The following is a 57,671-nucleotide window of genomic DNA, read 5'->3' as shown; positions in this document are numbered from 1 at the left end:
GACGACCTGATCAGCCTGCCACTGAAGCTGGTCACCACCTGCCCCGAGGCCAAGCAGAAGTGGCTCAACCAGTTCGGCCACGTGCTGGTGGATGAGTACCAGGACACCAACGCCGTGCAGTACGCGCTGCTCAAGGGCCTGGTCGACCACCCGGACGAGTTCAAGCGCGGCATGTTCACGGCGGTGGGCGACGACGACCAGAGCATCTACGGCTGGCGCGGCGCGACGATCGAGAACCTGAAGAAGCTGCCGGAGGAGTTTCCGGCGCTGAAGGTGATCCCGCTGGAGCAGAACTACCGCTCGACCAGCGCGATCCTGCGCGCCGCCAACGAGGTGATCGCCGGCAACCCGAAGATCTTCCCGAAGAAGTTGTGGAGCGAGCACGGCGAGGGTGAGCCGGTGCGCGTGGCCGAATGCGACGGCGAGGAGCACGAGGCGGAGCGGGCGGTGGCGCGCATCCAGGCGCTGCGCGGCAACGACGGGCGCATCAAGTTCGCCGACTTCGCGATCCTCTACCGCGCCAACCACCTCGCGCGCGCCTTCGAGCAGAAGCTGCGCGCGGCGCAGATCCCCTACAAGGTCTCGGGCGGCCAGAGCTTCTTCGACAAGGCCGAGATCAAGGACCTGTGCGCCTGGCTGCGCCTGCTCGTCAACCAGGACGACGACCCGGCCTTCCTGCGCGCCGTGACCACCCCGAAGCGCGGCATCGGCCACACGACGATCGGCAAGCTCGGCGAGTTCTCGGCCAAGTGGAAGACGAGCATGTTCGAAGCGCTGTTCGCCGAGAGCCTGCCGGCGGCGCTGCCGGCCAAGGCCATCGGCTCGCTGCACGAGTTCGGCCGCTACGTGAACGACCTCGAGCACAGGGCCCGCACGACGGTCGGCGCGGAGGACGCCAAGGCGCTGCTGCTCGGCTGGCTGAAGGACATCGGCTACGAGCAGCACCTGTACGACAGCGAAGACAGCGAGAAGCTCGCCGCCTCGCGCTGGAGCAACGTGATGGACTTCGTCGACTGGGTCGCCAAGCGTTGCGGCGGCGAGATCACCCAGGAAGGCGGCACCTTCGAGAGCGAGCGCAAGAGCGTGCTCGACGTGGCGCAGACGATCAGCGTGATCCTGTCGCTGGCCGAGCGCGGCGACGAGCAGGACCAGGTGGTGCTGTCGACGCTGCACGCCAGCAAGGGCCTGGAGTGGCCGCATGTGATCCTGGCCGGCGTCAACGAGGGCCTGCTGCCCTTCAAGGCCGACGACGAGGAGATGACGGCCGAGCGGCTGCAGGAAGAGCGCCGCCTGATGTACGTGGGCATCACGCGGGCGCAGAAGACGCTGGTGGTCAGCACGCTGCGCCGGCGCAAGAAGGGCCGCGACACGGTGGCCGGCATCCCCAGCCGCTTCATCGCCGAGATGAAGCTGAACCAGGCACCGGCCAACGAGGACCCGCGCGAGCGGCTGAGGCGGCTGCGCGCGGAACTGGGCGCGAAGGCCGCGGCGGCGCCGGCCCCCGCCGAGGATCGCTGACTACGGCGCCGACGGCGTTTCGCCGACCACGCCCATCTCCAGCGGCAGCTTGATGTAGAAGAGCTTGAGCGGCTCGCCGGCCAGGTGGGCCAGCAGGCGCTCGCCTTCCGCCTCGGTGAGCGCAAAGCCCACCTCGACCGGCAGGTCGCCGGCGAGTTCGAAGAAGTGGTCCTCGTGCAGCCGGCCATGGCGGCCGAAGCCGGCAATCGCGCGGAAGGCCGAGCCGCCGGGCAGCCCCAGCGCCTTGGCCTGCTCGAGCAGCCACTCGTAGGCCAGGATGCCGTGGTGGCGGCGGTTCTCCTGCACGTAGAACTTCAGGTAGACGCCTTGCATCGCGGATCTCCCGGTCAGACGTGGACGAACATGGCACGGGCCAGCGCGACGCCGAGGCCGGTCAGCAGCAGCGAACCCATCAGGTGCACGCCGGCCGTGCCCAGCGCCCAGCCGTATTCCTGCCGGCCGATCAGCGTGACCACTTCGACCGAGAAGGTCGAGAACGTCGTCAACCCGCCGAGAAAGCCGGTGATCACCAGCAGCCGCCACTCGGGCGCCAGGCCGGCGTGGTGGCCGAAGAAGGCGCTGGCCAGGCCCACCAGCAGGCCGCCCAGCAGATTCGCGGCCAGGGTGCCCAGCGGCACCGTCGGGAACACCGGGTTCAGCCAGCCTCCGAGCCACCACCGCAGCAGGGCGCCGAAGCCGGCCCCGCCGAACACCGCCAGAAGAGGTAAGCCGCTCATGTCCATCCTTCGCTGGCGGAATTATGTCGAGCATGGCCGGTCCCGTCCTGATGCCATCCTGACGCGACAGCGGGTAGCCTCTCGGACATGAGACCGCAGAGCCGCCTCAAGGACGAATTCCCCCTCGGGGGGACGGCGCGAAGCGCCAAGGGGGCGAGATGAACGCCGTCATGCTGGGCCTGAACCGGGGCTTGCACACCGTGATCGCCGCGCCGCGCCGCGCGGGCTGGCGTCGCCGCCTGGCCGGCGGCGCCGGGGCGGCCGCGCTGTGGGCCTTGGCCTGGGCCAGTGCCGTCGCGCTCGATCATCACACCGACCTGGCCAACCAGGCGATGCTGTTCGTGCTGGCCTCGGTGATCGCCAGCATCTGGCTGTCGGCGCCGGCTGCGTTCGCCTTCGCGCTGGCCTGCATGGTGAGCTTCAACTGGGCTTTCGTGCCGCCGCGCGGCAGCCTCTCGGTCGACCTGCAGCGCCATGCGGTCCTGCTGCTCGCGATGCTGCTGGTCAGCTGGTTGATCGCCGGGCTGGTCTGGCGCCTGCGCGCGCAGGCCGCAGCGGCGCGGGACGCGGCGCGCTGGGCAGCGCGCCTGCAGGCGCTGGGCGAGGCGCTGCGCGACAGCGCCGAGCCGGCCGAGCAGGCGGCGCCGGTGGCGCAGGCACTGGCCGAGCTGGGTGGCGCACCGTCCGCGCTGATGCTGCTGCGCGACGAACTGCCGCAGGCCGACGCCGCCGACGCCATCTGGCTGCACGGCGATGTCGATGCCGACGAGCGTGCCGGCCTGTGGCTGTGCCTGCGCCAGTCGCAGGCCTTCGGCCCCGGCACCGGGCGGCATGGCGAGCAGCCGGCCTGGTACCTGCCCATGCGGTCGCGCGGGGCGAGCTACGGCGCGGCGCTGGTGCGACTGGCCGAGCCCGATTCGGCCGCCGACGCGGTGCGCGCCCGGGCCCAGGCGCTGTGCGACCTGCTCGGCGGCGCGCTGCAGCGCGCCGCGCTGGCGCGGCAGACCGATGCCGCGCGCGCGCTGGCGCAGACGCAGGGTGTGCGCAACGCCTTGCTGGCGTCAATCTCGCACGACTACCGCACACCGCTGGCGGTGATCCTCGGCGCCGCATCGTCGCTGCAGGACCAGGGCGAGCGGCTTTCGGCGGCACAGCGTCAGCGCCTGGCGGGGCAGATCGTCGAGGAGGTCGAGCAGCTCAGCCGCATGACCGACAACACGCTGCAGCTCGCGCGCCTGGACACGCCGGGCGTGACGCTGCGGATGGATTGGGAATCGGCCGAGGAGATCGTCGGCACCGCGCTGGCGCACGCGCGCCGGCGCGATCCCGGCCGGCGCCTGCGCGCGCGCCTCGAGCCGGGGCTGCCCCTGCTGCGCTGCGATGCGATGCTGCTGTCGCAGCTGCTGGACAACCTGGTCGACAACGCGCTGAAGTACAGCGATGGGCCGGTCGAGCTGGTGGCACGCCAGCAGGCGCCGCTGCCCGGAGACACGGGCGACACGCACGGCGCGCAGCTGGTGCTCGCGGTGCGCGACCGTGGCGCCGGCATTGCGCCGGCCGAGCGGCGCCGCGTGTTCGAGGTCTTCCAGCGCGGCAACGCCGCCGGTGCCGCCGATGCGGCGCGCGGCGCGGGCGTCGGCCTCGCAGTGTGCCGGGCGATCGCGCGCGCCCACGGCGGCGAGCTGCGCCTGCGCCCCCGCGCGCACGGCGGCTCCAGCTTCGAGCTGTGGCTGCCGGTGGTCCCGGCCCCGCAGGGCGGTCCGGCATGAGCCCCGCCCGGCCGCCCGAAGGGGCTCATTCCCTCTCGGAGGGACGGGGCCGCAGGCCCAAGGGTGCTCCGCTGAGCGCCGTCCGGCCGCCCCGAAGGCACTCGCTCCCCCTCGGGGGGACGGCACGCAGTGCCAAGGGGGCGCCATGATCCGGGTGCTGCTGGTCGAGGACGACCGCGACCTGCGCACGACGCTGCGCGATGCGCTGGCGCTCGAGGGCTACGAGGTCAGCACCGCCGCCAGCCTGAGCGAGGGCCTGGCCCTGTGGACCCATGCCCGTCCGGCACCCGATCTGGTGGTGCTCGACCTCGGCCTGCCGGACGGCGACGGTGAAACGCTGCTGGCCAGCCTGCGCAGGCGTGACGCGGTGCCGGTGGTGGTGATCTCGGCGCGCCAGGCCGACGGGCAGAAGATCCGCCTGCTCGACGCCGGCGCCGACGACTACCTCGTCAAGCCGTTCAGCATCGGTGAGCTGCTGGCGCGCCTGCGCGTCGCGCTGCGCCACCGCGGCACCACGCTGAAGCCGGCCCTGACGCGCTACGAGGCCGACGGGCTGGTCGTCGACCTCGCGGCGCACCTCGTGAGCCTGCGCGGCGAGGCGGTGCACCTGACGCCGACCGAGTTCAAGCTGCTGGCCCGGCTGGTGCGCAGCGCTGGCCAGGTGGTGACGCACCGGCAGCTGCTGGCCGACGTCTGGGGCGAGGAGTTCACCGAGCACACCCATTACCTGCGGCTGTACATGGGCCAGCTGCGCGCCAAGCTCGAGGCCGACCCCGCCGATCCGCAGCGCCTGTTGACCGAACCGGGCGTCGGCTACCGGCTGGCCGAGGCGGGCACCGGCGCCGACTGAGGTCGCTTCACAATTCTTTATGCGATCCTGATGCCCTTGCCGCGACCATGCGGGCGGTTCAAACAGGGAACGTCCATGACCGCATCCACCCCGGCCACCGCGTCGGCGACCAATGCCCCGGCCGCCGCCGCCCCGGCGGGCCATCTGCCCCGCTCGTCGCTCGGCGCGCTGACCCTGGCAGCGATCGGCGTCGTCTACGGCGACATCGGCACCAGCCCGCTGTACACCGTCAAGGAGATCTTCTCGCCGGCCATCGGCTTGGCCCCGACCCCCGACAACCTGATCGGCTCGGTGTCGGTGATCTTCTGGGCGCTGATGCTGGTCGTCACGCTGAAATACGTGACGCTGATCCTGCGCGCCGACAACCGCGGCGAGGGTGGCGCGCTGGCGCTGACGGCGCTGGCGGCGCACGCGGTGGCGCACAAGCCGCGGCTGCGCTTTGCGCTGCTGTCGCTGGGCGTGTTCGGCGCCACGCTGTTCTACGGCGACAGCGTGATCACCCCGGCGATCTCGGTGCTTGGCGCGATGGAGGGCCTGGAGGTGGTCTCGACCGACCTGAAGGCCTGGGTGTTGCCGCTGTCGATCGGCGTGCTGGTCGGGCTGTTCGTCGTGCAGCGCTTCGGCACCGCCGCGGTCGGGCGCGCGTTCGGCCCGGTGATCGTGCTGTGGTTCGTCGTGCTGGCCGTCAGCGGCATCGTCCACATCGCCGAACAGCCGGGGATCCTGGTGGCGCTGAACCCGCTGCGCGCCTGGCACTTCCTGGCGGGGCAGGGCTGGCGGGTCTTCGCGCTGGTCGGCGCCGTCGTGCTGGCGATCACCGGCACCGAGGCGCTGTATGCCGACATGGGCCACTTCGGCCGCCTGCCCATCCAGCTCGCCTGGAGCGGGCTGGTGCTGCCGTCGCTGGCACTGAACTACCTGGGCCAGGGCGCGCTGCTGATGGGCGACCCGGCGGCGATCGACAACCCGTTCTACCGCATGTTCCCGTCCGACTGGGTGCTGCCGTCGGTGGGGCTGGCGACGCTGGCGGCGATCATCGCCTCGCAGGCGGTGATCTCGGGCGCCTACTCGATGACGCGCCAGGCGATCCAGCTCGGCTACCTGCCGCGCATGACCGTGCGGTTCACCTCGGCGCGCGAGATGGGCCAGATCTACATGCCGGCGGTGAACTGGGCCCTGCTGGCCGGCGTGATCGGCGCGGTGGTCGGCTTCGGCAGCTCGTCGGCGCTGGGCGGTGCCTATGGCATCGCGGTGACGCTGACGATGCTGATCACGACCGTGATGACCTTCTTCGTCGTGCGCGACGGCTGGCGCCTGCCGGCGCCGCTGGCCTGGGGCGCAACGCTGTTCTTCCTCACGCTCGACACGCTGCTGGTGGCCAGCTGCGCGGTCAAGCTGCTCGACGGCGGCTGGTTCCCGCTCGCGCTCGGCCTGGGCCTGTTCCTGCTGATGAGCACCTGGGCCCGAGGGCGCGCGCTGGTGATGGACAGCATCCAGCGCGACGGACTGGACCTCGCACCGTTCATCGCGAGCCTGGACCCGTCGGACCTGCAGCGCAGCACGCGCACGGCGGTCTACCCCGTGGCCAACGCCGAGATGGTGCCGCAGGCACTGCTGCACAACCTGAAGCACTACCAGGTGCTGCACGAGCGCAACGTGATCCTGACCGTGCACTACGAGGAGGTGCCCTGGGTGCCCGAGCAGGAACGCGTGACGGTGAAGGCGCTCGGCAACGACTTCTGGCGCGTGACGCTGCACTTCGGCTTCATGGAGACGCCCGACGTGCCGCAGGCCCTCACGTTGGCCGAGGAACAGGGCCTGCGCGTGCCGGCCTTCGAGACCAGCTACTTCCTCAGCCGTGAGACGGTGGTGCCGACGCCCGGTGTCGTCGGCATGGCGGGCTGGCGCGAGCGCATCTTCGCGGCCATGACGCGCAACGCCAAGAGCGCGGCCGAGTACTTCCGGCTGCCCGACAACACGGTCGTCGAGCTCGGCACCCGGGTGCAAATCTAGTCGTAGGTTTCTGCGTTCGGGTCGGTGGCCTCGAGCTCATAGGCCGCTGCCAGCATCGCCAGCCTGCCGATCACGCCGTACATGTAGAAGCGGTTCGGCGCGCTGGCGCCCGGCTTCTCGCCGGGCCGCGGCAGGTGGTGGCTCTCGGCAAAGGCCAGCGGGACGAAGCTGGCGCCGGGGGCGTTCAGGTTCTCGTCGATGCCGCGGTCGGCGTGGATGCGGTAGAAGCCGCCGACGACGTAGCGGTCGATCATGTAGACCACCGGCTCGGCCACCGCGTCGTTGACGCGCTCGTAGGTCGGCACGCCTTCCTGGATGATCACCTCGGTGACCTGGCGGCCATCCTTGGCGACATCCATCTTGTTGCGCGCGCGGCGGTTGACGTCCTCGAGCTCCTTCGCGTCGCGCACGGTCATGATGCCCATGCCGTAGGTGCCGTTGTCGGCCTTGACGACGACGAAGGGCTTCTCATTGATGCCGTATTCCTTGTGCTTGCGGCGGATCTTCGACAGCAGCGCGTCGACGTTGGTCTGCACGCAATCCAGCCCCGTGCCGGCCTGCCAGTCGACCTGGCCGCAGCGGCTGTACATCGGGTTGATCAGCCACGGGTCCATGCCCAGCAGCTTGGCGAACTTCTTCGCCACCTCCTCGTAGGCGTGGAAGTGGTTCGACTTGCGTCGCGTCGACCAGCCGGCGTGCAGCGGCGGCAGCAGGTACTGCTCGTGCAGGTTCTCGAGCACCTTGGGCACGCCGGCCGACAGGTCGTTGTTCAGCAGGATGGTGCAGGGGTCGAAATTCTTCAGCCCCAGCCGGCGCTTGCTGCGCAGCAGCGGCTCGAGCGTCAGGTGGCCGCCGTCGGGCAGGTCCAGCGTGGTCGGCTCGGTGACGGTCTCGTCCAGCGTGCCCAGGCGCACGTTCAGGCCGGCAAGCGAGAAGATCTGCATCAGCCGCTGCAGGTTCATCAGGTAGAACTTGTTGCGGTCGTGCTTCTCGGGCACCAGCAGCAGGTTCTTCGCCTCGGGGCAGATCTTCTCGATCGCCGCCATGGCGGCCTGCACCGCCAGCGGCAGCATGTCGGGCGTCAGGTTGTTGAAGCCGCCGGGGAAGAGGTTGGTGTCGACCGGCGCCAGCTTGAAGCCGGCGTTGCGGATGTCCACCGAGCTGTAGAACGGCGGCGTGTGCTCCATCCATTCGAGCCGGAACCAGCGCTCGATCGCCGGCATCGACTCCAGGATGCGCTGTTCCAGCTCGTTGATGGGGCCGGTGAGCGCGGTGACGAGGTGCGGGACCATGGCGGCGATGGAGCAACAGGGAAGATCGATTCTGGCAGATGGGGTCGGTGCGCCAAATGAAAAGGCCGCCCGGAGGCGGCCTTGGCTCGGTAAACCGAATGGCGTTATTTGTTGTACGCCGTTTCGCCGTGAGACGTGATGTCCAGGCCCTCGCGCTCCTCGTCTTCCGGCACCCGCAGGCCGATGACCAGGTCGACGATCTTGTAGGCGACCAGCGAGACGACACCCGACCAGACGACGGTGATCAGCACCGCCTTGGCCTGCACCCAGACCTGGCTGGCGATCGAATAGGCGTCCGGCGTGATCATCGCGACGGTCGTCCAGTCGGCCACCGCGCTCGGGCCGCCCAGGTTGGGCGAGTTGAACACGCCGGTCAGCAGCGCACCCAGGATGCCGCCCACGCCGTGCACGCCGAACACGTCCAGCGTGTCGTCGGCGCCCAGCAGGCGCTTCAGGCCGTTCACGCCCCACAGGCAGGCGAAGCCGGCGACCAGGCCGATGATCAGCGCACCGCCGACGCCGACGTTGCCGGCGGCCGGGGTGATCGCAACCAGGCCGGCCACCGCGCCGGACGCGGCGCCCAGCATCGAGGCCTTGCCCTTGTGCAGCGCTTCGCCAGCGGACCACGACAGCACCGCGGCGGCGGTGGCGACGAAGGTGTTGATGAAGGCCAGCGCGGCATAGCCGTTGGCTTCCAGCGCCGAGCCCGCGTTGAAGCCGAACCAGCCCACCCACAGCAGGGCGGAGCCCACCATGGTCAGCGTCAGGCTGTGCGGTGCCATCGATTCCTTGCCGTAGCCGATGCGCTTGCCCACCATGTAGGCGCCCACCAGGCCCGCGACGGCGGCGTTGATGTGCACCACGGTGCCGCCCGCGAAGTCCAGCGCGCCCATTTGCCAGATGTAGCCGGCCTTGCCGTTCATCTCGTCGACGACCGCGGCGCTGGAGTAGGCATCGGGGCCCATCCAGAACCAGACCATGTGCGCGATCGGGGCGTAGCTGAAGGTGAACCACAGCGCCATGAACAGCAGCACGGCCGAGAACTTGATGCGCTCGGCGAACGAGCCGACGATCAGCGTGCAGGTGATGCCGGCGAACGTGGCCTGGAACGCGGCGAAGACGATCTCGGGGATGTAGACGCCCTTGCTGAACGTGGCGGCGTTGGCGAAGGTGCCGGCCACGTTGTCCCAGATGCCCTTCATGAACAGCCGGTCGAAGCCGCCGATGAAGGCATTGCCCTCAGTGAAGGCCAGGCTGTAGCCGTAGATGGCCCACAGCACGACGATCATCGAGAAGGTGACCATCACCTGCATCAGCACCGACAGCATGTTCTTGCTGCGCACCAGGCCGCCGTAGAACAGCGCCAGGCCCGGCACGGTCATCATGATGACCAGCAGCGTGGAGACCATCATCCAGGCGGTGTCGCCCTTGTTCGGCACCGGCGCCGGGGCGGCGGCGGCCGAAGCCGCGGCTTCCGCCGGCGCGGCGGCTGCGGGCGCGGAGGCCGATGCGTCGGCCGCCGGCGCGCTCGCCGTGGCGGCCGCCGGTGCCGAGGCGGCGCTGTCCTGCGCCATCGATACCCCGGCGAAACCCAGGGCCGCGAGGCCCAGGGCGAGAGAGGCAATCAGTTTTCTCATGGTGTGTGCTTGTCTCGGGTGTTGTCGTGTCAGAGAGCGTCGTTGCCGGTCTCGCCAGTGCGGATGCGCACGACCTGCTCCAGGGCGGAGACGAAGATCTTCCCGTCGCCGATCTTGCCGGTGCGGGCCGAGGCCTCGATGGCCTCGATCACGCGATCGACGAGCGCATCGTCGATCGCGGCTTCGATCTTCACCTTCGGCAGGAAGTCGACCACGTACTCCGCGCCGCGGTACAGCTCGGTGTGGCCCTTCTGACGGCCGAAGCCCTTCACTTCTGTCACCGTGATGCCCTGCACGCCGATGGCGCTCAGGGCCTCACGCACTTCGTCCAGCTTGAACGGCTTGACGATGGCGGTCACCATCTTCATTTGCTTGCTCCTTGGGTTGGGCTTCAGAAGCTGCGGCTTCAGAAGTTGTACTTGACACCGACGACCATGCTGGACTTGCCCAGGTCCTTGCCGTTCGGTGCCACGTAGTTCGGCGTGCTGGTGCCGACGAAGGCGACGCTGGGCACCAGTCCGTTGAAGTCCTTGCTGAAGGTCAGCGAGTAGTCGTTGTACGACGCGGCCGGGGTGTTCTCGACCCGCTGGTGGCCGGCGTGGGGCGTGATCGAGATCCCGTACGGGCCTTCGAGGGTCGCCGCGATCTCGAGGTACCAGCTGCTCTTGCTGTCGGCGAAGCCGAACAGGTTGGTCAGGCTTTGCGAGTACTTGGCGGTGACGATGTCGTAGGTCAGCGCCCCGTAGACCTCGGTCGTGTTGGCGCTCGGGTGCAGGTCGTTGCCCGGGTACTGGTAGGTCAGCGCGCCGACGTCCAGCGTCAAGCCCTTGTAGACCTCGCCCTTCCAACCGCCGTAGACGTCCAGCTCGACATCGGCGTTGCCGCCGGCATCGTCGATCCACTTGATCTGCGAGCCCCAGGCGCCGAGGTACAAGCCGGCCGGCAGGCCGAGGTCGACGCCCGCCTGGACGGCGGGATGCAGCCGGGTCTGCGAGATGCCGCGATAGCGGTAGTCGCTGACGACGCCGGCGTTGAACGCCAGCGACGTGTCGGCGGCCAGGGCCAGGCTGGGGGCGAAGGCGCCGGCGCACAGGGCGGCGGCGATCAGGGCACGGATCTTGGTCATAGGTTCCACTCCTCAGGGCGATAGCGCTCCGGCTTCGTCTTTGCAGCTTCCGTGCCACACCACGTTCTTGGGGGACGACCAGGCCGCGACACATCCCGGTGCGCACCGCTCTGCCATGAGTGCACCAATAGTGGGCTATCTGGATACGAATCACCAAACTTGTGCGACACCGAGGCCCCCCAAGCGGGGGAAAGCCCTCGCCGGGCTGCCGCTCGCACAATCCCGGGGATCACTGGGGAGGTTCGAACACATGTCGTTGGCCGTCGTCGCCAGCCGCGCCCTCGACGGGCTGGCGGCGCCCGAAGTCCGTGTCGAGGTGCACCTGGCCAATGGCCTGCCGAGCTTCACGCTGGTCGGCCTGGCCGACACCGAGGTCAAGGAGGCGCGTGAGCGGGTTCGCGCCGCGCTGGCCGAGAGCGGCTTTGCGTTTCCGCACAACAAGCGCATCACCGTGAACCTGGCGCCGGCCGATCTGCCGAAGGAGTCCGGCCGCTTCGACCTTCCGATCGCGCTCGGCATCCTGGCCGCGCAAGGGCTGATCGATGCCGCCCGGCTGGCGGGCGTCGAGTTTGCCGGCGAGTTGTCGCTGGCCGGGGAGCTGCGGCCGGTGCGCGGTGCACTGGCGCTGGCCTTGGCCGCGCGCGACGCTTCCCCGCGCCCGACGCTGGTGCTGCCTGCGGCGAGTGCCGCCGAGGCGGCGCGGGTCGACGGGCTGGACATCCGCGCGGCGCGCCACCTGGTCGAGGTGGTGCAGGCGCTGCAGCCGGCGGGCGAGTCCGGTGCGCCGGACGGCCGTGGCCTGGACCTGCCGCGCGCCCGGGCCGAGCCGGCGCCGGGCGTCACCGGCGCAGCCGATCTGCGCGACGTGAAGGGCCAGGCCGCCGCCAAGCGCGCGCTCGAGATCGCGGCGGCCGGCGGCCATTCGGTCCTGCTCGTCGGCCCGCCCGGCACCGGCAAGTCGATGCTGGCGCAGCGCCTGCCCGGCTTGTTGCCGCCGATGGACGACGACGAGGCGCTGGCCACCGCGGCGCTGCAAAGCATCTCGGTCGGCGGCTTCGACGCCGCTCAGTGGCGCACGCGGCCGGTGCGCGCGCCGCACCACAGCGCGAGCGCGGTCGCGTTGGTGGGCGGCGGCTCGCCGCCCCGCCCGGGCGAGATTTCGCTGGCCCACGGTGGCGTGCTGTTCCTCGACGAACTGCCCGAATTCCCGCGGATGGCGCTGGAGGCCCTGCGCGAGCCGCTCGAAACCGGCCAGATCACGATCAGCCGGGCGGCGCGCCAGGCGCAGTACCCGGCGCGCTTCCATCTGGTCGCGGCGATGAACCCCTGCCCCTGCGGCTGGCTCGGCGCATTCGCCGCCACGGGCAAGAGCTGCCGCTGCACGCCCGAGGCGGTGGCGCGCTACCAGGGCAAGCTGTCCGGCCCGTTGCTGGACCGCATCGACATGCAGGTCGAGGTGCCGGCGGTGGCGCCGGCCGAGCTGATGGGAACGGCCGACGGCGAGCCCAGCGCCGCGGTGGCCGGGCGGGTCGCGGCCGCACGGCAGCGCCAGCGGGCACGCCAGCCGGTGCCCAACGGCGCCATCGCCGCCGGGGAGCTGGATGCGCTGTGCCGGCTCGAGCCGGCGGCGGCGCAGTTCCTGCAGGCCGTGGCCGCGCGCCTGGGCTGGTCCGGCCGCAGCCTGCACCGCGTGATGAAGCTGGCGCGCACGATCGCCGACCTGGACGCTGCCGAGACAGTCGGCGTCGCGGCGGTCGCCGAAGCGGTGCAGTACCGGCGCGCATTGCCCGGGGCCTAGGGTTGGCCCGCGGACGAGCGCCTGGTCAGCCGAAGCGGGCGCGGGCCGCGGCAACGCATGCCGCGCGCCCGGCGGGGTCGCCGGCCCAGCGCACGATCGCGTCGACCCAGGCCTCGGGCTCGTTCGGCAGCAGCGCGCCGTCGACGCCGTCGCGCACGAAGCCTTCGTACGGCGGCACACGGCTGTACAGGCCGAGCGCGCCCTGGCGGGTGTAGTCGGCGAACTTGACCGGCCCGCGCGCCGCATTGAACACGCCCGGCAACAGCGGTGCGAGGCCGATGTCCGCCGGATGGGCGGCCGTGTGGGCGAGGTAGCTGTCCCAGCGCATCGGGTGCAGCACGGCGACGCGCGGCAGATCCCGGAAGCGCCGGTTCACCGGCAACTCCCCGAAGAGCTCGACATGGGTGTGCTCGCAGCGGCGCTGCACCTCGGCGACGACCGGATGCAGCCAGTCGATCTCGCGCTGGTGCGAGGCGGTGCCGTGGTAGACCACGCGCACCGCCGGCCGCGGCCGGACCAGCGCGGCGGGCGGCGCGAAGGGCAGCACGGTCGGCGCCTGTGCGCCGTACTTGCGCGCCAGCGGCTCGGTCGCGACCCACCACTGGCTGCCCATCTGCTCGAACCACGGGCGCTGCGACAGCGCCAGCCGGTGGATCTTGTGGGCATAGCTGCCGGCCAGCTCGGCCAGCGCGGCGGGGTCGAGCAGGTCGTCGTCGAGGAACCAGGCCAGGCCGGCCAGCTCGTGCCGCTGGCGCTCGATCGCCTGGCGCCACGGGGCGTGCAGGTAACGCTGCACGACAACGAAGTCGCCCGGTTCGATCTGCCCGGTGTGTGGCGGCTGGCGTGCGTCCAGGCGCCGGACCGGCGGGCCCAGCGTGGCCAGCCAGGGCGCCAGGATGTAGTCGCCGCTGGGCGTGCCGCCCTCTTCGAGCAGCAGCAGCCGGCGCGCGCCAGCGGCGTCGGCCGGCGTGCCGGGCGGCGGCACCACGCGCGCGCGGCTGCCGAACAGGCGGCGCCAGATCATTGCCGGGCGCTCCTGGCCGGCCGGGCAGAGTCTGGCGAACGAAAGAAGATGTTCATCGTGGCGTCGCGCATTGTGGACGGGTTGCGGGCGCCCGGGGCGCCGGCGGCGGGTGAGTACAAGTCCCCCCAATTCGTGCAGCACCGCGCGCCGCGCTGAGGGCAGAATGGCATCGCGAACGACAAAGCACGCGCCGGCACGGCGCCGCCCGCGGAGGGACACCCGCTGATATTTGCTGACAGACTGCTCCGGGGCCCTGCGACGGTGTCGGATAGAGTTCCCGCTTTGCCGGCGCGCTGGATCGGCAACGCCCACACCCGACAATGACACGCAGTTCCTGGCAGATCGAGAAAGCCGTCGTCTTCGCGCTCATCCTGCGCGAGCTGAAGACGCGCTTCGGCAATCGCATGGTCGGCCTGTTCTGGGTGCTGTTCGAGCCCATGGCCAACATTGGGGTGATGCTGGTGCTGCGCATCGTCGTTCGCCAGCGCACGGCCGGGGTGATGATCGACGTGGCGGTCTACCTGGTGATCGCGATGATCCCCTTCTTCATCTTCCGCAACATCTGGTTCCGGATGATGAATGCGATCGATGGCAACGCCGGCCTGTTCGGCTATCGCCAGGTCAAGCCGGCCGATGCGATGGCCGCCCGGGCGATCATGGAGGTGGTGATGTACGCCATGATCTTCGTCGCCTTCATGCTGATCTTCGCGTGGATGGACTATCGCGCGGTGCCGGGGCGGCCGCTGGAGTACCTGGGCGTGGTGTCCGTGTTCATTCTGTGGGGCGTCGGGCTGGGCCTGATGTCGGCGGTCGGCGTGAAGAAGGCGCCGGCGCTGAGCACGTTCCTGCAGCTGACCTCGTTCCCGCTGTACATCACCTCGGGCGTGCTGATCCCCATCAACAGCTTCCCGCCGCTGGCCATCCAGATCCTGATGTGGAACCCCTTGCTTCACCTGGTCGAGCTGTCGCGCTGGGCATTCTTCCCGACCTACCACCCGCTGATGGGCGTCAACATCGAGTACCCGCTGTCCGTCGGGCTGCTGCTGCTGTTCCTCGGCGTGTCGGTGTTCTGGGTCAACCGACAGCGCGTGCTGATGCGGGCATGAGGGGCGGGCGATGATCGAGCTGCGCAACCTGACCAAGTCGTACCCGACGCCGCATGGGCGCAAGTACGTCTTTCGTGACCTCAATTTCACGCTGCCCAGCGGCTCGGGTGTCGGCCTGATCGGACGCAACGGCGCCGGCAAGTCGACCTTGCTGAACCTGCTGGGCGGCCTGGACGTGCCCGACCATGGTGAAGTCATCACGAACGAGAGCATCTCGTGGCCGGTGGGCCTGTCGGGCGGCTTCCAGGGCTCGCTGAGCGCGCGCGACAACACCCGCTTCGTCTGCCGGGTGTTCGGGGCCACCGGGCCGTTGATGCGCGAGAAGGTGGCGTATGTCGAGTCCTTCGCCGAGATCGGCGATTACTTCGACCTGCCCATGCGCTCGTACTCCCCCGGCATGCGTGCGCGGGTGGCCTTCGGCATCAGCATGGCCTTCGACTTCGATTACTACCTGATCGACGAGGTCATGGCGGTAGGCGACCCGCTGTTCCGCAAGAAGGCGGCACAGGTCTTCCGGGAGAAGCTGGCCGGCGCCGGCGTGATCCTGGTCTCGCACAACCACAAGGACATCAAGGACCTGTGCAGCACGGTGGTGTTCATCCACAACGGGCACGCATCGGTCTACGACGATGTCGACGAGGGCCTCGCGGCTTTCCAGGAATTACTCAAGGCACCGCAATCATGAAGGCAAAAGCATTCACGCCCCGGCGACTCAAGATCGCGCTGATCGCGGTGCCGATGCTGCTCGGGATCGTCTACTACACGCTGATCGCATCCGACCGCTACACCAGCGAGTCGATCGTTGCCGTCAAGTCGGCCGTGGTCTCGGCCAGCCCCGGTGGGGCGATCTCGCTCGGCACCGGCACCGGCCTGCTGTCCTGGGAAGACACGCTCTACCTGCTCGACTACGTGCACTCGGGGACGCTGGCGCGCGAACTGAACGACAGGTTGAAGCTGCGCGACCATTACGAGCAGCCTCGCGCCGACATCTTCTACCGCCTGTGGCCGGGCACCAGCATCGAGTGGTTCGTCAAGTACTACCGTTCACGTGTCGAGCTCGAGTTCAGCGACATCAACGGCCTGCTGACGATCCGCACGCAAGGCTTCGACCCGGAGATGGCCGAGAAGCTCAACCGGGCGATCCTGGATTCGTCCGAGCGCTTCGTCAACGACTTCTCGCACCGCGTCGCGGCCGAGCAGATGAAGTTCTCGCAAGGCGAGTTCGAGGCCGCCTCGGTCAAGCTGCAGGCGGCCAAGGCCAAGCTGGTGGCCTTCCAGACGGCCAACAAGATCCTCGATCCGATTGCCCAGACGAGCGCTGCCAGCGCATTGACCGCCGAGTTGCAGGCGACCGTTGCCCGCCTCGAGGCGGATCTGAAGAACAAGCTGGCTTTCATGCAGCCCGATGCCCCGCAAGTGGTGACGCTGCGCGACCAGATTGCCGCCAACAGGGCCCAGCTCGAGGCTGAGAAGGCGCGCACGACCAACGGGCAGGGCGGCGACCGGCTCGGCACCCTGAACGTCGAGTACCAGAACCTGCAGCTCGCCTCGGTCATCGCCGAGGACGCCTACAAGTCTTCCAATGCCGCGCTCGAGGCGGCCCGCATCGAGGCGGCCCGCAAGCTCAAGAGCCTGGTCATCGTCGAGGCGCCGACCAGGGCCGAGACGGCCGAATACCCGCGCCGGATCTACAACCTGCTCACGCTGCTCGCGCTGTGTGCCATCGTCTATTCGGTGGTCCGGCTGATCGTCGCCACCATCCAGGAACATCAGGACTGAACGCCATGAACCGTCTTAATTTGCGCGCCCTGATCGCGGCCCTGAGCCTGAGTGTGCTGGCGAGCCTCGCAGGCGCCCAGACCTCGTCGCAGCCGATCCCCACCCACTCGACGCCGCCGACCGGCACGCAGACCACCACGACCCCCACCACGCCGACGCCGACGCCGAACACCGGCGTGCCGACCGCCGGCACCTCGGCCCAGCCGCAATCACCGGTGCCGGTGGGCGCGCCGGTCGTCGCGCCGCCGCAGCCCGCGACACCGCTGCCTCCGACGCCGACCACCACCACCGGCGCCAAACCCATCGTGTTCGGCTCGCAGATGTTCAGCGGCCGCTTCGGCGCGGTCACGTTCAGCGGTTTCAACCCGGACTACCAGCTGGCGGTTGGCGACAACGTTCTGGTCCGGCTGTGGGGGGCGACGAGCTACGAGGCGGTGCAGCCGATCGACGCCCAGGGCAACATCTTCGTGCCCAACGTCGGCCCGGTGAAGGTCGTCGGCGTGCGCAACGGTGACCTGAACCAGCTCGTCGACACGGCGGTGAAGAAGGTCTTCCGCGCCAATGTGGGCGTCTACGCGACGCTGCAGGCCGCGCAGCCGGTCAAGGTGTACGTGACTGGCTTCGTGCGCGCGCCGGGGCTGTATGGCGGGCTGTCGTCCGACTCGGTCTTGTACTACCTCGATCGCGCCGGCGGCATCGACTCCGATCGCGGCAGCTACCTGGCGGTGGACGTGATGCGCAACGGCAAGCTGCGCGCGCGCGTCGACCTGTACCAGTTCCTGCTCAAGGGCCAGATCGAGGCCCTGCAGCTGCAGGACGGCGACACCATCGTCGTGCCGCCGCGCCATCACGCCGTGGTGGTGTCGGGCGAGGTGCTGAACCCCTACCAGTTCGAGCTGAGCAAGCCGCAGATCACCGGAGCCGAATTGATGGCGCTGGCGCAGCCGAACCCGAACGCGACGCACATCAGCATCGTCCGCTCGATCGGTGCCGAGCGGCGCAGCGAATACCACCCGATCGAGAAGGCGGCCGAGGTCGTGATTCAGGCGGGCGACACGGTCGGCGTGACGGCCGACAAGTACCCCGCGACCATCCTCGTGCGCATCGACGGGGCGCATCTGGGCGAGCGTTCGTTCGTGATGCCCTACGGCTCGCGCCTGAAGGACGTCGTGGCGCGGCTGAAGCCGGCGCCGCAGGCCAACATGGATGCGCTGCAGCTGTATCGCCTGTCCGTGGCGGCCAAGCAGAAGGAAAGCCTGGACCAGACCCTGCGTGGGCTGGAGGTGGCCGCTCTGACGGCACGCTCGTCGACGATGGAAGAAGCCAACCTGCGCAGGACCGAGGCGGATCTGATCCTGCAGTTCGTCGAACGTGCGCGGACCATCGTGCCCAAGGGCCAGGTCGTGCTGGCCAGCAAGGAGCAGGCCGGCGAGACCGTGATGGAAGACGGCGATGTCGTACGCCTGCCCGAACTCAGCAACCTGGTCGCCGTCAGCGGCGAGGTCACTTTCGCCAACACGCTCGTCTACAACGCCAACTACGACGTCGACAACTACATCGACCTGGTCGGCGGCTACACCCAGCGCTCGGACCGCAGCAAGATTCTGCTGCTGCGGCCGGACGGCAGCATTGCGCAAAGCGGCGCCAAACCGGGGCCGGGCGACGAGATCATCGTGTTCCCGAAGGTCGAGACCAAGTGGGTCGAGGTCGCGCGTGGCATCACGTCGATCCTCTACCAGCTCGCGATCTCGGCCAAGGTGCTGACCACCTTCTGATGGCAGGTGCCGGCGCGCGGCCCCGTCGGGCCGGCGCCGGGTGAAGGATCGGATGGAACCGGGGGGCTGAGCTGGTGATTGCGGTACCCAAGCGCGCCTTCGACGCCCAGGTGATGCTGCAATGCATTCGCCTGGTGCGCGCGGTCAACCGCGTGTGGGGCAAGCGTCAGGCGCTGCTGTCCTTCGAGATCGAGCTGACGCGGCACCTGGGCCTGTTCGACCGCGAGCACTACCTGTCGCAGATCGAGCCGAGCGAGCTGCGCGGCATGTCGCCGCTGCGCCACTACGTGACGGTCGGCGATGCGGCCAACCTGTCGCCGACGCCGCTGTTTGACCTGCGCCACTACGATGCCCACTGCGGCCGGCGCCATGGCATCAACCGGTTGCTGCACTACGGGCTGGTCGCGCGCTTCCAGGGCCTGTCGCCAACGCCCTGGTTCGACGCCGAGTACTACCTGCAAAGCAACCCCGACGTCGCCCAATCCGGCCTCGACGCGCTGGAGCATTTCCAGCGCTGGGGTTGGCGCGAGGGGCGCAGCCCGTTGCCCGGGGTCGACATGCGGCGTCTGCTCGGCTCCCAGCCGGGCCTGCGGGTCGCCAAGGGCAACCCGCTGTCGCTGTTCGCTTCCGGCCACCTGGCGCACCACCTGAAGGGGCTGGACCGCGAGCCGCGCCTGCCACCGCCGGCGCCGACGGCGGCCAACGTGGCCGATGCGGACATGCTCGAGCCGGCGCGCTGGGCCGGGCTGCAGCCACGGCCGCGCACGGCCGAGCCGACGGTCGATGTGATCATCCCGGTGTACGGCGGCGCCCAGGAGACGCTGCGCTGCCTGTGGACGGTGCTGACGGCCCCGGTCACGACGCCGCACGAGGTGATCGTCATCAACGACGCCGGCCCGGTGCCCGAGCTGAACGCGATGCTGCGCAGCCTGGCCGGGCGCGACCTGTTCACGCTCGAGCAGCACCGCCTCAACCAGGGCTTCGTCAAGACCGTCAACCAGGGCTTGCGCCTGCACCGCGAGCGCGACGTGGTGATCCTCAACAGCGACACCGAGGTCTACAACGACTGGCTCGATCGCCTGCTCAAGCACGCTGCCGACCATCCGCGCCTGGCCACCATCACGCCGCTGTCGAACAACGCGACGATCTGCAGCTACCCCGAGACGCTGTCCGACAACCGGCTCGGGCTGGAGATCGGGCACGCGGAAATCGACCGCCTGGCCGCCGAGGTCAACCCGGGCAAGCACGTCAACACGCCGACCGGCGTCGGCTTCTGCATGTACATGCGGCGCGAGTCGATCCGCGACGTCGGCCTGCTCGACGAGCGCCACTTCGGCCGCGGCTACGGCGAGGAGAACGACTTCTGCCAGCGCGCGATCCGCCGCGGCTGGAGCAACGCGCTGGCTTGCGACGTCTACGTGCGCCACGTCGGCTCGGTCAGCTTCAAGGGTGAAGCGGCCGAGCGCACGGCCAAGGCGATCAGGACCCTGGCGCGGCTGCACCCGCACTACGAGACCGACGTGGCGCGCCACATCGACGAGGATCCGGCCTGGGTCTTCCGTGCGCGCATCGACCTGGCGCGCCTGAAGCGCCTGAAGGCCAGCCGCAATGTGCTGCTGGTGTGCCACAACCGCGGCGGCGGCACCGAGCGCCATCTGCTCGAGCAGTCGCAGCATCTGCTGGCCCAGGGCGCGGCCGCCTTCGAGCTGCGGCCCTCGCACGAGGCCGGCTGCGTCGCACTGCTTCACCCCGGCCTGTACGGCCTGCAGAACCTGGCCGCGCTGCCACTGCGCATCGACGGCATGCTGGAAGAAGCACTGCGCGAACTGTCGATCAGCGAGATCCACCTGCACCACCTGATCGACTTCCCGAGCGGCACGGCGCAGCACCTGCTCGGCGCCGCCCAGCGCATGGGCCTGGCGATCCGACTGGCCGTGCACGACTATTACGCCGTCTGCCCGCGGGTCAACCTGGTCACGCCGGACGGCCGGCATTGCGGCGAGCCCAGCGCGGCCGACTGCAACCGCTGCCTGGCGCAAGACAAGCTGATCGAGCAGACCGGCCCGATCGAGGCCTGGCGCGCGGAATCCCTGCACCTGCTGATGGCCGCACAGCAGGTGGTCGTGCCGTCCACCGACGTCGCGCGCCGCCTGGCGCAGATGGCGCCGCAATTGCGGGTGAGCGTCGAGCCGCACGAGGACGACCCGCCGCCGCGCGAGTCGCCGCCGTTGATGCTGGTGCCGGATGAATCCTTGCGCGTGCTGGTGATCGGCGCGATCAGCCGCATCAAGGGCTACGACGTGGTGCTGGGCCTGGCCCAGGCGGTGCGCAGGCGCGGGCTGCCGTTGAAAATTTCGCTGCTCGGCTACTCGATGGACGATCCGCGCCTGGCGGACCACGGCGTTACGCTGCTCGGCCGCTATTTCGACAATGAACTGCTCGAGAAGGTCAGCGCCGCCGACCCCCACATCGTGCTGATTCCATCGATCTGGCCCGAGACCTATTGCTACGTGCTGTCCGGCGCGTTGCGCAGCGGCCGCCGCATCGCCGTGTTCGACCTGGGCGCCCAGGCCGAGCGCACCCGCCTGAACGACCCGCAGCACCTGCTGCTGCCGCTGGCGCTGGCCGACCAGCCGGACGCGCTGGCCGACCGCTTGCTTGGCGCCGCCACCCTCGAGTCCGAGGCGCCTCCCTTGAAATCGGCGGCATGATCGCTTCATGAGTTTTCCGTTCTTTCGCACGGCGGCTCCCGCGCAGACCGCTCCCGGCGCCGCCCCGGCCGAGGACGTGGCGGTGGCCGAAAGCGCCCCGCTCGGCCGACTCGTGGTCGAGCGGCTCGAAGGCGTGACGGTGGTCGGCTGGGCGGCCGGGCCGGATGGCCGGCCGGCCGACATCGAGCTGCTCATCGGCGGCCAGCCCGTCCCGGCCCGCGTCGAGGCGATGCATCGCCGGGACGTGCTCGATGCACTGGGGCTGACGGCCGACGTGGCGCTGGGCTTTCGGGTGGTGCTGCCGCCCTCGGTATGGGGCCGCGACGGCGCGCCTGCCGCCATCGTGGCGCTTCGGGGCGCGGATTTGTCGATGCCCGTGCCGCTGCCGGCGGCGCTCGATGCGGTCGCCGAGGCCCTGCGCGGGCAGCCTGGGCTGCAGGCCTGGGAGGAGCGCCTGGCCGAACTGGCCGGCCACGCCCGGGCCGTGGATGCCGAGATCCTGGCCCGCGCACCGGCGGGGGCGTGGCTGCAGGCGCAGGTTCGAGAGCGCGGCGGCTGGGCCGCGCTGGCGACGCTGGCGCAGCACCCCGGCGCCCGGCCGCAGGGGCACGTCGAGCGCGTCGACCTCGGCGTCGTCGAGGGGTGGGCGTGGCTCGCATGCCTGCCCGACGAGGCGATCGGCCTGCGCTGCGGGGGGCAGCCGGTGGATTGCGCAGTCATTCGCATCGAACGGGAAGACGTCCAGCGCGCGCTGAATTCGCCGCGCCGCCACCTCGGTTTCGAAATCGAGATTCCCGCCACTGTGTGGCAGCACGAGGCCGCAGCCGCCGGCGCACTGCAGCTGAGCGTGCACGTCGCCGGCCGCCCGCTCGCGGCGCAGCCGCTGGAGCTCGACCACGGCCGGCTCATGGCCTGGCTCGAGCACCAGCGCCGCGCCGAGGCCGCTGCCGGGCCTGGCGAGACCGACGACGAGCGGCGACATCGCCAGTACACGACGCTGCTGGTGATCGAGCACCTCGCCGCCGCCGGGCTGTGGAAAGCGCTGAACGACGAGCAGCGCCGGTTCGTGCTCGGCCAGGTCGAGCGCTACGGGGTGGCGGATCTGCTCGGCCCGGCGGTGGCCGAGCAGGTCGACGACACGACGGCCCTGGCGGGCCTCGCGGGGGGGCAGGACTACGCCACCATCACCGTCTGGCGCTTGCTGCGCGAGTTCAATGCCGCGCTCGATCGGGAACCGTCGCAGCCGCTGCAGGCGCTGCAGGCGGTGCTGCAAGGCGGCTCGGCCACAGGCACGATCGGCCAGCGCTTCCTCTGGTCGGTGATTCCCTACTTCTGTGGCCGGGGCCTTTATCCGTCGCTGCGGCCTTACTTGGACGTGGCCCGGCTGCGCGCGCTGGCGGCGTGCGAGTCCGCCTGGGAGCTGTCGCTGCTGCTGCCGGAGGCGGTGGCTTCGGCCGACTTCGCGCTCGCTGCGGCGGCGATGAAGAAGATCGCCGCTGGCAGCCCCGGCTGGCTGAACACCGAGTGCGTGGCCTGCGCGGTCCAGGGCACGGTGGCCGCCATCGGGCGAGGGCCGTTGCGCGATGACGCGGCCGCCGCGCTGCTGGAAGGTTTTCTGGATCTGCTCGGCACGCTGAGCGACGACGCCTATTGGTCCCGCTTGCACGACGAGCAGTTGATGGCCGCGCTGGTGTCGATGCTGGGCGACGCGACCGGCATCGCCGAGCCGCTCGCCACCCGGGCGGCTTGGCTGGCGGTCCGCTGTTACGCCCTGGTGCCTGACTTCTGGCGGGCGGCCGAGGCCGTCGCGCCGCCGGTCGGCGGCTGGCCGCCGCCGCTGCGGCAGGCACGCAGCCGATTCGAGTGCGTCGGCCGGGCACTGGCCCGCCGCCACCCGGGCTCAGGCGCCGAGGTGGTCGAACTGGCCCAGGCCATCGCGTGGCTGAGGTCGGCCACCAATGTCGACGCCGACCTGTTCGCGCGCGAGCTGGCGATGGCCGAGACCCTCCGTCCGGCGCCCGGCCGGTCGTCGCCGGCGGCGCCGCTGCTGCTGCACGCCGACAACGACCTGCTGCGCCTGGCCACCCACCCGGCGGCGAGCGAGGCGGTGACCCCTTCCGGGGTGACCCTGATCGACGAGATCCGCCGGCTGGCCGACGTGCCGGCGGTGCCGCGGCGCCCGGTCGTGGCCGAGCTGGTGCGGCGCTGCCTGGGCGCGAAGCCGGGCGAACCGCCGCTAGGCGCCGACGAGCGTTCGGCGCTGCGCAGCCTGAGCCAGCGTGCCAACCACTACCTCGGCGTGCGCCTGGCCTGTGCCGACTGGCTGCGCTGCCGCCCGCACATGGATGCCGGCCAGCGCGCCGAGCGCCTGATCGAGCTGCGCGAGTTGTGGGTGGCTGCCTTCGAAGACTGTCTCGACCTGCCGCAGCCCCCGGCGTCGTTGACCGCCAGCCACAGCCTGCTCGATGCAGCGCAGGCATCGCTGCCCGACGATGGCGTCGGCCGGGTCCTGGCCGAGTGGCGTGACCTGTTGCTGCGCCGCTATGGCGAGCGCGCCGGTCCGGCGTTGGCCAGCGCCTGTGCGGAGCCGGCGGTCGGGGAAGGTGCCTCCGGCCATTCGACGCTGGTGGCCATCTACTCGTGCCGGCGCAACCTGCCCACCCGGGTCCAGGCGATTCGCGACACCTGGGCACACGACCTCACGGCCCTGGGCATCCCGTGGATCGTCGTGGTCGGCGACGGCAACGGGCAGCTCGAGGGCGACGTGCTCGGCCTGGACGTGTCGGACGACTACGAGGCCTTGCCGGCCAAGACGCTGGCGCTGGTCGACTGGGTCCATCGGCACACGCGTTTCGAGCACCTGCTGAAGATCGACGACGATTGCCATTTCTCCGTCGAGGCGTATTTCGCCCAGGCGCCGTACCTGGCCCATCATTACCACGGGCGGCGCCTGCACCGCGGCATCGGCGGCACCGATCGGGTGTGGCACCAGCGCCGGTCGCGCACCGAGCGCGCCGCCCGGTCGACCGACAAGTCGCCCGAGCCGTCGATCTATGCCGACGGTGGCGCGGCCTACTGCCTGAGCCGGCACGCCATGGCCGAGCTTGCGCGGGCGCTGCAGACCACCCGCGGCGCCCGCCTGACGCGCAGCGCCTACCTCGAGGACAAGCTGCTCGGCGACCTGCTCGCCACGCGCGGCATCGGCTTGTCGAGCCACGGGCATTACACGCTGATCCGGCGGCGATTCGGCCCGGACGCCTTGCCGGTCAATGCCTTCGACAACCTGTTCTATCCCTCGCGCCAGAGCCCGACCCTGGTCACCCACCTGGACGGCCACACCGACTTGCCCCAGGTGCAGGCCGGGCTGGCAGGCGACCGGCTGCTGCCGCCGCGGGTGTGGCCGACGGCCGGCCCGGTGCGGCTTGGCGGCTCGGGCACCAACCAGCTCGAGCTGCTCAGCCCGCCCGGCCGGGTGGCGGCGCTGGCCGACGCGCCGGTGCTGCTGGTCGCGGTGGCGCGCAACGAGCGGCTGCTCGCGCCGCACTTCCTGCAGCACTACCGCGCGCTGGGCGTGCAGGCCTTTGCCTTCGTCGACAACCTGTCGGACGACGGCACGCGCGAGTACCTCGCGGCGCAGCCCGATGTGCTGCTGTACTCGGCGGACACCGAGTACAAGCACTCGCACTACGGCGTCAGCTGGCAGCAAGCGGTGCTGGGGGCGCAGGCGCTCGGCCAATGGGTCGTGCTGGCCGATCTCGACGAGTTCCTCGTCTACCCGGGCTGCGAGACCGTGCCGATCGAGCGCTGGATCGGCTCGCTCGAGGCTGCCGGCCACGATGCCGCGCGCGTGCTGATGGTCGACATGTACCCGGCCGGCGACCTCGACGCGGCGGACTTCTCGCAGCAGGCGCCGTTCGAGGCCGCGCCGTGCTTCGACCGCGAACCGCTGTTGCACTGGGCACTGGGCTCCGGCTGCTACTCGAACGGGCCGACCTACCTCAGCGCGCTGCGCCACCGCCTGATTCCCGATTCGGCGCCGAACCTCTACACCTCGCAGAAGATCGCGGTGTTCAAGTACCAGCCCTGGGTGCGACTGTCCGAGGGCCTGCACTATGCGAGCAACCTGCGGGTGGCGCCCGAGCCGGTCTGGTTCGCGCACTTCAAGTACCACGCCGGCTTTCGGCGCAAGGTCCGCACCGAGGTGGCCCGCAAGCAGCATTTCAACGGGGCCGAGGAGTACCGCAAGTACGCCGAGATGCTCGCCGAGGCACGGGCGGGGCTGTCGCAGGCGGGGGTGAGCGAAACCTATACAGGCAGCTCGAGCTGGTTGCCGCCGAGATGAATCGAACGAAGAAGCCAGGTGCAGCGACGGCGGCCGCTGCCGATGCCGACTTGCCGCCGTCGTTGTGGATCTGGCACTCGCTGGGTCGGACAGGGCGCTGGTTGCCGCAAGCACTGATGAGCGAACTCGGCTGCGCCGAACCCTTGATCGAGCCGTTCGGCGACGCCGGGCCGCACCACCTGCTGCGGCGCGAATGGCGGACCGACATGCCGCGGGAATCCGACGAGAAGCGCCTGCGCGCCGCGCTGGCCGACCGCCGGGCCGTGTCGCAGCAGGTCGATGATGTCGACGCGGGTTTCCTGAACGCCCTGGTCGCGGAGGCCGGGCGCGGCCCGAGGTGCCATCTGATCGTGTGCCTGGGTGACTCGACCCACCGGCTGGCCGATCGGCTGGCCGGCCTGACCGAGCGGCCAGCCGTCGCGACCCTGCTGCAGCAAGACCGTGCCGGCATCGAGAACCTGGCCTACGTCGAGGTGGCGTTGAGGCAGGGGGGGCGCGCGGTCCATCGACTCGCGCTCGAGGAGCTCGCGGTCGATGGCGGTGTCGACACACCGGCGTGGCAAGCGCTGCGGGCATTCCTGGGCGTTGCCAACCGGCCCGGGATCGTCGCCGGGGCTGGCGCCTCGTGGCCGACTCGGCTGCAGCGCGAACTGCAAGAGACTGGTGCGGCGCTCGACCCGAAGTGGCGCGACCTGCTGGCGCGCGAGACCCGCTGGATCGCCGGCATGGACCTGCCTCCGGCGACGCTGGCGCCGGTGGTCCGCGCGGCGGCGGGCGACGGCCAGCCGATCCGGCTGGTGAAGATCGACCGCTTGCCGGCGGTGTTGCGTGAAGGCGATGTGATCCGGCTGTCGGGGGCCGTGGTGCCGGTCGGCGCCGCCAGCCCGCAGCGCAAGCTGTTGCTGCGGCACGGCGAGCACCGCCAGCGCCTGGCCTGGGGGCAGGACTCGCCCGGCGTCGCCGCCCGGCTGCCCGGCGAATCCGCCGCCGCCCGGGCCCGTTTCAAGCCGGTGGCGCTGCCCGTGTCGCGGCGGCGGCCGGTGTCGCTGTCCTACTGCGCCGAACCGGGTGCCAAGCCGGTGCCGGTGGCCGAGCTGGCCTTCGAGCCGCACGGCCGGGAGGCGATCGAAGGCATCTACATTGCGCCCTGGTCGATCGGCTACCAGCCGATACCCAAGGCAGCATGCACCTCGATCAAGGAGATGCTCTTCCGGATGACCGTCGGCGAACCGTTCTCGTCGTCGCTGGCCGAGGGCGCGCGCCACGTGCACACTTACTTCACCCAGCGTCGCCGTGATGTCAGCGCCGCGGCGTTCCGTTTCGTGGTCGTGCGCGATCCGATCAAGCGCTTTCTGTCGGCCTACAGCAGCCGGGTGCTGCGCCACAAGGAACTGTCGCGCGCCAAGCTGCTGAACACGCCGCTCGACCCCGCACTGGACCTGGACGACTTTCCCTTCGACCCCGACCTCACCACCTTCGTCGATCGGTTCGACCTCTATCGCCGGATTCCGACCATCGCCCACCATTGCCAACCCATCAGCGAGTTCCTCGCCCCCTTGAGCGCCTTCGACAAGGTCTATCCGTTCGAACACCTGCGCGAGTTGGCAGGCGACCTGCAACGCCTGACCGGCGTGGCGGCCGAGCTGCCGCATTCGCAGCGCGCGCACCGGATCGCCTTGGCCGACGTTCCGCCGCGGATCTTCGACAAGCTGGTGCAGTTGTGCGCGTCGGACTACGAGATGCTGGCGGGCCTGTATTCGCCGGCGCAGCTGCGGTGATTCCATGCCGACACCGGTTTTCCACATCCACAGCCGAACCGAGATCTACGAGTCCCCGCTGAGCCCCAAGGCCTTCGGTACCGACAACTGGGGCAAGGTGAACGAGTTCCACCGCTTGGCGCCCGATGCGCCGATCGGCGAGGGCACGCGCTTCGAACAGGGCATGGTGTACGAGGCCTTCCACGCGGTCTTCGTGGCGCACCAGCCCTGGGAGGCGACGCGCTGGTTCAAGTACAACGTCGGCCTGATCCAGAAGGGCCGCGTGCTGTGGGAATGCCACACCCGCGAGGAGCTGCTCGACCGGCTGAATCTCGAGGTCCGCGCCCTGTACGCCTCGATGGCTCGGCACGGCTTTCTGCAGCAGGACGAGATCGCCCGGCGCGCGGCGCACGAGCCCGAAGTCTTCGCGCGTTTTGCCGGCGACAGCTACCACAGCAGCCTGAGCCCGACGCACGAGATCAAGCTCGGCGTCAACGAGCACGGCAAGCTGCTGTTCCTCGACGGCCGGCACCGGCTGGCGATTGCCAAGATCCTGGGATTGCCCCGGATCCCCGTGCGGGTGGTGTTCGTGCACCCGGCCTTCGTGCGCGGCCGCCGGCCTGCCGCTGCCAGCGACCCGGCGGCGATGACCGCCTTGCTGCACGAGCTGTTCGACGAGGTCGGCGCCCGCCACGCCCAACCCATCGAGTTCCTCAGCCAGGCCGACTACCTGGCGGCGTCGGCGCAAGGCATTGCCGACGGCCCCGCGAAGAACGCCGCGGCCCGCTGGGAGTACTACAAGAGCGCGATCGATTTCGTCCGGCTGTGCAAGCCGGCCGATGCCTCGGAGGTGATCGAATTGGGTGCCCAGGGTGTGCCGGTCGTCAAGGGCAGCGACACGCTCGATCCGACCGGCAAATGGGCCCCCCCCGGGCCGGGGACGGTTCACCATCACGAGCTGCGAAACCTGCCCTGGCCGCTGGCCGACAAGCGCTACACCGTGCTCGTCGCGCTGCGCGTGTTCCACCACCTGTGGCCCAGCCAGCGCGAGTGCTTTCTGGAGGCGCGGCGGGTCGCCCGCAACATCGTGATGGTGGTGCCCGAGCAATATGAGGCGCCGGCCAAGCGCGACACCTCGGCCGGCATTACCGAAGCCCAGTTCACCGAGTGGAACGACGGGGTGCCGCCGACCGTCTCGGTGCGCCTGCCGGGCTGGTTCGGCAGGATCTATTTCTGGAACGAGGAGGCGCTGGGTGCTCACTGATCGCGCCGCCGAACGGCGAATCGCCCGCCATCGGCACCAGCTCAAGCCGCAGACCGTGCGTGCCGGGGCGATCGCCGACGCCTGGAGCCTGCTCGTGTGCTGCGCGCGCAACGAGATGCCGCGCATGCCGGCCTTCCTGGCCCATTACCGGCGGCTCGGCGTCGGGCACTTCCTGGTGCTGGACAACCAGTCCGACGACGGCCTGCAGGACTACCTCGCGCAGCAGCCCGACTGCTCGACTTGGCTCGCCGACGGCAGCTACAAGGCGTCGAACTTCGGCATGGACTGGTGCAATGCGCTGCTCGCGCAGTACGGGGTCGGCAAGTGGTGCCTCACGGTCGACCCCGACGAGTTCCTCGTCTACCCGTACTGCGAGCAGCGCGATCTGCACAGCCTGACCGCCCGGATGGAGGCGATCGGCCAGCCGAGCCTGTTCGCCGTCCTGATCGACGCCTATGGCGAGGGCCCGCTGAGCCGCACCACGCTGACGCCCGATGGCGACCCGTTCGACATCTGCCCGTGGTTCGACCGTTTCAACCTGACCCAGCGCTTCGACCCCGAGACCGAGGGTTTCTGGGTCCAGGGCGGCGTGCGGATGCGGCGTTTCTTCGCTGATCGGCCCGAGCTGGCGCCGGCGCTGAACAAGGTGCCGCTGGTGCGCTGGGCCCCGGGCCTGCGCTACGTGTCTTCGATGCACCACCTGAACGACCGACGCCTGAACTGCACCGTGAACGGACGCAAGGATGCGGTGTCCGCGTCGCTTTTCCACTTCAAGTACGTGAGCCTGCTGCGCGACAAGGCCTCGGAGGAGATGGTGCGCGGCGAGCACTATGCCGGCAGCACCGAGTACAAGGCCTATTTCGACGCGGGCGACGTGGTGCTCCACGACCCGAGCATCTCGCTGCGCTTCGCCGGCAGCGAGCAGTTGCTGCAACTCGGGTTCATGCAGGCCGGCACATGGTTCTGACGAGCGACACCGACGCGGCGCGCGAGTCGAGGGGGCCCGTGGCCCGGCGGGTGCCGAGGCTCGCCGTGCTGCTGCTGTGCCACGAATCGCCCGCCCTGGTGGCTCGGGCGCTGGCCTCACCGTTCTTTACCAGCCCCGACGTCAAGGTCTACCTGCACTATGACGCGCGGCGGTCGGCGGCGGAGCGCGACGCCCTGGCCGGCGCGCTGCCGCCCGGGCTGCAGCACGCCTTCGTCGCCCAGCGGGTCGCCTGCGGCTGGGGCGACTACAGCCTGGTCGAGGCCACCCATCGGCTGCTGCGCGCCGCGACCGAGGATGCCGGCTTCCAGGCCGACCACCTGGTGCTGCTCAGCGCCAGCTGCGTGCCGATCCGGCCACTGGGAAGCCTGCAGGAGTTCCTGCGCCGGCGCGATGGCATCGACTTCATCCAGGCGGTCGATATCGCCCGCCGCAGCTGGGTCAAGGGCGGGCTGGAGAAGGAGCGCTTCGAGCTCCATTTCCCGTTCAACTTCAAGACGCAGCGCTGGCTGTTCGAGCGCGCCACCGCGCTGCAGCGCCGGCTCGGCATCCGGCGCCGGCCGCCCGAGGGCCTGCGGATCCACTTCGGCTCGCAATGGTTCTGCCTGACCCGCTCGACCGCGGCGGCCGTGACGGCCAGGCTGGCCGATCGAAGCCTGCAGGCCTTCTTTGCGGCAAGCTGGATCCCCGACGAGTTCGCGATCCAGTCGCTGGTGATGAGTGTCCAGCGGCCGGAACGCGTGGCGGGGCACAACCTGACCTACTACGAGTTCGACGACCAGGGCCGGCCGCTGGTGCTGGAAAACGGGCACTTCGATCATCTGCTGCGCCAGCCCTTCTTCTTTGCACGCAAGCTGTCGCCGCACGCGGGGCGCCTGGCCGAGCAGATCCATCGGCACGTGGCCACGCCCGAGCTCGACCTGAGCTACTTCGCTCGTGCCGGTTCGCCGACGAGCCATTACGCGCGCTTCCTGGCGCGCGCGCTGAATGTCGACGCGGCCCGGTCCAAGGTGGCCACCGTTCCCGATCGGTGGAGCGGCGTGATGGCCCTGAACGACCGGCCCTATCTGGTGCTCTACGGCAGCTCGCGCAAGCTGGTTGCCGACCTGGCGAAGCGCGCGCGCGCCGCGAACGCCACGCTGCCCGCCTTCGACTTCGTCTTCGACCCGCTGCACCTGACGCCCGCCGCCGAGGCGGTGACCTGGCGCGGCGTCCAGAGCGGCATGCGGGCCCGACGCGACCACGACCCGGCAGGCTTCATGCACGAGCTGGTCCACCTCGACGCGCACCGGTCGACCGCGATGGGCGTCGACCCGGCGGTGGCATCGTGGCTGCGCGACTTTGTCCTCTGGGACTCGCATGCCACGCTGGTGTGCTGCGAGCCGCGCGGGCTCGGCAAGCTCCAGCGCGCCGAAGCGGCGCTGCGCGACATCAGTGCCTACGAGGAGCCGTCGCTGTTCGAGCAGACGCTGCAGGCGGCGGCCGTTCCGGGCTGGCTGCCGCAGGACCACTTCGACCAGGCCCAGCGCGACCACAAGCACAGGTGCCGCTTCGCCCACATCGACGAGGTCTCCGTCGACGACCCGGACGAGACGCTGCGGGCCCTGCGCGCGGCCTGGTCGGCGCTGGACGGCTCGAGCTACTTCGAAGCGAGCGAGGCCGCCGCGCGCTCCCGCCTGTTCGGCGCCACGGGCCCGTAGCATCCCGCCATGCAGCCGCACCGCATCGCCATCCTCTCCGCCCGCCGCAGCGGCGCCGAGGCGCTCTATCGCCTGCTGTCGCCCGCGTTGCCGGGCCGCCTGGCCGGCGGCCAGCCGTTCCACTGGGAGAACATCTGGGGCGAGGTGTCGCGCAGCTTCCACCAGGGCGCTCGCGAGCAGGCCCGCGCGGTGCTCGACGCCCGGCTCGACGGTGGCGAGCTCTTCCACCACCGCTACGACGCCGAATCCTGGGATTTCAACGAGATGCTGCTGGATGCGCTCGGCGCGGCGGGCTACCGCCTGCTGGTGATCGAGCGCGAGCTGACCGTGGACCACCTGTTCTCGATCGTCGTCTGCGAGCACCTGCGCTGCCAGGACGCCGCCGCGGTGGAGCGGCTGCGCGAGCGGCTGCGCGCGGGCCCCGATGTCGCGCCGCCCGACGCGCAAGCCACCCGGGAGCTGGTCGACCGGCAATGGCAGACCCGCCAGTGGTTCCGGCGCGCCTTGAGCCAGTGCCGCGCCGATCGGCTGGTGTGCCACTACGAGGATCTCTTCCTGCGCGGCGTGGCCAGCCTCGCGGCCGTCGACGAGGTCTTCGCCTTCGCCGGCGTGGGCTCGCGCGCGGCGGTGATCGACGACGCGTCGCTGCTGCGCTTCATCTTCTCGGGCCATCACTACACCGCGGGCCTGGCCGCCTATTCGGCCGCGCTGGCCCAGGTGCGCAGCGACATCGACGCCGAACTGTCGCGGCTGCAACAGGAGGGCATCCGGGCGGACACCCGGCCGGACACGTCGCATGGCGGACGCTGACGCCCCCGACCCGCCCACCGATCCGGCGGCGCAGGTCGGCGCCTTCGTCGCGAGCTGCCTGGCCTCGCAATCGGCCACGCTGCGCTTGCCGGGCCACCAGGTCGATTTCCTGGCGGGTGGCCGCACCCTGGTCGTGACCTTCGAGCCGGCGGTGGTCGGCAAGGCCGATCCCCAGCTGGACCGGCCGGTCTGGGGCCAGGCCTTCCTGCAGCGGCGGGGACACGCCGTGCTCGGGGTGAAGCGCGCCGTGACGGACTGGTACCGCAGCCCCGAGCTGCACCGGCTGTTCCGTGCCCTGCAGTCCGGCGGCTGGTTTGCCGGCTTCGAGCAGGTGATGTTCTACGGGCCGTCGATGGGCGGCTATGCGGCGCTCGCCTTTGCGGCCTGTGCGCCAGGTTGCACGGTGCTGGCGATGCACCCCCAGTCGACGCTGGCGCCGGACAAGGTGTGGTTCGACCAGCGTTTTGCCGGCGAGCGGGCGACGCGCTGGCAGGGCGACCTGGTCGACGGCGCCGAGGGCGCCGCGCTGGCCCGGCGGGTCTACGTCTGCTACGACCCCTGGCAGGTCAAGGACCGGCTGCACGTGCAGCGCCTGCCGGCCCACAACCGCATCGACCTGCGCCTGCCCTACGTCGGCCACGCCACGGCCCAGGCCTTGCAGACCCTCGGCCTGCTCAGCAACGTGGTCGATCAGGCGCTGGCCGGCACGCTGGATGCGCGGGGTTTCCGCGAGATGGCTCGCCAGCGCGTGCGGCTGGCCGATTACCACGTCCGGCTGGCGCAGCGCGGCGTTCATGCCCCGCGCCGGTTGCGCGTGCTCGAACAGGCGCTGCAGATCGCGCCGGCCCACCCGGCTGCGCTGTTGCTCAAGGGACAGCTGCTGCCGCAGGCACCCGAGGCGCCCGAGCCGCCCGCAGGCCCGCCGGGCGGGCCCGCCCCGGTCCGGCGCTGGCCGATGGGCATCGTGACCGCACCGCGGGTGCCGCTGGTCTACCTGAACCTGCCCAAGTGCGCCAGCACGACGATCCAGAACCACCTGCTCTACATCGCGAGTGGCGCCTACGCCGCCGATCCCCAGGCGATCCACCAGCACGGCGGCCTGCGACGCAGCCGCGAAGACAGCGGCGACACGCACGCGCTCATCGCGCGCCAGCTGGCCGACGGCGCGCTGGTGTTCACCTTCGTGCGCGACCCCGGCCGGCGCGCCTACGCCTGCTTCAACGAGAAGATCATGCAGACGGGCCGCCACAGTTTCGTGGCGATCCGCCATGCGCTCGAGCGCGGCTGGGGGCTGCGCCCGGCCCGGCCCGACGAGGTGCCATCGCTGGAACTGCAGCGCGAGAACTTCACCGCCTTCCTGCGCTTCGTCGAGGCCAACCTGGCTGGTGACACCGACATTCGCCGGGACCCGCACTGGTGCCCGCAGGGGCCGATGCTGGTGCACTACCGGCAGCACCTGAAGATCGACCTGGTCGGCAAGGTCGAGAGCTTCGCTGCCGACATGGCGCTGGTGTTGCACAAGGCCGGCGTGCGCCGCATTCCGGACGTGCAGTGGCGACCCTGGCGCCATCCCGCCGCACCGTTCTCATTCGACGAGGTGCTGACCCCCGAGCTGCAGGCGCAGCTCGACCGCATCTACGACGCCGACTACAAGCACCTTGGCTACCGCCGTTCCGGGCCGTGAGCGGCACCACCCGAGACGCATGACCATGTACTACCTGATCGGCGGCAGCGGCGCCCCGAACTACGGCGACGAACTGATCCTGCTGCAGTGGCTGCGGTTCCTGCACGCCGAGGTGCTGCCTCTGGCCAGCGCCGCCCGCGTCGTGGTCGACAACAACAGCGTGGCGGGCTCGACCGCCCTGTTCGGCCAGCGGTATCCGGGCGTCGAGTTCGTTTCCCGCTTCAAGCGGATGCAGCCCGACCGCGCCAAGGGCAGCTTCATGAAGAACCTGGTGTACGGCCTGGGCTTCTTCAGCCGCGGCCACTGGCGCGATCACCCGGAGCTGGCCGACGCGATCGCCCAACTGCAGTCGGCTCGCCTGGTGCACCTGTACGGCGGCGGCTACATCAACACCTGGCTGTCGCCGGCATCGGCCTTCCTGATCGGCCTGCTGGCCGATGCGGCAGCGCATTTCCAGCTGCGGGTCGCCGCCACCGGCATCGGCATCACGCCGCTGCAGTTTGCCGAAGGCGAGGACCTCGGCCCGCTGCGACAGGCGATCGAGGCCTTCACCGTCTTCGAGCTGCGCGACACCGTCGGCTACAACCGGCTGCGCCAGATCGTCGGCGACGGCCCGGCGCTGCTGTGCGGGCAGGACGATGCGTTCCTCTACCCGGTCGCGCGCCAGACCGGCTCGCAGGGCAGGCGCCGCCTGCACCTGTCAGGCTACCGTTCAGGCAACCTGTTCGAGCGGCCCGACGTCCACGACTGGCTGCGCCGCCATGCCGGGGGCTTCGACGAAGCCGTCTACTGGGAGTGCGCGCCGCAGCTCGAACGCGAGATCGTCGAGCCGCTGCGTCGGCTGCTGCCCGGGCTGCGTGTGGCTGGCGTGCGCGAACTGCTGTTCGACGGCGTGCCGGCCCATCCGGGTGACCACATGTTGGCGATGCGCTACCACCCGCATCTGGTCGCGGCCCGGCTTGGTGTCAGCGGGCAATATCTGGCGCAATCCGTGTACTACGAGCACAAGCATGGCGCGGTGGTCCAGGCCGGTTCGCGTTTCAAGCGAATCCACGCCGAGTGCGGCGCGCCGGATACGCTGGAGCAACCACTTGCCTGGCGCGATGGCGGGTGGGGCGAGCTCAAGCGGGCGCTGGCACGGCGCTTGTACGCGGTGGCGTGAAGGCTGCTACGGACACCCCATGAACGTGGGCCGCGCACACTCTCGGTGCGAGGACCGCTGCGGTACAGTTCGCGCGCTCTGCGCAGCGCCAGCGGGCGCCATCCCGAAGGAAACAACGTTTGAAGATCTCGATCAAGACGCCGCAGAACAAGAAGCCGGTCTTCGCGCGCCCCGCATTCCTGCTCGTCGGCATGATGCGCAGCGGCTCGAACTTCCTCGAGCGCCAGTTGAACCTGCTGCCGGACGTGCGCTGCCACGGCGAGTTGTTCAACCCCGCGTTCATCGGTTTCTCGCACGAGACCGCGGGCCGCCCGGCCGGCTTCACGCGCGACAACCCGAACGCGCGCAACGCCGACGAGGACGGGTTCATCGACAAGGTCGACCAGGCCTGCGACCGCCGCGTGATCGGCATGCGCCTGTTTCTCGACCACAGCGCGCAGATGACCTCGCGCCTGATGCACGACCCGAACGTGATCAAGGTGGTGCTGTCGCGCAACCTGCTCGAGGCCTACATCTCGCTCGAGACGGCACGCGAGACGGGCGTCTGGCTGACCACGGAGGCGGCCCAGGCGCCGGCCAAGCCCGTCAAGGTCGACATCAACAAGTTGGTGACCTTTGCGCTGCGCCAGAGCCTGTACTACAACGACGTGCAGACGGTGCTGCACCAGACCGGGCAGCGCTACCTGCAGATCGACTACAACGAGATCAAGAGCCTCGGCAAACTCAACGAGATCGCCCGTTTCGTCGGCTCGCAGCATCAATTCCAATCGGTCTCCGAGCCGATCCAGAAGCAGAATCCCGGCTCGCTCGAGGAGCGCATCCTTGATTTCCCGAAGCTGCTGGAAGAGCTCAAGCGCCGCCAATTGGCGCGGTGGTTCCGGTGAGCGCGACCAAGGGCCGTTCCCCGGCGCGCTGCGCGCTTATCATCTGCGCAGCCCTGTGCGCCGCGCAGGGCGCCAGGTGCCGCCCGGTGCCCGTTCCCGGCATGACGTGCCTGCGTAGCCGCAGCCGCGCCTTCGACCTCCAAGCCTCCGATACATGAACAAACCGGCTGCCCTCATTCCCCGCCTCAAGTCGGCCGACGCCACTCCCAAGGCCGACGCCGCCCTCGACGGCACGCCGGCCGTGGCCGGCCCGGCGCACGAGAGCGCACCTTTCTTCGTGCTCGGCTGCGTGCGCTCGGGCACGACGATGTTGCGCGATGCGCTGCGCATGCATCCGCATCTCGCGTCGCCCGAGGAGACGCACTTCTTCCGCTGGGGCGAGCCCTACGGCACCGAAGCGATGAGCCGGGCCCTGTCGAACAACGCCGTGCTGAAGAAACACCGCGAGATCGATGGCATCACCGAGGCCGAGTTTGCCGAACTGCTGAAGCAATGCAGTTCGCGCGCCGAACTGTATGCCCGCTACATGGCGCTGTATGTGAAGCGCAAGAAGCCCGGCGCGACGCGCTGGTTCGACAAGACGCCGCAGAATGTCTACGGCGCGCTGCTGGCGGCCACCAGCATGCCGCGCTCGAAGTTCGTGCACATCGTGCGCGAGCCGACCAACGTCGTCGCCAGCCTGCGCATCGGGCGCATCGTCAAGGTCGAGAACCTGACCGGTGCCTGCAACTACTGGAACGAGGCGGTGCAGATCGTCGGTGGCCTGAAGCGCGCCTACCCGGCGCGGGTCTACGAGCTGCGCTACGAGGATTTCGTCGCCCAGCCGACCACCCAGCTGAAGCTGCTGCTCGATTTCATCGGCGAGCCCTTCGACCCGAAGTGGTTCAGCGCGTTGAACACGCGCCAGGTCGACCACCGGGACGAGGGTGTATTGTCGGCCGACGAGCAGGCGGTGGTGCGGCGGCTGTGCGCCGCGGGCCGGCGGCGCTACGGCTATGAGCTGCCCGAAGTGGCCCAGGCACCGACCCCGGGCGGCATGATTTCAAACAAAGTTCCAGGCGCCCGCAAGGGGGCCCGCGTGTCGCAGACGCCAAGCTAATATCGCCGCCGAACTGAGCCACGCATGCCTTCCACCCGGCTGCGCTGCGACCGGGCCCGACACTTGCAGCTGATTTCCCCATGCCAAATCCTGTAGACACCCGACGCCACGAGCAGGTGCACCGCCTGACCCTGGAGCTTCAAGCGCTGCGCGGGCGCCTGAACGACACGATCGACCAGCTGTGCGAGTTGGTGGCCGGGCATGACATCGGTGGGGAGCCAGTGGGCCTGTCGCCCCTGGCCGGCCAGGAGCAGGGCAATCCCGAGCGCAGCCTGGTGCCGGGCTGGTTGCGCCTGCCCAGCGGGAGCGCTTCGGCCAGCAACCCGCCCTCGGGCCACCGTCTGAGCAACGACAGCGCGCTGTACAGCGACTACCGCAACGGTTTCATCCAGGTCATCCAGGTGAACCAGCCGCGCGGCGCCGACGAGCATTACGCCCTGGTGGTCAACCACGCCGATTTCGACGGCAGCTTCCTGTCGATCGTGCTCGACGCGCGCGCGCTCTTGGCGGACATGCCGGCCGGCCCGGCCCGGCTGTCGCTGGCGGTCGAGGTGCGCGGCACGCCGGCGCCCGCCGTTCACGCCAAGTGCGCGTGGAAGGTCGGCGAGCACTGGAGCGAGCGGGCCCTGCGCCTGTCCCCCGGCCAGCTGGCCGCCGACAGCTTCGCGATCGACATGCTCGATCCGTCGCAGATCAACGCGCTCGACTTTCACGTCTTCTTCAATCCGGTCGGCCGCGGCAGCTTCGAGATCCGCCGCCTGACGGCAGGGCTGGTCGTCACGCCGGCGAGCGAGGCGCCGCTGACGTCCAGCGTGTTCGAGACGGCGCCTTGATCATGCGCCCTACGCTCCGCCATTTGTTGCAGGCCCCACGATGATTCCCAACGACAGCAACGACTCCGCCGCCATCGGCGCCGTGCCGCTCGCCCAGGCCCGCATCGACTGGGGGCATGGCCGCATCATTGGCTTTTCGGTGCCGGCCGACGATGCCCTCGCGTTCGACGTGGTGCAGCTGTGGCTCGACGGCCGCTGTGTCGCCTCGGCCGTGGCCAACCTGTCGGTGTTCGACTTTGCACGCGACCTGGCCGGCTTGAACCTGCCCTCGCGTGAGCACTCGGCGTTCGAGTTGCGCATTCCGCAGGCGGCGCTGCTGCCCGGGCAGATCGGCGAGAGCCCGGTGTCGCTGGCGGTGCGCACGACGCGCGGCCTGCCCGTGCTCGAGACCTCGGTGCAGGGGTTGCACGAACTGCTGCGGCTGACCGACGGGGCACCGGTCGATCTGCTGTACCAGGTGCGCTTCCACGGCCTGTCCGGGGGCGCGCTGCAGGGCTGCGTCATCAACCTGCACGGCGTCAGCCAGCGCCCGGCGCTGATGGCCCGGCTGAACGACCAGGGCGCCGAGCCGCTGGCGTTCTACGAATCGGCCGCCGACGGCAGCGTGCACCATTTCTCGATTCCCGTTCGCGTGGACCGCCTGGTCGATGGCGTGAACCAGATCAGCGTGGTCGGCCCCGACGACCAGCCGCTGGGCAGCTACCCGATCCAGGTCGGCGTCGCCACGCTCGGCGAGAGCGAGCGCAAGCTCGTGGCGCTCGAGGCCGAAGTGGCCTTCCTGAAGCGCCTGGTGCTGACGCAGAACCCCGAGGCGCTGCCGGCCCGGCTGGCGCTGCTCAAGAGCGAGATCGTCAACATCTGCTCCGAGATGCTGACGCTGCAGCGCACGAACTTCGAGCGCGAGTGGCTGGCCCGCCCGGTGGGCCCGGCCACGGCGCCGGCGGCCAAGCAACCCGTGCGCGGTGCGCAGCCTGCCTCGGCCAGCAAGGCCTGAGCCAGCCCGCAGGAGCCGCCCCGCCGTGTTCAGCTATTCCGATTCCGGGCTGCGGTCTGCATCGGCGGCCGTTCGCCGGCGCCTGTACCTGTTCTCTCCCCTGCCGCCCCAGCGCAACGGGCTGGCCGACTACATCGTCGAGTACCTGCCGATGCTGGCGGCCGACTTCGACCTGTGCCTGGTCGCCGAAGGCGGCCGCTCGGCGGCCGCCGCGGCCAGCTTGGCCGGGGCGCCTTTCAGCGTGCTCGACGAGGCGATCTTTCTCGCCCGGCAGCCCGAGCCGGGTGCGCAGATTCTCTACAACGTCGGCAACAACGGCGACTGCGCCTACATGCTCGACCACCTGCATCGATTCCCCGGCGTGGTGATCGTGCACGACGTGTCGCTGTTCTACCTGCACCAGGCCGCGCTGCAGATGGAGCGTGCCAATGGCATGTTCCATCACTGGGTGCGCGACACCGGCTACGAGGTGCCCGCCGATTTCGTCGCCCGCGATGGCTCGCTGGGCCGCACGCCGGGCCTGCTGTACCAGGAATGCCTGATGGTGCGCCGCATCGCCGAGTCGGCGCGCGGCCTGATGCTGCACAGCCGCTATGCCGAGGCGCGTTTCCGTGGGGGCGCCTTCGATGTGGCGCTCGGCGCCGAGGCCGGCCGCCCGCTCGCACGCATCCCGCATTTCGTGTTGCCGCCGGCACCGCCGGCCCACGATGCCGAGCAGGTGCTGCGGCGCTTCGGCGTCGAGCCGAACGACATCCTGCTGCTGGTGCCCGGCTTTCTGACCGGCAACAAGATGCTGTACGAGGTGCTGGTGGCCTACTCGCGCGCACGCCCGAGCCAGCCGCGGCTGAAGCTGCTGTTCGCCGGCGAGGAGCGGGCGAGCGAGTACGCGGTGTCGGACCGCATCCGCCAGCTCTGGCCCGATGGCGATGGGCCAGGGGTCACCGGCTATCTCGACGCCCGCGAGCTCGACATCCTGCTGGGCCGCGCCGACCTGTCTTTCGTGTTGCGCTACCCGACCTACGGTGAGACCTCCGGCATCCTGCCGCGGGCGGTGATGGGCGGCGGCCGTGTCGTCACGGTGGACATCGGGTCCTACCCCGAGTTCGAGTCGCCGCTGATCGAGCACGTGGCCATCGGCTCAGGCCTGGTCGACGGCCTGCATGCCTGCATCCAGCGCGTCTGTGCCACCCTGCCGAGCCCGGCCGACCGCGCGGCGCGGCGTGCGATCGAGGCCCAGCGCGCCGATGCGCTGAGCCCGCGTTCGCTCTACCCGCGCGTGCGCTCCTTGCTCGACGCCGCCTGGGAGGCCGTTCAATGAGCTTGGCCGAAGCTGCCGGCAACCCGAGCGCCGTGGGCAACAACGCGGCCCTGATCATCGACGTCTGGGTCGACCTGTTCGCCACGCACCTGGCCCGCAACGCCGCGTCCGGCAACGGCTTGCCGGTCGTGTTGACCGACAAGCTGCGCGCGCTGCCACTGCTCGAATCGCAAGGCCCGATCGGCTGGATCCACACCTCGCCCTGGCACTACCGGGACTACCTGCAGGTCGCCCAGGGCCAGCCTGCGCCCCGCCTGCGGGTCGATGCGGAGCGCGAGCCGGCCGACGCGGACCGGCTGTTGCGCCGCGCCACGCTGTGCCTGGTGGCCGTGCCGGCCGACCGGGCGCCCGGCGTCACGATGGCCGCGCTCGCCGCCAAGGCGCTGCAGGCGCGGGCGCCGGTGCTGATCTACGGCGCGCCGCAGGCAGGGGGCTGGGCCGCCTTCGAGGGCTTGATCCGCCAGGGCGCGCTGCAACCGGTCGAGGCCGGCGGCGCGCGCGCGCTGGCCAGTGCGGGGCTGGCGGGTGTTCTGGGCGACGCCGGGCTGCACGATGTCGAGCGGGCGCTGAACCTCGCGGCCCAGCTGATGCGCGCGCGCCAGGCCGATCTGCAACTGGAAGCGCTCAGCCACGGCCACCTGAAGCTGCGCCTGCGCATCGACCCCGTGCTGCTGGTCGCGGCCAGTGCCGACACGCTGGCCCACCACATTGCCCACGAGGGCCGGGCGCTGTTCAACAGCCGCGGCCTGGGGGCCATGCTGTTGCCCTGGGGCGCACCGAGCCAGGTCCGGCTGCTGCTGCGCAACGTGCGCGCGCGCATCGACGGCTGCGGGATCGCGCTCGGGCCGCACACGCTGTCGCCGACGGCCGTCGACTACACCGAGCACGGTGCCTTCCTGCGCCTGCTCCTGCCGGCGGTCGGACCGGGGCAGGATGCGCTGCTGCATTTGTCGCTGCCGCGCGATGCCGTGCCGAACGACGGCTTCTGCGACATCGGCGCGGCCGAATTCACCGTCGAGACGGCATGATGGACCTGTCCAATACGCCCACGACACCGCTCGCGCCCAGCGGCCCGGCCGCACCGCGCTGCCTCGTCGTGACCTTCAACCGCCTGATGCCGGCCGACCAGGGAAATTCCCGCCGCATCATGCAGTTGGTGCGGCTGTACAAGGCGCAAGGCTTCGAAGTCGACCTGCTGTACCACAACGAGGAAGGCTTCGACCCGGCGCTGTCGCATGCGCTGGCGGCCGAGTTCGGCCGGGTCAACGTGGTGCGCTCGCGGGCGCCCAAACACATCCAGCCCGGGCACGTCTGCCGCATCGTCGACTGGTACGACCGCGGCCTCGACGCCGCGGCGCGCGACATGCACCGCCTGCGCGGCTACAGCGCCGTGCACGTCAACTACGTCTGGTACTCGCCGCTGCTCGACCAGTTCGGCTCCGATGTGGTCAAGGTGCTGGATACGCACGACATCTTCGGCGAGCGCCGCGCCAAGTACACCGCGGCCGGCATGAAGCCGCAGTGGTTCAGCACCAGCTATGCCGACGAGGACAGCGCGCTGCGGCGGGCCGACGCCGCGCTGGCGATCCAGAAGGAAGAGGCCGCCGAGCTGGCCGGGCGTGGCCACCGCAACATCCTGTACCTGCCCTACGTCGAGCCGGCGCTGCGGCCCTTCAAGCCGCGCGGCGGTGGCCGGCCGCTGACCTTCGGCTACCTCGGCAGCGGCAACGACTGGAACATTCTCAGCATGGCCGAGTTCCTGGCCAAGCTGCAGGCGCGCGGCGTGCCGTTCCCGCATCCGATCGTCGTCGCCGGTGGGGTCTGCCGGCACGTGCGGGAAGGCAGCGGGGTCATCAAGCTCGGTTTCGTGCAGGAACTGCACACCTTTTACGACGCGATCGACATCGCGCTGAACCCGATGGTCGGCGGCACCGGATTGAAGATCAAGACGGTCGAGCCACTGTGCTATGGCAAGCCGGTGTTGACCACGCTGCCGGGCGCCCAGGGCTTGACCCATCTGTGGCAGCTGCCGCTGTTCGACGACAACGCCAGCCTGACCGACTACCTTTTCGAGCAGTTCGGCCACCCTGGTGGCGAGCTGCTGGAGGCCTTGACGACCCAGGCGGCGAGCACCCGGCAGGCGCTGGATGCGGAGTACGATGGTCAGGTCGATCGCCTCGCGCGCTGGCTCGCATCGCGGGTCTGACCCGTGTCCAACGCGGGGGAGCGCCGCAGCATCTTAGGGAGGGTTGCAGGTTCCGCCAGCCAACAATTTTCATTGGCTGAACTCGGCCCGCATCCATTGACGGTAGGCACCTGACATGAGCGACGAAGACAAGGCAGTTCGTTTGAAGACGCTCGCACGCGAGATTCGCGACGACCTGGGTGAGCACAACGTGCTGGATGCGCTGGCGCGTGAACTCGCCGCCGAGCGCCTGGCGCTGGCCGATCTGCTGCAGGACATGGCGGCGCTCAAGCGCGAGCTCGACGCGATCAAGCTGGTCCAGAAGAGCCGCGACATCCTGCTGCCGCAGGCGCGCACCCAATACGCTGGCCGCCGCAAGGCCGTCGTCGAAGCCGGCATGCCGATGCCGGCCGAGCACGGCTTCTATGCGCTCGAGCGCGATGGCGTCGGCAACCCGTTCCGCTGGACGGGCCCGAGCACGGAATTCCACTTCAACCTCCACCTCGACCGCTCGGTGCCTCTGCGCTTCGTGCTGCAGATGCCGCTGTGGGGCGCGGAGCATGCCGGAGGCCTGCGCGCCACCTGCGATGAAATGACCTTGCCGCTGCTGCGCCGGCCGGGCAACCGGGTGCTGGATTTCGAAGGGATGCTGTTGCCGCGCGAGTCGCTGGGCGTGACCCGGCTGACCTTCATTGCCAACCAGGTCCGCACCGTTCCCGCGGAATCCGACGAAGGCGCACCTCGCCAGCTCGGCGTGCCCTTCCTGCGGCTGACGATCGGCGAAGCCAGCGAAGCCGAGTTCGCCGAGTGGCTGAAGGCCGTCGAGCCCGATGCGACCAAGGCGCCGGTCCCGAACAAGCCCCGCCCGGCTGCCGCGGCGCCGGCAAGCAACCCCGCCGACGGCGCCACATGAGCCGGCGCGCCGAGGCCACCTCCGCCCGCCCCCCGGGCGCGGGTGGGGTGCGGGTTGGGCCGGCCGGGGGGGCCGGCTCCGCGCCGGACGATCCCCGGCAGACCGAACTGCGGGCCCGGCTGAACGAGCCCGAGGTGCATCTTCTCGGGGCCGACATCCTGGTGCTGTCACCCACGCCGACCGCACCGACCGACCAGGGCAACCGCAAGCGCATCCATGCCGTTTGCCGCGAGTTGCAGCGGCGCGGCGCGCGCATCCACTTCGTCTTCTATCCGCAGGAGTGGTGGTTCGACTACCTGCCCGACGATCTGGTGCGCGAGATGGGCAAGCAGTGGGACAGCTTCCACCTGCTGCCGGCGACGCGGCACACCTACACCAAGCCCGAGGGCGCCGAGTACCAGATCGACGAGTGGTGGGACGACTCGATCCGCGACTACCTGCAGTGGCTGTTCAAACGCAACCGTTTCGACGCCTTCATCGTCAACTACGCCTACATGAGCAAGGCGTTCGAGTACGCGCCGGCGAACACGCTGAAGATCCTCGACACCCACGACAAGTTCACCGGCCGCCGCCAGTTGCTGGTCGACAACGGCATCGCACCCGAGTTCTTCTACACCACCGAGGACCAGGAGGCGATCGCGATGAACCGCGCGCAGCTCGTCTGGGCCATCAAGGACGAGGAGCGCGACTTCTACCGCAGCATCAGCAGCACGCCCTGCATCACGATGCCGCACATCGAGCCCGAGGCCCGCGTGGCACGGGTGCGCCGGCCCCAGGACGGCGGCCGCCTCGTGATCGGCATGCTCGGATCGGGCAATGCGATCAACGTCAACAACGCGCGCGCCTTCGTCAAGGTGGCGCTGCCGATCATCGCGCGGCGCGCGGCGCCGGTCGTCATCCGCTTCGTCGGCGCGATGTGCAGCCGCCTGAACGACCTCGATGACCTGCCGGGTGTCGAGCTGATGGGGCCGGTCGATTCGACCGACGAGTTCTACCGCGATGTCGACCTCGTCGTCGTGCCGCTGGCCTTCTCCACGGGGCTGAAGATCAAGGCGGTCGAGGCCTTTGCCACCGGCATGCCGCTGGTGGCGATGGGCCATGCGCTCGAGGGCATCCCGACCCGTCACCCCTGGCACCAGTGCGCAACGATGGAAGAGGTGGCCGAGGTCTGCTGCGACATCGCCTTCGACCGGCCGTTGCTCGAGGGCCTGACCGAGGCGACCACCCGCACCTACACGCTGGTGCGCGCCCAGGCCAAGATCGCGTTCGACGACACGCTGCACCGGCTGACCCACTACCCGACCGTGGTGATGACGGTCGACCGGAGCTTCTTCGAGCTCGATTCGCCGTACCGCGAGCACATCTTCCAGACCGCCAACCTGATGCGCCACCTCCAGGTGGTGCTGTACTTCGACCAGCCGCTGCCGGCCAACCAGAACGCGCTGTTCGAGGCCTTCCACGGCATGTCCACGTACTGCAAGCTGGCGATCGCGCCGGGGGTGGAGCCGAACGGCGGCCGTTCGCTCGGGCTGCCCAGCGTCGTGGCCAGCCTGCAGGAGGTGCTGGCTGCCTACGGCCGCGCGACGTTCTGGGTGACCCGCATCTGCCCCGAGATGTTGACGCTGGGGCCGCAGCCGGCCCGGCTGCCGATGTTCGTGCGGCTCGATGTCATCCGCATGCTCCAGCCGGCGCTGCTGGGCAGCGCGATGGCGCACCTGACTGCCCAATTCCCCGAAGCGACGCTGATCGACAGCCACCCGCTCGCGCCGCCTGTGCCCGCGGCTGAACACGCACGCGCCGTCACGGTGCCGTTCTGGCGCTGGCGCCCCTGGCTGCTGAACGACGAAGCCGGCCCGCAGCGCGTGCTGCTGCTGGCGCGCGCCGATCAAATCGAATTGGCCGAGGTGCTGGCCGAGGCGCTCGACCAGTTCCATCCCGAATGGGCACCGGCGCAGGTGGTGGTGGGCGAGGCGGCGCTGTCGGCACCCTCGGGCGGCGAAGCACCACGGCGCCGGCACCTGCACGCCGGAACGATGCTCGAGCGCTTCCGCCTGCTGCGGCCGCTGCCGCTGGCGGTGCTGGACCTGTCCGACGATGCGCCCGAATTCGAGGTCTTCCGCGAGACATTTCGCCGGGGTGAAGTGCCGGTGATCCAGCCGGGACGCAGCGAAGGTGGGTCCGAGCCGGTCAGCCTGTGGCAACTGGCCGACCTGGTCATGACATTGGGCCGGAATCTTGCTCGCCTGGCGAGCCAGGCGCAGCGTGACGAAAAGATTCGTTACGGCGGCGATGCCGGCTGGAATCACATCTGGAAATCGATCTCGGTGAAGAATGTGCTCTGGTAGCCCGCTTAAACTCGAAACCTGCCCGCGCTGCGCAGCGCGACCCTTGTCCTGCGACATCACCTGGAGCGAGTGCGCATGAAGCAGCAAGAACGTCCGGCTCAAGATCCCACCCGGGACGATGACCTGGGCCGCATCGTCTTCTTCATCGGGGGAGTGCGCTCGGGCACGACGGTGTTTCGCCGCATGCTGGCCTCGCACCAGCGCGTGCGCGACCGCGGCGAGATCTTCAACTCGAACAACCCGCAGGGTTTCTTCAAGTTCCACCGCGAGCAGATCGCGCGAGATCCGGACCTGATCTTCCCCGAGCACCATGGCAAGGTCTTCAACGCGTATATCGCCTCGCTCGTTCCGAAGGACAAGGACGGCATCGCGGTGCTGGACATCAAGTACGAGCACCTGAACCTGATCCACGACGCCTGGCAGCTGCCGTTCACCAATCCGCCGATCCTGCGCCTGATCAAGCGCAGCCGTTTCAAGGTGGTGCACTTGCGGCGGCAGCACTTCTACTCGGTGCTGTCCAATCTCATCGCCGTGCAGACCGGCCGCTACCACAAGCCGGCGGATGATTCGACCAAGCTGCCGGACAAGCGCGCGGTGGCGGTCGAGCGTGCGCTGGTGCTGTCGTCGATGAAGAAGCGCAAGCGCGCCGCCGACGTCGTCGACAGCGCATTCGACGACCACCAGCGCCTGTCGATCGACTACGAGGGCGTGTTCGACGAGGCGGGTGATTTCCAGCCTGCGATCTGCGAGCGCCTGGCCGGCTTCCTCGGCGTTGACAATCAGTTCGAGCGCCAGCCGGCGTTGAAGAAGATGATCGACGAGCCGCTGTCGGCAGTGATCACCAACTACGACGAGATCCGCGACCTCGAGACCGCGGCGCTCTGACCCGATCCGGCACGTCGGCGCCTCGGCGTCGGCTGCACGGCCCAACCCGTTCCTGCACCTTCACTGCGGCGCCCGCTGCGCGCCCTTGCTGCCCGATGAAACAACCGCTGATCGTCGTCTGCACCCACCACAAGACCGGCTCCGTGTGGATGGCCAACATCTTTCGCGCCATCAAGCGCCACGACAAGCTGCGCATGCACGTCAAGGCCCAGGCCGACTTGCCGCCCGACACGGACATCTTCCTGCAGGACCACAGCAAGGTCGACCTGAAAGCGCTGCAGTCGCGTTTTGCCAAGCGCGGCGTGCGCGCGGTGCACGTGATCCGCGATCCGCGCGACGTGGTGATCTCGGGCTGCTTCTACCACGTGAAGACAGTCGAGAAGTGGGCCAACAACCCGAAGAAGGAATACGGCGGCAAGTCCTACCGCCAGGCGATCAGCGCGCTGCCGACCGACCACGACAAGCTCATCTTCGAGATGGACCACACCGGCGGCAAGACCATCCGCGAGATGCTGGCCTGGGACTACGGGCAGAAGGACCTGTGCTTCGAGGCCCGCTACGAGGACCTGATCGTCGATCGCGAGCTGAAGATCTTCGGGCCGATGATGGCGTTCCTCGGCTTCGAAGGCGAGCAGCTCGAGACGGCGCTGAAGTTCGTGCGCGAGCTGTCGCTGTTCGGCGGGGCGGCGGGCACCGACCCGGCCGATCACATCCGCTCCGGCGAAGGCCGGCAGTGGGTCAATGTCTTCACGCCCGAGCTGAAGGACGCGTTCAAGCAGCGCTTCCCCGATGCGTTGCATCGCCTGGGCTACGAGGCTGGCGCCGACTGGTAGATCCCGCCGAAGCAGATTCCCCAGAAGGCGTTCCGAAGGAACCGCCGCCAATCAAGCGGCGTGCGCGGATCCGGCTTGGCCGGTCCGCTGCGCGAGCCCCAGGGGTCCGAAGGGCCCCTTCGTGGCCCAGGGGGCAGCCCCCGGCAAGGGCGTGGGGGCCTAAGCCCCGTAGCCGAACAGCTCGAAGTCGCGCGCGAAGCGCTCGTGCACGGTCGCCAGCGCCAGCGGCGTCAGTTCGAGTGCCGACTTCTTCTCGGTGCTCGAGTTGCGAACCTCCAGCGGCACGCTGACCTCGAGCTTCTCGCACACCTGGGCGAAATCCTGTTCGATCGTTTCGACCTTGCCGACGTAGTCGACGATCAGCTTGCCGCCCGTATCGCACACGCTCTGCCACTGCGGCTGCGCGCCCGCATCGGACCAGGTCAGCGGGTGCAGCGCGAAGTCGCTGAACGAACTCGATTCGAGCGCCGCCGCCACCGCCTTGTAGCGAAACGGTGGCCGGTCGGGCCAATGGCCGTGGGCATTGAATATGCGTTGCTCGTCGTCGCTCAGCTCGGCGTCGTGCGCGAGCTTCAGCGCATACGAATACAGCGAATGCAGGCGGTCGATCGGGTGGCGCACAAAGGCAAATTTGTAGAACTTCGCATACATCGCGTCGCCCAGGAAGCCGCGCGCTTCCAGGGCCGTGCTGTGCTTGTTCAGGCCGATCGCGCGCTTGAAGAACTCCTGGTACTTCTCGCCGCTCTTGGTCGAGCCGAGCACGATGTCGTTGTGCCGCAGCGACTTGGCCAAGGCCACCTCGATGCTGGTGCCGGCGCACTTGTGGATGTGAACGAACACGTAGCGCCTGTTCAGGGAAATGATCATCGATGTTTCTTTCGCACGCCAGCACGCACCGGGCTGTCGTTATTATCCGTGACTGCACATTGGAGCCGACTCCCGTGATCGTCAACCATACCCACAAATTCATCTTCGTTCACGTTCCCAAATCTGCGGGTACATCGGTTACCGAACTGTTCAGCCAGTACAGCAGCTACCGCGACCTCGAGGTCGGCGGCACCGCACTCGGAGAGGCCCTGCAGAACGAGTTCAAGAAGCGCTTCGGCCTGACCAAGCACGCGACCGCGGGCGAAATCCGTGCCATCGTCGGGCCCGAGTTGTGGGACTCCTACTTCTCCTTCGGCATCGTGCGCAACCCCTATGCCCGCGCGCAGAGCACGTTCCATTTCATGAAGCGTTGGCGCGGCAACAAGGAGATGGATCGGCTCAAGTTCATCGAGAACATGCCCGACTTTCGTACTTTCGCGCTGTCGCCCAAGCTCAAGCGCAAGCAGTACCACCGCCTGCTGTGGTCGCAGACCCAGTGGCTGTGCGACGAGGCCGGCAAGCTGCTGGTCGACCAGGTCGGCCACCTCGAGTCGCTGGACGAAGACCTGCAGCAGATTCAGGCCGACATTCCGGGCCTGCCGCGGCGCCCCAAGAAGGCGCTGGCCGCACCAAAGCGCAACAAGAGCGATGCCGACGACGAGGCGTTGCATCAGCTGCTGCGCGACGAACCCGAGGTCGAGCAGGCGCTTTATGAAGCCTATCGCGACGACTTCGAAACCTTCGGATACCCCCGCCTCCGGGGCTAGCGTGAAACTCGGCGTGGCCTCCCGTATCCAAGGGAGCGCCGGCCGCGGCTGAAGGGCTGATGCGCGGCGGGTGGACTTCTAGAATTCACGGCAACCCATGCGCAGCTTGCTCAACCGCCTGAAAGGCAACTCCCAAGCCGATGCGGGCCCGATGCTCGACCTGGCCGAGCTGCGGCGCTGGTGCGAGCGGAGCCGCCCGATCTTCATCGTCGGCCTGGCGCGCTCGGGCACGTCGATGCTGCAGGTCGCGTTCGCGCAGCATCCGTCGATGTTCGATATCGCGAACTGCCGCGAGACCTTCATCTTTCTGCGACCGCGCCAGCCCTACGTCGACCCGATTCATTTTCCGACGCGCGCCTACCTCAAGGGCCGGCCCAACCTGATGGCGCTGCGCGAGTGGATCGAGCCCTACGAGGAGGAGTTCGGCGAACTGTCGGAGGCCGATTCGATCCGCGCCTTCTTCTACTTCGCCGGCAATCGCATCTACCCCGGCCGGCACCCGCTCGAGAAGACCCCCGGCCACCTGCGCAAGCTCGACCTGATCTTCGAGATCTTTCCGCAGGCGCGGATCCTGGTCTGCAGCCGCGACCCGGTCGACGTGGTGGCGTCCTATCGCAAGCGCCTGGCCAAGGCCCAGGCCGACGGCGAGCCGCCCGAGAAGTCCAGCTGGCTCGACAAGGGCGTCGACGAGATGATCGGCGTCTTCGATCGTTTCTCGCGCCTGGTCAACGAGGCCATCCCCAAGTACGGCCCGGCGATGTTCATGGCCCCGTACGACTGGCTCATCGACTCGCCGGAAGAGTCGATCCGCGCGATCTGCGCATTCGCCGGCATGGAGTTCGTGCCGACGATGGTCGCCTCGGAAGCGACCGGCAGCAAGGCCGAGGGCAAGTCGGAGAAGGCGCACGCGATCCAGAAGCGGGCGTCGGATGCACACATGGTGCTGGCACCCGAAGAGATCGACAAGATCCAGGCGGCATGCGCGCCCTGGCTCGCCCAATGGAATACGCCGGGCGTGCTCGGCTAGCCAGCCCCAACCGGAGGTCCCCGTGGCCGTCTACTCAGAGCAGCACCAGTACATCTTCTTCGCCAACCCGCAGACGGCGAGCAAGGCCATCGCACTCACGCTGAAGCAGAAGCTCGGCGGCGTGCCCTTGCCCGACCGCGAGATCACCCACAACGGGAAGGTCGTCGCGCGCTTGCACCACACGACCTACAGCCAGGTGCTGGCCGCCGGCCTGTTGAGCGAAGTGCAGCTGGCCAAGTTGTTCAAGTTCACTTGTGTGCGCAATCCGTTCGACCAACTGGTCAGCAAGTACATCAAGCACTGCAGCCGCCTGGCCGACGACCCGGCCAAGTACCCGTGGCTCGAAGGCGTGGAGGCGGCGTCGCCCGACAACAGCTTCCCGCAGTGGGTGGCCTACCTCGGCAAGCACTACGAAGAGGTCGACAAGCTGGCCAAGGGGCCGCTCGAGTTCCTGGCGCACGCCGACCTGGTGATCCGGTTCGAGGCGCTGCAGGAGGGCTTCGACGAGTTCCTGCGCCACATCGGCGTGACAGAGCCCTTGTCGGTCACCGAATACAACATCACCAAGGGGCGTGCCGAGGGCGGCGTCGCGGCGCCCGATGCCGGCAAGGTCAAGAAGAAAAAGAAGAGCTACACCGAGTACTACGACGCCGAGTGCGTCGGCATCGTCGAGAAGCTCTACGAGCCGATCCTGAAGCGCTTCAACTACCGCTTCGGCGACTGATCACTCTTCGCTGTCGATCACGTCGTCGTCGGCCGGCCGGTTCTTGACCCGCCTGACCTTGTCGGGCTTGGCCGATTTGGCCGCTTTGCCTGCCCGGGCCTTGGCAGGCTTGACAGCGGCTTCGGCACCGGCCGGCGCGCCGTTGTTCTTTGCGCTGTTCCCGCCCCGTGCCGCCGCCTTTGCCGCCTGGCGCTCGGTGCGTGCCAGGCGTTTCTGTTCCTTCTCGGCCTTGCTGAGCTTGGGCCCGGCGGCCTTGTCCTTCTTCGCCTTCCTGGGCTTGTCGGCCTCGCCCTCGGCCCGATTGGCCTTCTTCGCGGCGCGCGCGCCCGTGCGGGCCTCGGCACTCGGCGGGCCGTAGCCGAACAGCTGGTTCAGGAAGGCCTCGCGCTTGGCCACCAGGCGCAGGCTGGCCGCATCGTAGAAACGGATGTTGGCGGCCTCGGCTGCGCCGGCGCGGTCCTTCAGCCCTTCCACCGCCGCGCGTTGGTCGTCGCTCAGGGGCACTTGCAGGGCATCGAGGACGCGTTTCAGATCGGCACCGATCGACTCGGCGCGGATGAAATGGGTGGTGATCTTCTGGCCTTCGTGCAAGGACGCCAGCGCTTCCATGCTGTCGACCGATTTCTCCATGTTCTCGGCGCCGCGCACGAACATGTTGAAGAACTGGTAGCTCATCAGCCCCGCCATTCGGCTCATCGGCGAGCTGCCATAGGCGTGGTCGACCAGCTTGCGCAAGCCCCGCTCGGAGACCACGGCGCGCAACCACTCGCGAAAGGCCTCCGGGTTCTCGGCATCGGCGTACCAGAAATCCCTCGCGTGCTCGGGACCCCAGCCCTCCGGGATCTGCTTGCGATCGGGCTTGCTGCCTTCCTTCCCCTCGCGGTTCTTCAAGCGGGTGTTGAGCTGGGCCCAGCGGACATCGCTGGTCAGGCGCTTGTGGATGTCCCCCTTGCCGGCGCAGCCCAGCTGCCATTGTTCGAGGTACCAGCTCAGCGGGTTGCACAGGTAGCCGACCACCGGCTTGCCGAGCGCTGCCAGTTCGTCGGCGTAGCTCTGGCGCCGGCCGCCGCTTTTCTCGCCGCCCAGCACATCGCCGAGCACCTTCTGCAGCCGCGCCGCACCTGTCTTGTGGAGCTCAACGAGAATCAGCTTGTCGGAGGTCAGCATGGTTGGCCGGGTCCTGCGTAGAAAGGCGGGCCTAGTATAGGGTGGGCTTTTGCGGCCATCTTCGGCCGCGCCGTCGTCGTTCTTGGGGGGTGTCATGGCCGTCTACTCGACCCGCTACCGCTATATCTTCTTCGCCAATCCGCAGGCTGCGAGCAAGGCGATCGCGAAGACGCTCGAAGAGTCGCTCGAGGGCCAGCCGATGCCGGCGCGCGAGATTCGGGTCAACGGCGAGCTGGTGGTCAAGAAGCACCACGCCACCTGGCAGCAACTGCAGGACTTCGACCTGATGACCCGTGCGCAACTCGACGCGCTGTTCAAGTTCACCAGCGTGCGCAACCCCTATGACCTGCTGGTCAGTCGCTACTTCAAGCGCAAGGGCCGCTTCGTCGACGCGCCGGACAAGTACCGCTGGGCGCAGGACAACCCGCGCATCAAGGCCAGCATGCAGGCGGCCCAGGAGCTGCCGTTCCCCGAGTGGCTGGCCGGCCAACTGCAGCGGCACCGTGAAAAGGACAAGACCGTCAAGGGGCCGCTCGAGTACCTGGACCACGCCGACTACGTGATCCGCTTCGAGGCCCTGCAGGCCGGCTTCGACGAGGTTCTGAAGCGCCTGGGGATCGCCGAGGCGATCCCGATCGTTTCCGAGAACGTCACCGTTGAGCGTGCGCAGGGCAGCGCCAAGCGGCACTACACGGAGTTCTACGATGACGCGAGCCGGGCGCTGGTGAGCAGGGTGTACGCCCCGATCATCGAGCGCTTCGGCTACAGCTTCGGCTGAGCGCGCACGAAAAAGGGGTGCCCGAGGCACCCCTTCGATCCGTCCGGCCGCGTGCGGCTCAATCGTCTTCCGCGGTCTCCGCGTGCTTCTTGGCCTTCTTCGGCGTGCGCTTGAGTGGCGCCTCGAAGAATTCGACGGCGCGCTTCCACAGCGGCACCGACAGCTCCACGGGCTCGGGGCCGTGGCCGGCTTCGGCCGAGTTGTACAGCAGGGTCATCACATGGCCGTCGGGGGACACGCCGCCCTCGGGATCGACGTCCCAGCGGCGCCACAGGCCCGGGAAGTGGCGGTTGATGGTCGTCACGTCCTTCAGGTTCTGGCCGACCACCAGGCGGATGTCCTGGCCGTTGCTGTGCGCGTCCTTCAGCGCCGTCAGCGCGTTGAAGCGCCACGGCGTCTCGCCCATCATCTTCTCGTAGTCGTCCATCGTCTTGCCGATGGCGCGCATGCCCGCGGCGACCACGCCCTCGCGGTACTTGTCCGGGCGCAGGAAGGGGCACACGGCGACGATGCCGGTCTTGGTCTTGCGCTGGCTGCCGACCAGGATGGCCGAGGTGCCCCCGGCCGACGAGCCGTACATCATCACGTTGTCGACAGGCACGCCGAGCTTGGCGCAGAACACGTCGATCAGTGCATTCAGCTCAGGCACCAGATCGTTGTCCAGCGTGCCCATGTAGAAACCGCAGCGCGGAACGTTGGAGTTCCAGTCGATCTCGGTCAACGGGTCGCTGATCGCGAGGATCGGGGCCTCGAACAGCGCTTCCCAATTGCGGCGCGCGAACATCGGGCGCATCGCATTGGTCGTTTCCTTGCCGCCGGCGCGTGCGCCCTGGAAGGTCACGACCAGCTTCTGCGCGGGGCGCAGCGTGTTGATCGACACGTTGACGGTGAAGTGGCCCGTCTTCACGCGCATCACGGTGATGGCCTTGGCGGGGATGGTCCAGTCGCCGTTCAGATCCACCGTGGTAGCGGCTTCACGCGTGATTTCGGCGTTGCTGTCCGGCAGGTAGGGGATGTCGGACCCTTCATCGGGCACAAGATTAAACATTGATCGATGTGTGCAAGGTTGACGGGATGGAGGACCGGGCCCTGCGCACCGCGCTTCGAGGCTGCGCGGATGGCCGGGAAAGGGCCAAAGGATGCTAGCACAGCGGGTCTCACGCAAGAACGATGCCCCAGGCTCCGCACGTGCGCTGCATCACGCCGCGAGAGCGGCCTGACGGCCCCGATGTGCGACTATCATCGCAGCGACCCGCCACTCTCTGGACGATCCGCTGCCGGGGCGTGAGGATTGTTGTTGATTTCCCGGAGCCGGACCCCCGCATGCTGATCGCCGACAAGCTGGTATTCATCGAGTTCAGGAACACGGGCGCCTCGCACGTCGAAAAGCTGCTGATGAAGATCGTCGGTGGCGAGCTCGACAACGCCGTGCGGGTGCCGACCGAGGAGATGCTTGCCAGCGGCCGCAAGATGTTCGGCTCGATCCGCGACCCCTGGGGCTGGTACCTGTCGTTGTGGACGTTCGGCTGCGCGCAGCAGGGGGAGCTGTACCAGCGCATGGTCAACGAGAAGTCCTGGCAGAAGGTGCTGGAGAAGATCGAGGCCACGGCCAAGGCGCGCACCAAGGAGGCACCGGCCGACGAGGTCAGGCGCGTCGCGCTGCCGGAGCAGCTCGGGGCCGACCGCGCGAAGAACTTCTGGTACGCCGACGACGACAACGTCGAAGCGTTTCGCGAATGGCTGCGGGTCGTGTGCTCGCTGCAGACGCGGCGCGTGCTCGAGACCGGCTTTGCCCAATCGCCGATCGGCAAGGTTGGCGGGCTGATGACCTATCGCTACTTTCACCTGTACGTGCGTGGCGCCGCGCACATGCCGGTCACGATCGGCACGCAGGAGGGGCTGCGCGCATTCGAGACGCAGCACCTCGTGCTCGACCACATCATCCGCCAGGACAGCCTGACCGAAGACCTGGTGCAAGCGCTCGAACACAGCGGCGTCGCGCTCAGCGACGCGCAGCGCAAGCTGATCTACGATGCAAAGCCAAGCGGCAAGGCGGCCCGCTCGGCCGGCATCGAGCGCTTCTACGATGCGGCCAGCGCAGACCTCGTCGCGCGGCGCGAGAAGTTCATCATCGAACGCTTCGGCTACCAGCGCCCCCACGTTTGAACCGGGAGCGCCGGGTCGACCTGGCCGGGCGTTCGTAGAATCGTTGTCAAGGGGCGTCACGCGGGTGGCGGCCTCGGGAATGGCCCGTCGGGGCAGGGAGCCAGAACCGCATGACGCCAGCTCACACCACGCCGCAGCGCCGGCCCTCACGGCTGCCGCCTCGGCCGGCACGGGCCGCACTCTTCGCGCTGGCGGTGGCGGCCACGCTGGCGGCGTGCGGCGAGCGCAAGACCGATGCGACCCAGGTCGCCGCGCGCGTCAACAGCGGCGACATCACCGTTCACCAGATCAACTTCGTGTTGCAGCAGGACCGCGGTGTTCGGCCGGACCAGGCCGACTCGGCCGGCCGGCGGGTGCTCGAAACGCTGATCGACCAGGAACTCGCGGTGCAGAAGGCGGTCGAGCTGAAGCTCGACCGTGAACCGCAGGTTGTGCAGGCGCTCGAGGCGGCGCGGCGGGAAGTGCTTGCCCGCGCCTACCGCGAGCGCGTCACGCAGGGCACTCCGCGCCCGACTGCCGAGGAGGCACGCCGCTTCTACGATGCGACACCGGCGCTGTTCAGCCAGCGGCGCGTCTACTCGCTGCAAGAACTGCTGATCGACGTGCCGCCGGACAAGCAGGCCTGGGTCAAGACGCGCCTGGCGCGCGCCACCTCCGTCGACGATTTCGCCGATGCCCTGAAGGCCGAGGGCCTGCGCTACAGCGGCAGCCACGCCGTCAAGCCGGCCGAGCAGATGCCGATGGGGCTGGTCGAGCGCTTCGCCAAGATGAAGGACGGCGACTCGGCGGTGTTGTCCGATGCGCCGTCGATGCGTGTGGTGTTCATCGCCGCGTCGCGCGTCGAACCGGTGTCCTTCGAGCGCGCGAGCCCGGCGATCGAGCAGTATCTGGCCACGCTGGCCAGGCGCCGGACGATCGATGACAACCTGAAGGCCCTGCGCACGGCCGCCAAGATCACCTACCAGGGCCGGTTTGCCGGCGGGCCGGCGGCCAGCGGCCCGGCACCCGGTTTGCCTGCCTTGGCGCCGGCGCAGGTGCCGTTGAGCGAGGATTCGCCCAATCCGGTCACGCTCAGCGTGCCCGACGCGGCGCCGCCACCGAGCGCCGCCGGCAGCGGCATGGACCCCGACATGGCCAAGAAAGGAATGGGCCTGCAATGAACGATCGCATGCTTGGATGGGTGATGGGCAGTCGGCTGGCACTGGCCGCCGGCGCGTGGGTGCTGGCCGCCGGGCTGGCTGCGGCGCCGGTGCCGGCCTCGGCCCAGGCCGCACAGGCCGCGGCCACCAACCCGGATCTTTACCGCATCGGGGCGGGCGACACGGTGCGCATCACCGTCTACCAGAGCCCCGACCTGACCCTCGAGGCCAAGGTGACCGAGGCGGGCGTGATCAGCTACCCGCTGATCGGCGCCATCCGGCTCGGCGGGCTGACCGTCAGCGGGGCCGAGGCCGCGCTGGCCGCGGCCTTGAAGAAGGGTGACTTCATCAAGAACCCGCAGGTCACGGTGATGGTGACCCAGGTGCGCGCCAACCAGGTCAACGTGCTGGGCCAGGTCGGCCGGCCGGGCCGTGTGCCGTTGGATGTGGCCGGCATGCGGCTGACCGACGTCATCGCGCTGGCCGGCGGCATCGCCGCCAGTGCCGGCTCCGACACGGTGGTGGTGACCGGCACGCGCAACGGCCAGGCGTTTCGGCTCGAGGTCGACCTGCCGCGCGTGTTCGCCCCGGGCGGCCGCGACAACGACATCGTGATCCAGCCGGGCGACGCGATCTGGGTCGACCGCTACCCGGTGGTGTACCTGTACGGCGAGGTCCAGCGGCCCGGCCAGCTGCGGCTGGAGCGCGGCATGACCGTGATGCAGGCGCTGGCGAGCGCCGGCGGGCTGACCCAGCGCGGCACCCAGCGCGGCCTGCGTGTCAGCCGCCGCGCGGCCAACGGCCAGGTGCAGTCGCTTGAACTGTCGATGGACGACGCGCTCCAACCGGGCGATGTCGTGTTCGTCCGCGAGAGCCTGTTCTGAACCGGACACCTGAGCCATGAACCTGGGCAACGTGATCGCCGTGCTGCGCGCCCGCTGGCTGCCGGCGGTGCTGGCCTTCGCGCTGGTGCTGGGCGCCGCCGTGGCCTACACGGTGCTGGCGCCGAAGATGTACACGGCCACCGCCACGCTGGTGATCGACATCAAGCCCGACCCGGTCAGCTCGATGCTGTACGGCGGCGCCGCGTCGCCGGCGATGATGAACACCCAGGTCGAGGTGATCCGCAGCGACCGCGTCGCGCTGCGCGTGGTGCGCAACCTCAAGCTCACCGAGGTGCCCGAGATCCGCAAGCTGTGGGAGAAGATCAGCAAGGGCGACGGCACGATCGAGGACTGGCTGGTCGAGTTCATGCTGAGGAACGTCGACGTGCAGGTCGCGCGGGCCGGCAGCAACGTGGTCAACGTCGCTTACCGGGGCACCGAGCCGCAGTTCGTGGCCACGATCGCCAATGCCTTCGTGCAGGCCTACCTCGAAACGGCGGTCGAGTTGCGCGTCGATCCGGCGCGCGAGTACAGCGGCTTCTTCGGCAAGCAGGTCGACGAGGCGCGGGCGGCGCTCGAGGCGGCGCAGTTGCGGCTGTCGAAGTTCCAGCAGGCCCAGGGCATCATCGCCACCGACGAGCGCTACGACGTCGAGATGGCCCGGCTGAACATGCTGAGCCAGCAACTGGTGTCGCTGCAGGCGCTGTCGAGCGAATCGTCGAGCCGCCAGGCGCAGGTGGCGACCAACGCGGCCAACCTTTCCGAGGTGCTGAACAACCCGCTGGTGGCGGCGCTGAAGACCGACGTCAACCGGGCCGAGGCGCGGGTGCAGGAGCTCAGCGCGCGCTATGGCGACAAGCACCCGCAGGTCGTCGAGGCTCGCGCGACGCTCAGCGAGCAGAGGGCGCGGCTCGCGGCCGAGACACGCAACGTGACCGGTGGCGTCTCGGTCAGCGCGCGCATCGACCGTGCGCGTGAAGGTCAGGTGCGCGCCAGCCTGGAAGAGCAGCGTGCCAAGGTGCTG

47 protein-coding genes (2 of these 47 cut by a window edge) are annotated in these 57,671 nt (G+C 69.3%); 37 read left to right on the top strand and 10 right to left on the bottom strand.

Annotation, left to right across the window (positions count from 1 at the left end):
• On the top strand, positions 1-1,518 hold the 3' portion of the coding sequence (locus VJ693_RS17400; RefSeq protein WP_324156155.1) for an ATP-dependent helicase. The gene continues 549 nt to the left of window position 1, outside the view; only the last 1,518 of its 2,067 coding nucleotides appear in the window; its start codon lies beyond the left edge, outside the window; it ends in the stop codon at positions 1,516-1,518.
• Here the strand turns inward: VJ693_RS17400 and VJ693_RS17395 are convergent, their stop codons facing one another.
• Together VJ693_RS17395 and crcB are read right to left on the bottom strand one after the other, a co-directional pair.
• Positions 1,519-1,851, bottom strand: a complete 333-nt coding sequence (locus VJ693_RS17395) for a DUF190 domain-containing protein (protein WP_324156154.1) — start codon at positions 1,849-1,851, stop codon at positions 1,519-1,521.
• A gap of 14 nt (positions 1,852-1,865) precedes the next feature.
• Complete coding sequence (gene crcB / locus VJ693_RS17390; protein WP_324156152.1) at positions 1,866-2,255, bottom strand: fluoride efflux transporter CrcB; 390 nt, start codon at positions 2,253-2,255, stop codon at positions 1,866-1,868.
• A 158-nt stretch (positions 2,256-2,413) separates the two neighbouring features.
• Between crcB and VJ693_RS17385 the strand changes: the two genes are divergently transcribed.
• From VJ693_RS17385 to VJ693_RS17375, 3 genes are all read left to right on the top strand, one after another.
• Positions 2,414-4,024, top strand: a complete 1,611-nt coding sequence (locus tag VJ693_RS17385; RefSeq protein WP_324156150.1) for a sensor histidine kinase — start codon at positions 2,414-2,416, stop codon at positions 4,022-4,024.
• A gap of 145 nt (positions 4,025-4,169) precedes the next feature.
• A complete protein-coding gene (locus tag VJ693_RS17380) occupies positions 4,170-4,874 on the top strand; it encodes a response regulator (protein ID WP_324156148.1) in 705 nt (234 codons plus the stop codon).
• A gap of 75 nt (positions 4,875-4,949) precedes the next feature.
• A complete protein-coding gene (locus VJ693_RS17375) occupies positions 4,950-6,887 on the top strand; it encodes a potassium transporter Kup (RefSeq protein WP_324156147.1) in 1,938 nt (645 codons plus the stop codon).
• Here the strand turns inward: VJ693_RS17375 and gshA are convergent.
• The 4 genes from gshA to VJ693_RS17355 form a co-directional block, all read right to left on the bottom strand.
• Entirely contained in the window at positions 6,884-8,179 is a 1,296-nt protein-coding gene (gene gshA, locus VJ693_RS17370) for a glutamate--cysteine ligase (protein ID WP_324156145.1), read from the bottom strand. The two genes, VJ693_RS17375 and gshA, sit on opposite strands and share 4 nt — an antisense overlap.
• A 104-nt stretch (positions 8,180-8,283) precedes the next feature.
• Positions 8,284-9,816, bottom strand: coding sequence for an ammonium transporter (locus VJ693_RS17365; RefSeq protein ID WP_324156144.1), 1,533 nt, complete (start codon positions 9,814-9,816; stop codon positions 8,284-8,286).
• Positions 9,817-9,845: 29 nt separating this feature from the next.
• Positions 9,846-10,184 carry a P-II family nitrogen regulator gene (gene glnK / locus VJ693_RS17360; protein WP_324156142.1) on the bottom strand — a complete coding sequence of 113 codons (339 nt, stop codon included), beginning with the start codon at positions 10,182-10,184 and terminating at the stop codon, positions 9,846-9,848.
• A 38-nt stretch (positions 10,185-10,222) separates the two neighbouring features.
• Positions 10,223-10,942: a TorF family putative porin gene (locus tag VJ693_RS17355; RefSeq protein ID WP_324156140.1), complete on the bottom strand. Its 720-nt coding sequence runs from the start codon at positions 10,940-10,942 to the stop codon at positions 10,223-10,225.
• A 250-nt stretch (positions 10,943-11,192) separates the two neighbouring features.
• Between VJ693_RS17355 and VJ693_RS17350 the strand changes: the two genes are divergently transcribed.
• Positions 11,193-12,740, top strand: coding sequence for a YifB family Mg chelatase-like AAA ATPase (locus VJ693_RS17350; RefSeq protein ID WP_324156139.1), 1,548 nt, complete (start codon positions 11,193-11,195; stop codon positions 12,738-12,740).
• A gap of 25 nt (positions 12,741-12,765) precedes the next feature.
• On the opposite strand, the gene VJ693_RS17345 is transcribed toward VJ693_RS17350, so the two are convergent.
• The gene (locus tag VJ693_RS17345) at positions 12,766-13,764 is read right to left on the bottom strand and encodes a glycosyltransferase family 1 protein (RefSeq protein ID WP_324156138.1); all 999 of its coding nucleotides are present in this window, start codon (positions 13,762-13,764) and stop codon (positions 12,766-12,768) included.
• A 320-nt stretch (positions 13,765-14,084) separates the two neighbouring features.
• On the opposite strand from VJ693_RS17345, the gene VJ693_RS17340 reads away from it, so the two are divergent.
• From VJ693_RS17340 to VJ693_RS17225, 24 genes are all read left to right on the top strand, one after another.
• A complete protein-coding gene (locus VJ693_RS17340) occupies positions 14,085-14,870 on the top strand; it encodes an ABC transporter permease (protein ID WP_324156136.1) in 786 nt (261 codons plus the stop codon).
• 10 nt (positions 14,871-14,880) lie between these two features.
• A complete protein-coding gene (locus tag VJ693_RS17335) occupies positions 14,881-15,555 on the top strand; it encodes an ABC transporter ATP-binding protein (RefSeq protein ID WP_324156134.1) in 675 nt (224 codons plus the stop codon).
• Entirely contained in the window at positions 15,552-16,649 is a 1,098-nt protein-coding gene (locus VJ693_RS17330; protein ID WP_324156132.1) for a capsular biosynthesis protein, read from the top strand. The genes VJ693_RS17335 and VJ693_RS17330 overlap by 4 nt, the downstream gene beginning before the upstream one ends.
• 5 nt (positions 16,650-16,654) lie before the next feature.
• A complete protein-coding gene (locus VJ693_RS17325; RefSeq protein WP_324156131.1) occupies positions 16,655-18,424 on the top strand; it encodes a polysaccharide biosynthesis/export family protein in 1,770 nt (589 codons plus the stop codon).
• A gap of 74 nt (positions 18,425-18,498) precedes the next feature.
• Positions 18,499-21,135: a glycosyltransferase gene (locus VJ693_RS17320; RefSeq protein ID WP_324156130.1), complete on the top strand. Its 2,637-nt coding sequence runs from the start codon at positions 18,499-18,501 to the stop codon at positions 21,133-21,135.
• A 7-nt stretch (positions 21,136-21,142) separates the two neighbouring features.
• Complete coding sequence (locus VJ693_RS17315; RefSeq protein WP_324156128.1) at positions 21,143-25,477, top strand: glycosyltransferase family 2 protein; 4,335 nt, start codon at positions 21,143-21,145, stop codon at positions 25,475-25,477.
• A gap of 116 nt (positions 25,478-25,593) precedes the next feature.
• Entirely contained in the window at positions 25,594-27,255 is a 1,662-nt protein-coding gene (locus VJ693_RS17310) for a sulfotransferase family 2 domain-containing protein (protein WP_324156126.1), read from the top strand.
• Positions 27,256-27,259: 4 nt separating this feature from the next.
• Entirely contained in the window at positions 27,260-28,498 is a 1,239-nt protein-coding gene (locus VJ693_RS17305) for a hypothetical protein (protein ID WP_324156125.1), read from the top strand.
• Complete coding sequence (locus tag VJ693_RS17300; RefSeq protein WP_324156123.1) at positions 28,488-29,465, top strand: glycosyltransferase family 2 protein; 978 nt, start codon at positions 28,488-28,490, stop codon at positions 29,463-29,465. Before VJ693_RS17305 ends, VJ693_RS17300 begins: the two co-directional genes overlap by 11 nt.
• The gene (locus tag VJ693_RS17295; protein WP_324156122.1) at positions 29,456-31,183 is read left to right on the top strand and encodes a beta-1,6-N-acetylglucosaminyltransferase; all 1,728 of its coding nucleotides are present in this window, start codon (positions 29,456-29,458) and stop codon (positions 31,181-31,183) included. Before VJ693_RS17300 ends, VJ693_RS17295 begins: the two co-directional genes overlap by 10 nt.
• A 9-nt stretch (positions 31,184-31,192) precedes the next feature.
• Entirely contained in the window at positions 31,193-31,993 is an 801-nt protein-coding gene (locus VJ693_RS17290) for a hypothetical protein (protein ID WP_324156120.1), read from the top strand.
• Positions 31,980-33,677, top strand: a complete 1,698-nt coding sequence (locus VJ693_RS17285; protein ID WP_324156119.1) for a sulfotransferase family 2 domain-containing protein — start codon at positions 31,980-31,982, stop codon at positions 33,675-33,677. Before VJ693_RS17290 ends, VJ693_RS17285 begins: the two co-directional genes overlap by 14 nt.
• A gap of 25 nt (positions 33,678-33,702) precedes the next feature.
• A complete protein-coding gene (locus tag VJ693_RS17280; RefSeq protein WP_324156117.1) occupies positions 33,703-34,839 on the top strand; it encodes a hypothetical protein in 1,137 nt (378 codons plus the stop codon).
• A 119-nt stretch (positions 34,840-34,958) separates the two neighbouring features.
• On the top strand, positions 34,959-35,723 hold the full coding sequence (locus VJ693_RS17275; RefSeq protein WP_324156116.1) for a hypothetical protein: 765 nt from the start codon (positions 34,959-34,961) through the stop codon (positions 35,721-35,723).
• Positions 35,724-35,877: 154 nt separating this feature from the next.
• Positions 35,878-36,822: a sulfotransferase gene (locus VJ693_RS17270; RefSeq protein WP_324156114.1), complete on the top strand. Its 945-nt coding sequence runs from the start codon at positions 35,878-35,880 to the stop codon at positions 36,820-36,822.
• 80 nt (positions 36,823-36,902) lie between these two features.
• Positions 36,903-37,655, top strand: a complete 753-nt coding sequence (locus VJ693_RS17265) for a hypothetical protein (RefSeq protein WP_324156112.1) — start codon at positions 36,903-36,905, stop codon at positions 37,653-37,655.
• A gap of 40 nt (positions 37,656-37,695) precedes the next feature.
• Complete coding sequence (locus tag VJ693_RS17260) at positions 37,696-38,649, top strand: hypothetical protein (protein WP_324156110.1); 954 nt, start codon at positions 37,696-37,698, stop codon at positions 38,647-38,649.
• Between the two features lie 25 nt (positions 38,650-38,674).
• Positions 38,675-39,967: a hypothetical protein gene (locus VJ693_RS17255; protein WP_324156109.1), complete on the top strand. Its 1,293-nt coding sequence runs from the start codon at positions 38,675-38,677 to the stop codon at positions 39,965-39,967.
• Positions 39,964-40,995 carry a hypothetical protein gene (locus VJ693_RS17250; protein WP_324156107.1) on the top strand — a complete coding sequence of 344 codons (1,032 nt, stop codon included), beginning with the start codon at positions 39,964-39,966 and terminating at the stop codon, positions 40,993-40,995. Before VJ693_RS17255 ends, VJ693_RS17250 begins: the two co-directional genes overlap by 4 nt.
• Entirely contained in the window at positions 40,995-42,173 is a 1,179-nt protein-coding gene (locus VJ693_RS17245) for a glycosyltransferase (RefSeq protein ID WP_324156105.1), read from the top strand. Before VJ693_RS17250 ends, VJ693_RS17245 begins: the two co-directional genes overlap by 1 nt.
• A gap of 115 nt (positions 42,174-42,288) precedes the next feature.
• The gene (locus VJ693_RS17240; RefSeq protein ID WP_324156103.1) at positions 42,289-43,065 is read left to right on the top strand and encodes a hypothetical protein; all 777 of its coding nucleotides are present in this window, start codon (positions 42,289-42,291) and stop codon (positions 43,063-43,065) included.
• 134 nt (positions 43,066-43,199) lie between these two features.
• Entirely contained in the window at positions 43,200-45,410 is a 2,211-nt protein-coding gene (locus tag VJ693_RS17235) for a glycosyltransferase (protein WP_324156101.1), read from the top strand.
• A 75-nt stretch (positions 45,411-45,485) separates the two neighbouring features.
• Entirely contained in the window at positions 45,486-46,295 is an 810-nt protein-coding gene (locus VJ693_RS17230; protein WP_324156100.1) for a hypothetical protein, read from the top strand.
• Between the two features lie 95 nt (positions 46,296-46,390).
• Positions 46,391-47,128, top strand: coding sequence for a sulfotransferase domain-containing protein (locus tag VJ693_RS17225; protein WP_324156098.1), 738 nt, complete (start codon positions 46,391-46,393; stop codon positions 47,126-47,128).
• A gap of 159 nt (positions 47,129-47,287) precedes the next feature.
• On the opposite strand, the gene VJ693_RS17220 is transcribed toward VJ693_RS17225, so the two are convergent.
• On the bottom strand, positions 47,288-47,995 hold the full coding sequence (locus VJ693_RS17220; protein WP_324156097.1) for a sulfotransferase family 2 domain-containing protein: 708 nt from the start codon (positions 47,993-47,995) through the stop codon (positions 47,288-47,290).
• A gap of 2 nt (positions 47,996-47,997) precedes the next feature.
• On the opposite strand from VJ693_RS17220, the gene VJ693_RS17215 reads away from it, so the two are divergent.
• The 3 genes from VJ693_RS17215 (at position 47,998) to VJ693_RS17205 (ending at position 50,513) form a co-directional block, all read left to right on the top strand.
• Positions 47,998-48,762 carry a sulfotransferase family protein gene (locus VJ693_RS17215; RefSeq protein ID WP_324156095.1) on the top strand — a complete coding sequence of 255 codons (765 nt, stop codon included), beginning with the start codon at positions 47,998-48,000 and terminating at the stop codon, positions 48,760-48,762.
• 97 nt (positions 48,763-48,859) lie between these two features.
• A complete protein-coding gene (locus VJ693_RS17210; protein WP_324156093.1) occupies positions 48,860-49,789 on the top strand; it encodes a sulfotransferase in 930 nt (309 codons plus the stop codon).
• Positions 49,790-49,811: 22 nt separating this feature from the next.
• The gene (locus tag VJ693_RS17205) at positions 49,812-50,513 is read left to right on the top strand and encodes a sulfotransferase family 2 domain-containing protein (RefSeq protein WP_324156092.1); all 702 of its coding nucleotides are present in this window, start codon (positions 49,812-49,814) and stop codon (positions 50,511-50,513) included.
• Here the strand turns inward: VJ693_RS17205 and VJ693_RS17200 are convergent, their stop codons facing one another.
• Positions 50,514-51,680 (bottom strand): hypothetical protein, encoded by a 1,167-nt coding sequence (locus VJ693_RS17200; RefSeq protein WP_324156090.1) that lies wholly within the window; start codon positions 51,678-51,680, stop codon positions 50,514-50,516.
• A gap of 94 nt (positions 51,681-51,774) precedes the next feature.
• On the opposite strand from VJ693_RS17200, the gene VJ693_RS17195 reads away from it, so the two are divergent.
• A complete protein-coding gene (locus tag VJ693_RS17195) occupies positions 51,775-52,458 on the top strand; it encodes a sulfotransferase family 2 domain-containing protein (RefSeq protein WP_324156088.1) in 684 nt (227 codons plus the stop codon).
• 58 nt (positions 52,459-52,516) lie between these two features.
• Here VJ693_RS17195 and VJ693_RS17190 read toward each other — a convergent pair whose 3' ends face one another.
• Positions 52,517-53,494, bottom strand: a complete 978-nt coding sequence (locus VJ693_RS17190) for a hypothetical protein (protein ID WP_324156086.1) — start codon at positions 53,492-53,494, stop codon at positions 52,517-52,519.
• Between the two features lie 287 nt (positions 53,495-53,781).
• Between VJ693_RS17190 and VJ693_RS17185 the strand changes: the two genes are divergently transcribed.
• The 4 genes from VJ693_RS17185 to epsF form a co-directional block, all read left to right on the top strand.
• On the top strand, positions 53,782-54,624 hold the full coding sequence (locus tag VJ693_RS17185; protein ID WP_324156085.1) for a hypothetical protein: 843 nt from the start codon (positions 53,782-53,784) through the stop codon (positions 54,622-54,624).
• A gap of 110 nt (positions 54,625-54,734) precedes the next feature.
• Positions 54,735-55,784, top strand: coding sequence for an EpsD family peptidyl-prolyl cis-trans isomerase (locus VJ693_RS17180; protein WP_324156083.1), 1,050 nt, complete (start codon positions 54,735-54,737; stop codon positions 55,782-55,784).
• Entirely contained in the window at positions 55,781-56,647 is an 867-nt protein-coding gene (gene epsE / locus VJ693_RS17175; protein ID WP_324156082.1) for a polysaccharide export protein EpsE, read from the top strand. Before VJ693_RS17180 ends, epsE begins: the two co-directional genes overlap by 4 nt.
• A gap of 16 nt (positions 56,648-56,663) precedes the next feature.
• Positions 56,664-57,671, top strand: the 5' portion of a protein-coding gene (gene epsF, locus VJ693_RS17170; RefSeq protein ID WP_324156080.1) for a chain length determinant protein EpsF. Its footprint extends 426 nt past the window's final position; the window shows 1,008 of its 1,434 coding nt (coding positions 1-1,008); the start codon lies at positions 56,664-56,666; the stop codon falls past the right edge of the window.

This window comes from Ideonella sp. (assembly GCF_035254525.1).
Classification (GTDB): Bacteria; Pseudomonadota; Gammaproteobacteria; order Burkholderiales; family Burkholderiaceae_C; genus Ideonella.
This window is presented reverse-complemented; position numbering and strand designations above follow the sequence as displayed.

Bases quoted from the DNA above. Each gene is read 5' to 3' on its own strand.
- VJ693_RS17315 (WP_324156128.1), top strand. From the start codon at position 21,143: ATGAGTTTTCCGTTCTTTCGCACGGCGGCTCCCGCGCAGACCGCTCCC.
- epsE (WP_324156082.1), top strand. From the start codon at position 55,781: ATGAACGATCGCATGCTTGGATGGGTGATGGGCAGTCGGCTGGCACTG.
- VJ693_RS17325 (WP_324156131.1), top strand. From the start codon at position 16,655: ATGAACCGTCTTAATTTGCGCGCCCTGATCGCGGCCCTGAGCCTGAGT.
- VJ693_RS17240 (WP_324156103.1), top strand. From the start codon at position 42,289: ATGAGCGACGAAGACAAGGCAGTTCGTTTGAAGACGCTCGCACGCGAG.
- gshA (WP_324156145.1), bottom strand. From the start codon at position 8,179: ATGGTCCCGCACCTCGTCACCGCGCTCACCGGCCCCATCAACGAGCTG.
- VJ693_RS17350 (WP_324156139.1), top strand. From the start codon at position 11,193: ATGTCGTTGGCCGTCGTCGCCAGCCGCGCCCTCGACGGGCTGGCGGCG.
- glnK (WP_324156142.1), bottom strand. From the start codon at position 10,184: ATGAAGATGGTGACCGCCATCGTCAAGCCGTTCAAGCTGGACGAAGTG.
- VJ693_RS17380 (WP_324156148.1), top strand. From the start codon at position 4,170: ATGATCCGGGTGCTGCTGGTCGAGGACGACCGCGACCTGCGCACGACG.
- VJ693_RS17195 (WP_324156088.1), top strand. From the start codon at position 51,775: ATGGCCGTCTACTCGACCCGCTACCGCTATATCTTCTTCGCCAATCCG.
- VJ693_RS17295 (WP_324156122.1), top strand. From the start codon at position 29,456: ATGGTTCTGACGAGCGACACCGACGCGGCGCGCGAGTCGAGGGGGCCC.
- VJ693_RS17330 (WP_324156132.1), top strand. From the start codon at position 15,552: ATGAAGGCAAAAGCATTCACGCCCCGGCGACTCAAGATCGCGCTGATC.
- VJ693_RS17260 (WP_324156110.1), top strand. From the start codon at position 37,696: ATGATTCCCAACGACAGCAACGACTCCGCCGCCATCGGCGCCGTGCCG.
- VJ693_RS17285 (WP_324156119.1), top strand. From the start codon at position 31,980: ATGGCGGACGCTGACGCCCCCGACCCGCCCACCGATCCGGCGGCGCAG.
- VJ693_RS17365 (WP_324156144.1), bottom strand. From the start codon at position 9,816: ATGAGAAAACTGATTGCCTCTCTCGCCCTGGGCCTCGCGGCCCTGGGT.
- VJ693_RS17310 (WP_324156126.1), top strand. From the start codon at position 25,594: ATGAGCGAACTCGGCTGCGCCGAACCCTTGATCGAGCCGTTCGGCGAC.
- VJ693_RS17345 (WP_324156138.1), bottom strand. From the start codon at position 13,764: ATGATCTGGCGCCGCCTGTTCGGCAGCCGCGCGCGCGTGGTGCCGCCG.
- VJ693_RS17335 (WP_324156134.1), top strand. From the start codon at position 14,881: ATGATCGAGCTGCGCAACCTGACCAAGTCGTACCCGACGCCGCATGGG.
- VJ693_RS17290 (WP_324156120.1), top strand. From the start codon at position 31,193: ATGCAGCCGCACCGCATCGCCATCCTCTCCGCCCGCCGCAGCGGCGCC.
- VJ693_RS17395 (WP_324156154.1), bottom strand. From the start codon at position 1,851: ATGCAAGGCGTCTACCTGAAGTTCTACGTGCAGGAGAACCGCCGCCAC.
- crcB (WP_324156152.1), bottom strand. From the start codon at position 2,255: ATGAGCGGCTTACCTCTTCTGGCGGTGTTCGGCGGGGCCGGCTTCGGC.
- VJ693_RS17245 (WP_324156105.1), top strand. From the start codon at position 40,995: ATGGACCTGTCCAATACGCCCACGACACCGCTCGCGCCCAGCGGCCCG.
- VJ693_RS17215 (WP_324156095.1), top strand. From the start codon at position 47,998: ATGTTTCTTTCGCACGCCAGCACGCACCGGGCTGTCGTTATTATCCGT.
- VJ693_RS17230 (WP_324156100.1), top strand. From the start codon at position 45,486: ATGAAGCAGCAAGAACGTCCGGCTCAAGATCCCACCCGGGACGATGAC.
- VJ693_RS17305 (WP_324156125.1), top strand. From the start codon at position 27,260: ATGCCGACACCGGTTTTCCACATCCACAGCCGAACCGAGATCTACGAG.
- VJ693_RS17270 (WP_324156114.1), top strand. From the start codon at position 35,878: ATGAACAAACCGGCTGCCCTCATTCCCCGCCTCAAGTCGGCCGACGCC.
- VJ693_RS17185 (WP_324156085.1), top strand. From the start codon at position 53,782: ATGCTGATCGCCGACAAGCTGGTATTCATCGAGTTCAGGAACACGGGC.
- VJ693_RS17180 (WP_324156083.1), top strand. From the start codon at position 54,735: ATGACGCCAGCTCACACCACGCCGCAGCGCCGGCCCTCACGGCTGCCG.
- VJ693_RS17265 (WP_324156112.1), top strand. From the start codon at position 36,903: ATGCCAAATCCTGTAGACACCCGACGCCACGAGCAGGTGCACCGCCTG.
- VJ693_RS17220 (WP_324156097.1), bottom strand. From the start codon at position 47,995: ATGATCATTTCCCTGAACAGGCGCTACGTGTTCGTTCACATCCACAAG.
- VJ693_RS17210 (WP_324156093.1), top strand. From the start codon at position 48,860: ATGCGCAGCTTGCTCAACCGCCTGAAAGGCAACTCCCAAGCCGATGCG.
- VJ693_RS17225 (WP_324156098.1), top strand. From the start codon at position 46,391: ATGAAACAACCGCTGATCGTCGTCTGCACCCACCACAAGACCGGCTCC.
- VJ693_RS17340 (WP_324156136.1), top strand. From the start codon at position 14,085: ATGACACGCAGTTCCTGGCAGATCGAGAAAGCCGTCGTCTTCGCGCTC.
- VJ693_RS17355 (WP_324156140.1), bottom strand. From the start codon at position 10,942: ATGACCAAGATCCGTGCCCTGATCGCCGCCGCCCTGTGCGCCGGCGCC.
- VJ693_RS17200 (WP_324156090.1), bottom strand. From the start codon at position 51,680: ATGCTGACCTCCGACAAGCTGATTCTCGTTGAGCTCCACAAGACAGGT.
- VJ693_RS17280 (WP_324156117.1), top strand. From the start codon at position 33,703: ATGTACTACCTGATCGGCGGCAGCGGCGCCCCGAACTACGGCGACGAA.
- VJ693_RS17385 (WP_324156150.1), top strand. From the start codon at position 2,414: ATGAACGCCGTCATGCTGGGCCTGAACCGGGGCTTGCACACCGTGATC.
- VJ693_RS17250 (WP_324156107.1), top strand. From the start codon at position 39,964: ATGAGCTTGGCCGAAGCTGCCGGCAACCCGAGCGCCGTGGGCAACAAC.
- VJ693_RS17375 (WP_324156147.1), top strand. From the start codon at position 4,950: ATGACCGCATCCACCCCGGCCACCGCGTCGGCGACCAATGCCCCGGCC.